This window comes from Pseudomonas sp. MWU12-2319, from assembly GCF_023242525.1.
GTDB lineage: Bacteria > Pseudomonadota > Gammaproteobacteria > Pseudomonadales > Pseudomonadaceae > Aquipseudomonas > Aquipseudomonas gingeri_D.
This window is the reverse complement of sequence record NZ_JALJES010000003.1, coordinates 344,597-402,267: the sequence shown is the minus strand read 5'-3', so window position 1 is coordinate 402,267 and position 57,671 is coordinate 344,597. Positions and strand designations below refer to the sequence as shown.

The window sequence follows — 57,671 nt, the reverse complement described above, 5'->3', positions numbered from 1 at the left end:
TGGACGCCGATGGTGCTGAGCCTGGCCGCCATGATCGGCGCCTGGCGTTTGCAACGGGGTACCCAGGCCGCGGCTTTCGATGCCCTGAGCCTGGGCGGTCTGTCCAATGTCCTGCTGGTGTGGGGCGCGTTGTGGTGGGGGCTGGCCTGGGTCAGCGAAATCCTGCGCTTTGTCCCGACGCATCTGCAGCCTCAGGCGTTGCTGGGGTTGGCGGCGCTCAGCGTGGTGCTCTGGACGCTGCTGGCGTCGCGCTTGAACTGGCCGACCCTGGGCCGCCTCTGCACCTTGCTGACACCGGTGGCGGTGCTGGTGCTCTTCGGCGCCTGGTACCCGGCTTATCACCCGGCGGCCGATTACGGCTGGCTGGCCTGGGCGGCGGTGTTTGTCGTGCATCTGCTGTCCTTGCGCCGCCTGGCGTCGATCCTGCCCGCCAAGGCCCTGAGTTATGCCCATGTGCTGGGTTGCTGGCTGATCCTTGGCGTGCTGGCGCTGGAGCTGCGCTTTGGCCTGATGAGCCTGTCGGAGCATTACAACGCCTGGCGCTGGCTGGGCTGGGCGATCCTGCCGAGCCTCTATCTGGTGCTGATGGCCGCGTCACGCCAATGGCCATGGCCGGTGGCGGCTTACCCGCGCGAATATCGCCTCTACGCCGCGCTGCCCCTGGCCGTGCTGATGCTGGCCTGGTTCTGGCTGGCGAACACCTTCAGCGACGGCCAGGCCGAGCCGCTGCCTTATGTGCCACTGCTCAACCCGTTGGATCTGGGTCTGATGTTCGCCTTGCTGGGGATCTACCTCTGGTCCCGGAGCGCCGTGGCGCAATGGGCGTTGCGCCGCGACTATGCGCAACTGGTCACCCAGGCCGTGGCCGGGCTTTCGTTGTTCGCCTTTGTCAGCGCGCTGGTGATGCGCACCGCGCACCATTGGGGCGGCGTGCCGTTCAACCTGGATGACCTGCTGGCGTCGATGCAGGTGCAGGCCGGCTTGTCGATTGCCTGGACCCTGATTGCCCTGGGCCTGATGATCGGCGGACATCTGCGCCATCGTCGCGAGGTCTGGCTGGTGGGCGCGGCGCTGATCGCCGTGGTGGTCGCCAAGCTGTTCTTCGTCGAGTTGAGCAACCGTGGCGGGTTGGCGCGGATCGTCTCGTTCATCGGCGTGGGCGTGCTGTTGCTGGTGGTCGGTTACTTTGCACCGCTGCCGCCCAAGCGTCCGGAGCCAACGCCTGTGACCGAAGAAACTGAAGGAGTGTCGTCTTGATTCACAAACTGAGCCCGTGCTGGCTGGGCATCCTGGGGTTGTGTGCGGCGCTGTCGGCGTTCGCCCAGGAAAAACCGAGCGACTACAGCACCCAGGTGCCCCTGACCCTGAGTGGCGAAGGGCCCTGGTATCGCCTGGAACTGCCGCTGACGCTGCAACTGAGCGCGCGCCAGTCCGATCTCAGCGATGTGCGGGTGTTCAATGGCGCCGGTGAGCCCCAGGCCTATGCCCTGGCGCGGGAACAGGCACAGGCGACGCAGAGCAACAGCCTGACGGATGTGAAGTGGTTCCCGCTGTACAACTCGGCGGATGCGCCCGAGGTCACGCCAAGTGTGCGGGTCCAGTCGTCGGCCAACGGTACCCTGGTCGAGGTGAGTCCTTCGGGTAAGTTGCAAACGGGTGAAAAAGTGCTGCGCGGCTGGCTGCTGGATGCCAGCGCTATCAAGACGCCATTGCAGCAGCTTGTTCTGGATTGGAGCAGCGAGCGCGACGGCTTCCAGCGTTTCAGCATCGAGGCCAGCGACGACCTGCAACACTGGCAGGCCTGGGGCGATGGGCAGGTGGCGCGCTTGTCGTTTGCCGACGAGCGGGTGGAACAGCATGAAGTCGCCTTGCCGGGGTTGTCGGCGCGTTACTTGCGCCTGCTGTGGCAGTCGCCGCAGGCGGCGCCGATGCTCAGTTCGGCGCAGTTGGCCAGTTCCACCACCAGCAGCCTGCCGTTGCCGCTGGTGTGGTCGCAGCCGTTGGCCGGCAGCAGCGCCAAGGCCGGGGAATACACCTGGCAATTGCCCCTCGGCCTGCCCCTTGAGCAGGTGCGGGTCGAGCTGGCGCAGGCCAACAGCCTGGCACCGGTAAACCTGTACGGGCGCCAGGATGGCAATGCGCCCTGGCAGACGCTGAGCAGCGGTTTGCTCTATCGCCTGACCCAGAACGGCCAGGATGTGGTCCAGGACCAGTTGCAGTTGCCCGGCCGTGCGGTTGCGCAATTGAAGCTGGTGGTCGACGAGCGCGGCGGTGGTTTGGGTGCCCAGGCACCGACCTTGGGTTTCGCGGTGCGCAGCACGCAGCTGGTGTTCCTGGCCCGTGGCGAGCCGCCGTTTTCCCTGGCCCTGGGCAATCCGACGGTCAAGGCGGCGAACCTGTCGCTATCGACCTTGATCCCCGATTACAGCCCGCAGCGTCTGGCCGGATTGGGCAAGGCCACGGCGACCGGTGCGGCCGTGACCACGGTGCAGCCGCCAGCGGTGCCGGTTGCGGTGGGCACCGATTGGAAGAAGATCGGTTTGTGGGCGGTGCTGTTGCTGGGGGTGGCGGCCTTGGCCGGGATGGCCTTCAGCCTGTTGCGCAAGCCTCAGGTCTAGACGCCTGGCAATGACCGGGGGCAGGGGATTTCCCGCTCTTTTGGACTACGCTCAACCCGGTTCATGAACTCTCCCTGTCGGAACTCGGTCTGACAGGAGGCAATACATGTCGACTCGCGTTAAACTGCGCGGGTTTTCAGCCCCCCATCTCCGGAGCCATCCATGTCCCGCGTTACCCTGAGTCGCTATTTGATTGAGCAGACCCGCAGCAATAACACGCCTGCCGATCTGCGTTTCCTGATCGAAGTGGTCGCGCGTGCGTGCAAGGAAATCAGCCATGCCGTCTCCAAAGGCGCGCTGGGTGGGGTTCTGGGCAGCATGGGCACAGAAAACGTGCAGGGTGAAGTACAGAAGAAACTCGACGTGCTCTCCAACGAAATCCTTCTCGAAGCCAACGAATGGGGCGGTCACCTGGCCGGCATGGCGTCCGAAGAAATGGACAATGCCTACCAGATCCCCGGCAAATACCCGAAAGGCGCCTACCTGCTGGTATTCGACCCGCTGGACGGTTCGTCGAACATCGATATCAACGCCCCGGTCGGGACCATCTTCTCGGTGCTGCGTTGCCCGAACGAGTACCTGAGCCAGAACGAAGCCCTGAACGAAAAGGCCTTTCTGCAGCCAGGTACCGAGCAGGTAGCCGCCGGTTATGCCATCTATGGCCCACAGACCATGCTGGTGCTGACCCTGGGCGATGGCGTGAAAGGCTTTACCCTTGACCGTGAAATGGGCAGCTTCGTGCTGACCCATGAAGACATCACGATCCCGGCCTCTACCCAGGAGTTCGCGATCAACATGTCCAACCAGCGTCACTGGGAAGCGCCGGTCCAACGTTACGTCGGTGAACTGCTGGCCGGCGAAGAAGGCCCGCTGAAAAAGAACTACAACATGCGCTGGGTCGCCGCGATGGTGGCGGACGTGCACCGCATCCTGACCCGTGGTGGTCTGTTCATGTACCCGCGCGACAGCCGCGAGCCGTCCAAGCCGGGCAAGCTGCGCCTGATGTACGAAGCCAACCCGATGTCGTTCCTGGTGGAGCAGGCGGGCGGTGCGTCCACCGACGGTCACCAGCGTATTCTCGATATCAAGCCGGACGGCCTGCACCAGCGCGTTGCGGTGTTCCTCGGCTCCAAGGAAGAAGTGGCACGGATCACCGGCTACCACAAGGACTGAACCCATGTCCGCGCCCTGGCAGCCCTTGCTTGAGTGGTGGTTCGGTTCAGCCGGGACGACCGCCGGGCAGGTGGCCGACAAGGGCCGGTTGTGGTTCGGCAAGCGCGACAGCCAGGACCTTGAAGCGCGCGAGCGTTTCGGGGTCCAGGTCGAGCAGGCACTGGCTGGCGATTTGGCTGAGTGGACGCAATGTCCCGAAGGCTGGCTGGCGCTGGTGCTGTTGCTCGATCAACTGCCGCGGATGATCTTCCGTGACACCCCCAAGGCTTTCTCCGGTGATGCCCGCGCCCAGGCGCTGGTGGCGCAAGGGCTGGCTGCGGATTTTGATCGGCGGTTGTCGGCGATAGAGCGGGTGTTTGTCTACCTGGTGTTCGAGCATTGCGAACACCTGGCGGTGCAGAACGAGGCGGTGTCGCGTTTTGCGGCGTTGTTGGCGGAGCAGGTGGAGGTGGATCGGGGGATATTTGCCGATTATCTGGACTATGCCGAGCGGCATCGTGACGTTATTGCCCGGTTTGGGCGTTTTCCCCATCGCAATGCCATTCTTGGGCGTGAGTCTACGGCTGAGGAAGTGGTGTTTTTGCGGGAACCGGGTTCACGGTTCTAGATCGGCTGTGTGGCGGATGGCCCTTTCGCGGGCAAGCCCTGCTCCTACAGTATGGCGTCGATCACAGATTTTGTGCGCGACACAAACCTGTAGGAGCAGGGCTTGCCCGCGAAGAGGCCAAAAGCCCCCCCGCAGATCTCAGATCCGGAAACTCCCCACCAACTGCTTCAACCGCGCCGCCTGCTGTTCCAGGTCCGCACACGCGCGCAAGGTCGATTGCAGGTTTTCCACGCCTTCCTGGTTCAGCGTATTGATCTCGGTAATATCGACGTTGATCGACTCCACCACCGCCGTCTGTTCCTCGGTCGCGGTCGCCACCGACTGGTTCATGCCGTCGATCTCGCCGATCCGCTGGGTCACGCTGCCCAGCCGCTCGCCCGCCTGGTTGGCGATGCCGACGCTGCTTTCGCTCTGACGCTGGCTGTCGGTCATGATGCTCACCGCTTCCCGGGCGCCGACCTGCAACTCCTCGATCATCTTCTGCACTTGCTGCGCCGAATCCTGGGTGCGGTGCGCCAGGTTGCGCACCTCATCGGCCACCACCGCAAACCCACGCCCGGCCTCACCGGCCCGCGCCGCCTCGATGGCCGCGTTGAGCGCCAGCAGGTTGGTCTGCTGGGAAATGCCGGTGATCACTTCGAGGATCTGCCCGATATTCACCGTGTTGCTGTTCAGGGTCTCGATATTGCCGCACGAATCGCTGATCTTGGCCGACAGTTGCTGCATCGCGGTGATGGTCTTTTCCACCACCTGCTGGCCGTCTTCCGCCAGGCTGCGGGCTTCGCTGGAATGCTGCGAGGCGAGGGCGGCGTTCTGCGCGATCTCCTGGGCCGCGGCGCCGAGTTCGTTGATTGCCGCCGCCACGCTGCTGGTACGGCTGGCCTGCTGGTCGGAATTGATCATCGACGAATTGGAGGCGCTGACCACCCGCAAGGCCACTTCGTTGACCTGGCCGGTGGCCGAAGCCACTTCGCGGATCGAGGTGTGGATACGCTCGACGAAGCGGTTGAAGGACATGCCCAGGGTGCCGAACTCGTCGTGGCCGTGGATGACCAGGCGTTTGGTCAGGTCGCCTTCACCCTCGGCGATGTCGTGCATGGCGCGACCCATCAGGTGCAACGGCTGCATCAACACGCGGATCAGCATGCTCAGCAGGGCGATGATAATGATCACGGCGATCACCGTGGCGATGATCGCCGAGGTGCGGAACTCGCTGAGCATGGAGAACGCGGTTTCCTGGTCGAGCACCAGGGCGACGTACCAGTCCACCGAGGACACGCCGCTGACATGGGTGAAGGAGATGAACTGTTGCTTGCCGTCGACCTCGACTTCCTTGAGCCCGGCACCGATTTTCGGTGCGCCGCTGGGGTAGGCGTCAGAGAGGTTCTTCAGGATCAGCTTGCTGTCCGGGTGAATCAGGATCTTGCCGTCGGCGCTGACGATGAACGCGTGCCCGTGACCGCCGAAGTTCAACGAGTTGATGATGGCGCTGATGCTGCCCAGGTCTATATCGGCGCCGGCCACGCCGATGAATTGGCCCTGATGCTGTACCGGGGTGGCCAGGGTGATCACCAGCTTGCCGGAGGAGGCGGCGATGTAGGGTTCGGTGACGATGGTCTGTTGGGCGGCGGTGGCCGCCTTGTACCAGCCGCGTGAGCGTGGGTCGTAGTCGGCGGGGCGGTTGCCCACCGGAACCGAGGTCATTACGCCCTCCGCGCTGCCGAAATAGCTGAGCTGGAAGTTGCTGCCGTAGGCAGGCAGGCCGATGGCGTGTTTCAGGCTGTCGGCGGAGCTGCCGTCCGCGGCGATCTGCTGGGACAGCGATTGCAGAAGCTGAATGCGACTTTCCAGCCAGGTCTGGATATTGCTGGTGGTCAGGCTGCCCAAGGCCTGCATCGAGTCCTCGGTGCTGTGGCGCAGGGCCTCGCGTTGGCGGTAGTCGTTGAACAGGATGAAGCAGGCGAACGCCACCGCGACCACCAGGGCCGCCGCCAACAGAATCTTATGGCTGAACTTGAAATTTTTGGTCATGAAATGGGCTGTCCACAGGGGGGCTGGTCACCGGGGGGCGTCAATTTGCCACAGGTCTGCACCTGTGGGGCAATTTCTCTTGTTCAGCGTCGGCGTCGGAAGTCCTTGTCCTGCTTTTCCATTGCTCGCCATATTGGGGCGTTGCGCCGTGAACATCGGCTGCGGGCCTTCCATACAGGCAAAATGGTATTACCTGAATATGTCGACACCATTGCCCCGAATATTAATTTTCGAACGACAAAACCGACGAAATACCTTTTTCGCTGAAAAAGCCCCTGAAAATTCTTGAAGGAAGTTGCTGTAAGAAAAGCACCCGTGCTCGGGAACCAGATGGCCCTTTTCTCTTCTAAGCTTGCGGTAGGCAGCCGTGCCCACCTTTGAGCCCCAGGAGTTCCCCATGTCGTTGCGCTCTCTCGCCCTTTTGTCGTTCTGCGTGCTGTTGGTCGCGTGCAGCAAGGTCAATCAGGAAAACTATTCGAAAATCTCTGCGGGCATGGCCAAGGCCGATGTCGAGAAATTGCTCGGCTCGCCTTCGGACTGTTCCGGCGCACTGGGCATGTCCAGTTGCACCTGGGGTAACAAGAACAGCTTTATCAGCGTGCAGTACGCCGGTGACAAAGTCCTGATGTTTTCCGGGCAAGGCCTGAAGTAAACCGGGGCGATCGCCCACGGGAGAAGAACAATGTTGCGTTTAGTGGTCACTCTTTTGGCTGGCTTGTTGCTGGCTGGTTGCGCTACGTCCGGCGACGATTTGGCGCCCAAGACCGCAGGTCACGTGGACCTGAACCGTTACCAGGGTACCTGGTACGAGTTGGCACGGATGCCGATGTATTTCCAGCGCAATTGCGCGCAGTCGGAGGCCCGCTACAGTCTGATGGCGGACGGCAAGGTCGCGGTGTTCAACCGTTGCCTGACCGAGCAGTGGACCTGGGAGGAAGCCAAGGGCACGGCGACGCCGCAGGTCCCGGGGCAGACCGACAAGCTGTGGGTGAAGTTCGATAACTGGTTCACGTCGCTGTTGCCGGGCGTGGCCAAGGCCGACTACTGGATTCTGTATGTCAGCGACGACTACAAGACGGCGCTGGTCGGCAATCCGAATCGTCGTTACCTGTGGTTGTTGTCGCGTACCACCAAGGTCAGCGCGGAGACCCGCGAGGACCTGCTGAGCCGCGCGCGCCAGCAGGGTTACGACACCACCCGGCTGATCTGGCGCACGCCGGATTCGAAGATGCCCAACTGAGTCGGGGGCGTATGCGCCCCCTTCAGGAACCGTGGGTTCAGTTCAGCAGATCACGCAGCACCTGGGTAAACGCCCGGGCGCTTTCTTCTTCGCCCGCATGCCGACCACCGCGCACTGCCCACTGGCCGTTGACCATCACGTCGCGCACCTGGCGGTCGCCGCCGGCGAACAACCAGCGGTTGAGAATGCCGTCGTCCCGGGCCGTGGCCAGGTACGGGTCGCTGCCGTCGAGCACCAGCCAGTCGGCGCGCTTGCCGACTTCCAGCCGACCGATCCCTTGCCCCAGGGCCTGGGCGCCGCCGTCCAGTGCCGCGTCATACAGCGTGCGTCCGACCATCGGCTGGTCGGCGCGATACAGGCGATTACGCCGCTGGTCGCGCAGGCGCTGGCCATATTCCAGCCAGCGCAGCTCTTCCACCACGCTCAATGACACATGGCTGTCGGAACCGATACCCATCCGCCCGCCCTGGGCGAGGAAGTTCACCGCCGGGAAAATCCCGTCGCCGAGGTTGGCCTCGGTGGTCAGGCACAGGCCGGCAATCGCCCGGCTCTTCGCCATGCGCGTGACTTCCTCGGCGTCGGCGTGGGTCGCGTGCACCAGGCACCAGCGCTCATCCACCTCGACATTGTCATACAGCCATTGCAGCGGACGCTTGCCGCTCCAGCTCAGGCAGTCGTCGACTTCCTTCTGCTGCTCGGCAATATGGATATGCACCGGGCAGTGCTTGTCGCTGGCGGCCAGCACTTCATTGATCTGCCCGGGCGTCACTGCCCGCAGCGAGTGGAAACACAACCCGAGGGCCTGGGCCGGCTGTCTGGCGAGAAACGGCTGCAAACGTGCCTGCAACTTCAGGTAATTCTCGGTGCTGTTGATAAAGCGGCGTTGCCCTTCGTTGGGTGCCTGGCCGCCGAAACCGGAGTGGCTGTAGAGCGCCGGCAGCAGGGTCAGGCCGATGCCGGCGTCGCTGGCCGCGTGGCTGATGCGCAAGGCCAGTTCGGCCGGATCGGCGTAGGGCTGGCCGTTGGTGTCGTGGTGCACATAGTGGAACTCGGCCACCGAGGTGTAGCCGGCCTTGAGCATCTCGATATATAACTGGCGGGCGATGATGCCCATCTGCTCCGGACTGATCTTGCCCACCAGCCGATACATCAGGTCGCGCCAGGTCCAGAAGCTGTCGTTGGGATTGCCGGCGACTTCCGCCAGGCCGCCCATGGCGCGCTGGAAAGCGTGGGAATGCAGGTTCGGCATGCCCGGCAGCAGCGGGCCGCCCAGCCGTTCGGCAGCTTCTGCGTGGGAATCGGCCTGGACCTGGGTCAGTACGCCCGCGGCGTTGACCTCCAGGCGTACATTGTTGGCCCATCCACTAGGCAGCAGCGCGCGTTCGGCAAAGAAAGCGGACATGGTTCAGCACCCCATCGTGTGTTATTTGTATATACATATACAGACGTTTGCGTGCCCGGTAAACTCCGGCAAGCTAGCCATCTTTGAATCAAACAAGGATTTCCCGTGCCGACTCCGCCTGCCAACCACCCGCTGGCTGCCCATATGGGCGACAGTCCGGCGCCGCTATACGCCCGCGTCAAACAGATGATCAGCCAGCAGATCGACAGCGGAAACTGGCCGCCGCATTACCGCGTGCCGTCCGAAAGCGAGCTGGTGGAACAACTGGGCTACAGCCGCATGACCATCAACCGGGCCCTGCGGGAAATGACCGCCGAAGGCCTGCTGGTGCGCATGCAGGGTGTCGGCACGTTTGTCGCCGAGCCCAAGAGCCAGTCGGCGCTGTTCGAAGTGCATAACATTGCCGATGAGATCGCTTCGCGCGGCCATCGGCACACCTGCAAGATCATCACCCTCGGGGAAGAGGCCGCCGGTTCCGAGCGCGCCGTGGCCCTGGATATGCGTGAAGGGCAGAAGGTCTTCCACTCGCTGATCGTGCATTTCGAGAACGATATCCCGGTGCAGATCGAGGATCGTTTCGTCAATGCGCTGGTGGCGCCAGACTACCTCAAGCAGGATTTCACCCTGCAGACTCCCTACGCCTATCTGTCCCAGGTCGCGCCGCTGACCGAGGGCGAGCACGTGGTCGAAGCCATCCTCGCCGAGGCCGAGGAGTGCAAGCTGTTGCAGATCGAGCCGGGCGAGCCGTGCCTGCTGATTCGCCGCCGGACCTGGTCCGGTCGTCAGCCGGTGACCGCCGCCCGTCTGATCCACCCCGGTTCCCGTCATCGTCTGGAAGGACGCTTTAGCAAATGAGCCAGTTGAAAGTCTTGCGCGCGGCGGATTACCCGCGCATGCCGTGGAAAAACGGCGGCGGCAGCACCGAGGAAATCACCCGGGACGCGGGCGAAGGCCTGGACGGCTTCGGCTGGCGCCTGTCGATTGCCGATATCGGCGAGTCGGGCGGGTTTTCCACCTTTGCCGGTTATGAGCGGATCATTACCGTATTGCAAGGCGCGGGCATGACCTTGCAGGTCGATGGCCAGCGTACGCGCGCCTTGTTGCCGCTGGATCCGTTTGCCTTCAGCGGCGCGAGCCAGGTGAGCTGCACCCTGATCGACGGGGCGATCCGCGACTTCAACCTGATCTATGCGCCGGATCGCTACCGCGCGCGCCTGCAATGGCTCGATGCCGCGCAGCCGAAGCGCTTTTTCAGTTCGGCGGCGGTGTTGCTGATTTTCAGCGTCAGCGAGCAATTGCATATCGGCCTGGGTAACAGCGGCTATGAAGTGCTGGGGCGGCATGACTGCCTGCAACTGGACGGTAACGACGGGCTGCTGGAAGTGGCCGTGACCGGGCGTTGCTGTGTGATCGAGCTGACGCCCGCCTGACAGACGGCTCCCAATTTGTGGTGAGTGGGCGAGCCCACTCACCACATGGCGTTATCGTTTCCACCTCGCCCCATTTTGTTACCGAACGCCCCAGCATGGCGCAAAACCCTGCCTCGGTAACAGCTTCCTGCCTGCCGCCTGTCATCCTCCTGCAATTTCATTTCCCGCTCAAAGTCCTGTCCCACAAGGCCTGCGGGGCATCCTGAAAAAATCTTCTGCTCGCGATTTGCAAGTTGGCCGCCTGATTGCATATGCTTGTATGTACAAGTAAAGATGTGTGCGTATGAGTCATCAGGGAGATCGACGCACCGCCCCCTAATTTCCGCTTGTGCCGGGGACCTTCCCCCACAGGCTTGCTCGCCCGTTGCCTGGGCTGGTTTGGACGATCGCAGAGGAGTTATTTCGTGACTGAGAATACCCAGAAACCTACCGCCACTTTTACCAAGCGCCGTGACGTCGAAATCCGTGCCGCCCGTGGCAACAAGCTGACCGCGAAAAGCTGGTTGACCGAAGCGCCACTGCGGATGCTGATGAACAACCTCGACCCCGAAGTGGCCGAGAACCCCAAGGAACTGGTGGTCTACGGCGGTATCGGCCGGGCCGCGCGGAACTGGGAGTGCTACGACAAGATCGTCGAGAGCCTGACCAACCTGAATGAAGACGAGACCCTGCTGGTGCAATCCGGCAAGCCGGTCGGCGTCTTCAAGACCCACAGCAACGCCCCGCGCGTACTGATCGCCAACTCCAACCTGGTGCCACACTGGGCGAATTGGGAGCACTTCAACGAACTCGACGCCAAGGGCCTGGCCATGTACGGCCAGATGACCGCCGGCAGCTGGATCTACATCGGCAGCCAGGGCATCGTCCAGGGCACCTACGAAACCTTCGTCGAAGCTGGTCGCCAGCACTACGACAACAACCTGAAAGGTCGTTGGGTCCTGACCGCGGGCCTCGGCGGCATGGGCGGCGCACAGCCTCTGGCGGCAACCCTGGCCGGCGCCTGTTCGCTGAACATCGAGTGCCAGCAGGTCAGCATCGATTTCCGCCTGAACAGCCGTTATGTCGATGAGCAAGCCACCGACCTCGACGACGCCCTGGCGCGTATCGCCAAGTACACCAAGGCAGGCCAGGCGATTTCCATTGCCCTGCTCGGCAACGCGGCGGAAATCCTGCCGGAGCTGGTCAAGCGTGGCGTGCGTCCGGACATGGTCACCGACCAGACCAGCGCCCACGACCCGCTCAACGGCTACCTGCCGGCCGGCTGGACCTGGGAAGAGTACCGTGCCCGCGCCATCACTGAACCCGCAGTGGTCGTGAAGGCCGCCAAGGCGTCGATGGCCGTGCACGTCAAGGCCATGCTCGACTTCCAGAAACAAGGCATCCCGACCTTCGACTACGGCAACAACATCCGTCAGATGGCCCAGGAAGAAGGCGTGGAAAACGCATTCGACTTCCCGGGTTTCGTCCCGGCTTATATCCGTCCGCTGTTCTGCCGTGGCATCGGTCCGTTCCGTTGGGCTGCACTGTCGGGCGATCCGCAGGACATCTACAAGACCGACGCCAAGGTCAAGGAACTGATCCCGGACGACGCCCACCTGCACAACTGGCTGGACATGGCCCGTGAGCGCATCAGCTTCCAGGGTCTGCCGGCGCGGATCTGCTGGGTCGGCCTGGGCCTGCGCGCCAAGCTCGGCCTGGCGTTCAACGAAATGGTCCGCAGCGGCGAGCTGTCGGCGCCGATCGTGATCGGTCGCGACCACCTGGACTCCGGTTCCGTGGCCAGCCCGAACCGTGAAACCGAATCGATGCAGGACGGTTCCGATGCCGTGTCCGACTGGCCACTGCTCAACGCCTTGCTCAACACCGCCAGCGGCGCGACCTGGGTGTCCCTGCACCACGGCGGCGGCGTCGGCATGGGCTTCTCCCAGCACTCGGGCATGGTGATCGTCTGTGACGGTACCGACGAAGCGGCCGAGCGTATCGCTCGCGTTCTGCACAACGACCCGGCCACCGGCGTTATGCGTCACGCCGATGCCGGTTACCAGATCGCCATCGACTGCGCGAAAGAGCAGGGCCTGAACCTGCCGATGATTACCGGTAAATAAGCGGTTGGAGGAAACCCGATCTGTAGGAACCGGCAAACCGGCTCCTACAGATCGGGTGTTTCACCTGGAGCCTGTTTCACAACGCTGTGCACCTAACTAAAACAATCCACAGAGGTTGAACAATGTCTGCGTCAAATGATCGTGCAAGCAGCAAACCGTTGATCGAAAGGCGTTCGATCGACTACATCCCGGAAGCGGAAAGACACGGTCGTCTACTCAGTCAGTTCACCCTGTGGTTGGGTGCCAACCTGCAAATCACCGCGATTGTCACGGGCGCCTTGGCGGTCGTGCTCGGCGGTGATGTCTACTGGTCGCTGATCGGCCTGCTGATCGGGCAACTGATCGGTGGCGGGGTCATGGCGTTGCACGCCGCGCAAGGTCCGCAACTGGGCCTGCCGCAGATGATTTCCAGCCGTGTGCAGTTCGGTGTCTATGGGGCGGTGATCCCGTTGGTGCTGGTGTGCCTGATGTATATCGGCTTTTCCGCCAGCGGTTCGCTGCTGGCGGGGCAGGCGGTGGCGCAGCTGCTGCATGTGGAAGACTGGGTCGGCATTGTGTTGTTCGCCGCCAGTATCCTGGTCTGCACCATCTTCGGTTACCGGGTGATCCACGGCATCGGCCGGATCGCCAGCGTGCTCGGGGTGGTTGCCTTCGTCTACCTGTTCTACAAATTGTTGGCCGGCAACGATATCTCGGCGCTGCTCGGCAACAAGCATTTCTCCCTGGCGAGTTTCCTGTTGGCGATGTCCTTGTCGGCATCCTGGCAGATCGCGTTCGGGCCTTATGTGGCGGATTACTCGCGTTATCTGCCGCGCAGCACTTCGCCGGTGAAAACCTTCTGGGCCGTGGGCCTGGGTTCGGTGATCGGCGCGCAGGCGTCCATGGTCTTCGGCGTCTTCGCCGCCGCCCTGGCCGGCTCGCAGTTCTCCCACCACGAAGTCTCGTTCATCGTCAGCCTCGGCGGCACTGGCGCGGTCGCGGCGGCGCTGTATTTCGCCGTGGCCTTCGGCAAGGTGACGGTCACCACCCTGAACGCCTATGGCAGCTTCATGTCGATCGCCACCATCATCAGCGGTTTCCGTGGCAACCGGCATATCTCCAGTGGTGTGCGCCTGCTGTACATCTTCATCATGGTCAGCGTCTCCGCGGCCCTGGCGCTGCTGGGCAAGGATTCGTTCCTCAAGGAATTCTCCTCCTTCATCCTGTTCCTGCTGACGTTCTTCACGCCCTGGAGCGCGATCAACCTGGTGGACTTCTACTGCATCACCAAGGAACGCTATGACATTCCCGCGCTGTCCAATCCCAAGGCGCGCTACGGCGGCTGGAACATCCTGGGCATCAGCATCTATGTGTTCGGCGTGCTGATCCAGATGCCGTTTATCAACACCCAGTTCTACACCGGCTCCCTGGTGGCTGGCCTGGGCGATACTGATATCTCCTGGATCATCGGCCTGGTGGTGCCGGCGGCGTTGTACTACGTCGCGGCGAAGAAGTGGCATGGGGCAATTCCTGATCGTCTGATCCTGCCGGTAGAGTCGGCCGTGGAAGCGCCGGCCCAGCCCCGTGGTCGCGTACAACCAGCGTCGAACTGACCGGTTGCAGCCGGGTGTCCACGTGGGTGAGCGTGGACAGGGCCTGCTCGCAGGCCAACCCGGGCCGCTAGTCTCATGAGCGGCGTTAACCCTTTTATGATTTGGAGCGGCACAGTATGAAGATGACCAAGACCCTGCTGACCACGGCGCTGTCCCTGGGCCTGTTGGTCGTGGCCGGCGCAAGCCAGGCCGCCGGCTGGTGCGAATCCGGCAAGCCGGTGAAGTTCGCGGGTCTGAATTGGGAAAGCGGCATGCTCTTGACCGACATGCTGCAATTCGTGCTGGAAAAGGGTTACGACTGCAAGACCGACGCCCTGCCGGGCAACTCCATCACCATGGAAAACGCCTTGAGCAGCAACGATATCCAGGTTTTCGCCGAGGAATGGGTCGGCCGCAGCGAAGTCTGGAACAAGGCTGAAAAAGCCGGCAAGGTCGTCGGGGTCGGCGCCCCGGTGGTGGGTGCCGTCGAAGGTTGGTATGTGCCGCGCTACGTGATCGAGGGCGATGACAAGCGCAACCTCAAGGCCTTGGCGCCGAACCTCAGGCACATTGCCGACCTGGGCCAATACGCCGCCCTGTTCAAGGACCCGGAAGAGCCGAGCAAAGGCCGCTTCTACAATTGCCCGGCGGGCTGGACCTGTGAGCTGGAAAACAGCGAGATGCTGAAAAGCTACGGTCTGGAAAAGTCCTATACCAACTTTCGCCCTGGCACCGGCCCGGCACTGGACGCCGCCGTGCTGTCGAGCTACAAGCGTGGCGAGCCCATTCTGTTCTACTACTGGTCGCCGACGCCCCTGATGGGCCAGGTCGACCTGGTGAAACTGGAGGAGAAACCCGGTGTCGACAAGCGCGTGAGCATCAAGGTCGGTCTGTCGAAGACCTTCCACGAGCAAGCGCCCGAGCTGGTCGCCGTCCTGGAAAAGGCTAACCTGCCCATCGATCTGCTGAACCAGAACCTCGGTCGCATGACCCGGGAGCGGATCGAATCGCCGAAACTGGCGAAAATCTTCCTCAAGGAACACCCTGAGGTCTGGCAGGCTTGGGTCAGCGCTGACGCTGCCAAGAAAATCAACGCGGCTCTGTAGGTCGACTACCTCCCGGCTAACCGAGAGGCTGGCCGGGAAGTTCGCCACAACCACTTGATCGAGAGTTTCCAATGTTTCCCGAACGTTTCACATTTTCCATCGCCGACTGGGTCAACAGTTGGGTCGATGCACTGGTGACCAACTACGGCGATGTGTTCCGCCAGATCTCCGACACCCTGCTGTGGGCCATCGTCAATCTCGAGGGCCTGCTCCGCGCAACGCCCTGGTGGTTGATGTTGGTGATCGTCGGCGGTATCGCCTGGCACGCCACCCGCAAGCTGGTCACCACCACCGTTATCGTCGGCCTGCTGTTTCTGGTGGGAGCCGTCGGCCTGTGGGACAAGCTGATGCAGACCCTGGCGCTGATGCTGGTGGCCACCCTGATCTCGGTGCTGATCGGGATTCCCCTGGGGATTCTCTCGGCGCGCAGCAACCGCCTGCGTTCGGTGCTGATGCCGCTGTTGGACATCATGCAGACCATGCCCAGCTTCGTGTACCTGATCCCGGTGCTGATGCTGTTCGGCCTGGGCAAGGTCCCGGCGATCTTTGCCACGGTGATCTACGCCGCGCCGCCGCTGATCCGCCTGACCGACCTGGGCATCCGCCAGGTGGATGGCGAGGTCATGGAAGCGATCAACGCCTTTGGCGCCAACCGCTGGCAGCAACTGTTCGGCGTGCAACTGCCGTTGGCCCTGCCGAGCATCATGGCCGGGATCAACCAGACCACCATGATGGCGCTGTCGATGGTGGTGATCGCCTCGATGATCGGTGCCCGTGGCTTGGGCGAGGACGTGCTGGTGGGTATCCAGACCCTGAACGTCGGACGCGGCCTGGAAGCGGGCCTGGCGATCGTGATTCTCGCGGTGGTGATCGACCGCATTACCCAGGCCTATGGTCGTCCACGGCATGAGGTGAGCAAATGAGCGAGGCCATCGTCAGCAAGATCGAAGTCAAGAACGTCTTCAAGATCTTCGGTTCGCGCGAGAAGGACGCGATGAACCTGATTCGCCAGGGCAAGACCAAGGACCAGGTGCTGGCCGAGACCGGTTGCGTGATCGGGGTCAACGACCTGTCGCTGAGTGTCAGTACCGGTGAGATTTTCGTGATCATGGGCTTGTCGGGTTCCGGCAAGTCGACCCTGGTACGGCATTTCAACCGCCTGATCGACCCGACCAGCGGCGCGATCCTGGTGGACGGCGTGGACATTCTCCAGCACGACATGGAGGCGCTACGCGAATTCCGTCGGCACAAGATCAGCATGGTGTTCCAGAGCTTCGGCCTGTTGCCCCACAAGACCGTGCAGGAAAACGTCGCCTACGGCCTCAAGGTCCGTGGCGAGAGCAAGGAAGTCTGCGCCGAGCGCGCCTTGCACTGGATCAATACCGTGGGCCTGAAGGGCTACGAGAACAAGTACCCGCACCAGCTGTCGGGCGGTATGCGCCAGCGTGTGGGCCTGGCCCGGGCGTTGGCGGCGGACACCGACATCATTCTGATGGACGAGGCGTTCAGTGCCCTGGACCCGCTGATCCGGGCGGAGATGCAGGATCAGTTGCTGGAACTGCAGAAGACATTGCACAAGACCATCGTGTTTATCACTCATGACCTGGATGAAGCGGTGCGGATCGGTAATCGGATTGCGATTCTCAAGGACGGCAAGTTGATTCAGGTCGGGACGCCGAAGGAGATCCTGCATTCGCCGGCGGATGAGTATGTGGATCGGTTTGTTCAGCGGCGTGCCGCGATCGTTTAAGCAGATGAGGTTGAAGATGTCCCAGGCTGAAAAAATCGTTATCGCCGACGCCCCCTTGCGTTGGCAGGATGTGGTCGCGGTGGCCCGTCATGGCGCGTTGCTCGAACTGGCGCCGCAGACCTGGGCGCGGATCGACAACGCCCAGGCCATCGTCCAGCGCATCGTTGTCAGCGGTGAGCGCGCCTATGGCGTGAACACCGGCCTCGGCGCGCTATGCAATGTCTCGCTGTCCGGCGAACAACTCAGCCAGTTGTCGCGCAACACCCTGCTCAGCCATGCCTGCGGCGTCGGCGCGCCGCTGCCCGACGAACAGACCCGGGCCATCCTCTGCGCCGCCATCGTCAACTACAGCCACGGCAAATCCGGCCTGCACCGCCAGGTGGTCGAAGCCCTGTTGGCCCTGCTCAACCGCGGTATCACCCCGCAAGTGCCGGCCCAGGGCTCGGTGGGTTACCTGACCCATATGGCCCATATCGGCATCGCCCTGCTCGGTGTTGGCCAGGTGAGCTATCGCGGGCAGATCGTTCCGGCGCACCAGGCCCTGGCCGCCGAAGGCCTGCAACCGGTGCAACTGGGGGCCAAGGACGGTCTCTGCCTGGTCAACGGCACGCCGTGCATGACCGGCCTGAGCTGCCTGGCCCTGGCCGACGCGACCCGCCTGCTGCAATGGGCCGATGTGGTAGGGGCCATGAGCTTCGAGGCCCAGCGCGGGCAGATCGCCGCGTTTGATGCGCAAATCATCGCACTCAAGCCCCATCCCGGCATGCAGCAGGTCGGCAACAACCTGCGCAGCCTGCTCGACGGCAGCGAAGTGATCGCCGCCAGCCTGGGTATTCGCACCCAGGACGCCCTGAGCCTGCGTTCGATCCCGCAAGTCCACGGTGCCGCCCGCGACCAGCTGGCTCACGCCACCCGGCAGATCGAAATCGAACTCAACGGCTGCACCGACAACCCGTTGCTGTTGGGTACGCCGGACAACTACCGGGTGATGTCCCAGGCCAACCCCCATGGCCAATCGGTCGCCCTGGCGGCGGACCTGCTGGCAATCGCCATGGCGGAAATCGGCTCGATTGCCGAACGCCGTCTCGATCGCCTGATCAACCCCCATGTCAGCGGCCTGCCGGCGTTCCTGGTGAGCAACCCCGGGGTCAACTCCGGGATGATGATCGTGCAGTACGTCGCCGCGTCCCTCTGTGCGGAAAACCGCCAGTTGGCGCAGCCGGCGGTGCTCGACAACTACGTCACCTCGGGCCTGCAGGAAGACCACCTGAGCCTGGGCACCAACGCCGCGCTGAAATTGCACCGGGCCCTGGAAAACTGTACGCAGATCCTCGCCATCGAGTACCTGCTGGCGGCCCAGGCCTTTGAATTCCTCAAGGAGCAGCGCTTCGGCGCCGGCACCGAGCGTGCCTGGAAACTGCTGCGCGAGCGTGTTCCGGCCTACGACCAGGACCGCTGGCTGGCGCCGGATATCGCCAGCGCGGCGAGCCTGCTCAAGGACCCACTATTGATCCAGGGCAGGTTTCCCGACCTGCACTGATTCCACGAATAACCAGCGTGCCAAGGCGCCTCCGGCTCAAAAAGTCGGCGGCGACGGATAACGGAAGCTTCCGGAGCGTCTGGTAGTTGATAAAACTCTCAAAAGGAGCATGAATGTGACTGCGTTGAACCTGATTCCCGGCCAACTGAGCCTGGCCCAACTGCGTGCCATCTACCAGCAGCCGGTGAAACTGACCCTGGACGACAGTGCCTCGGCACAGATCGAAGCCAGCGTGGCTTGCGTCGAACAGATCCTCGCCGAAAACCGCACCGCCTACGGCATCAACACCGGTTTCGGCCTGCTGGCCTCGACCCGTATCGCCAGCGAAGACCTGGAAAACCTCCAGCGCTCCCTGGTGCTGTCCCATGCCGCCGGTGTCGGCGTGCCGATCAGCGATGCGCTGGTACGCCTGATCATGGTGCTCAAGGTCAACAGCCTGAGCCGTGGTTTCTCCGGGATTCGCCGCCAGGTGATCGACGCCCTGATCGCCCTGATCAATGCCGAGGTCTACCCGCATATTCCGCTGAAAGGTTCGGTCGGTGCTTCCGGCGACCTCGCGCCGCTGGCCCATATGTCCCTGGTTCTGCTGGGTGAAGGCAAGGCCCGCTACAAGGGTGAATGGCTGGACGCCCACGCCGCGCTGAAACAGGCCGGCCTGCAACCGCTGACCCTGGCCGCGAAGGAAGGCCTGGCGCTGCTCAACGGCACCCAGGTGTCCACCGCCTTTGCCCTGCGCGGTCTGTTCGAAGGCGAAGACCTGTTCGCCGGCGCCCTGGTCAGCGGTGCGCTGACGGTTGAAGCGGTACTGGGTTCGCGTTCGCCGTTCGACTCGCGTATCCATGCCGCCCGTGGTCAACATGGCCAGATCGATGCGGCTGCCGCCTATCGCCACCTGCTGGGCGAGCGCAGCGAAGTGTCCGACTCCCACGAGAACTGCGAGAAGGTCCAGGACCCGTACTCCCTGCGTTGCCAGCCACAGGTCATGGGCGCCTGCCTGACCCAGTTCCGCCAGGCCGCCGAAGTGCTGGTGATCGAAGCCAACGCGGTGTCCGACAACCCGCTGGTGTTCGCCGCAGAAGGCGATGTGATCTCGGGCGGCAACTTCCACGCCGAGCCGGTGGCCATGGCCGCTGACAACCTGGCGTTGGCGATTGCCGAAATCGGTTCCCTGAGCGAGCGCCGCATCTCGCTGATGATGGACAAGCATATGTCGCAACTGCCGCCGTTCCTGGTGGCCAATGGCGGCGTCAACTCCGGCTTCATGATCGCCCAGGTGACCGCCGCGGCCCTCGCCAGCGAGAACAAGGCCCTGGCGCACCCCCACAGCGTCGACAGCCTGCCGACTTCCGCGAACCAGGAAGACCATGTGTCGATGGCCCCGGCAGCTGGCAAGCGTCTGTGGGAAATGGCTGAAAATACCCGTGGGATTCTGGCGGTGGAATGGCTGGCGGCTTGCCAGGGTCTGGACCTGCGCAATGGCCTGAAAACCTCGCCGGCCCTGGAAACCGCGCGGGCGACCTTGCGTGAGGAAGTGGCGTACTACGAGAAGGACCGTTTCTTTGCCCCGGATATCGAGGCGGCGACCGAGTTGCTGGCTTCCCGTTGCCTGAATGCCCTGGTCCCGGCGAAGTTGCTGCCAAGCCTGTAAGCGTTGCCCGAGAACGGACTGGGGTTGAGCTCGCTCGTCACAAGGCGGCGGGTCAGCCAGTTTGCGGGTTGTTGCCACCCGGCCGATGCGTTTTGCCTGCGCGTGCCGGGTTGGGTACTCTGCGACCCCTTTTGCGGCCGGGCGGTCGCAAGACACTCGCCATCAGTCTGATTCTCATCGAGTTTTACCGATAAGAATAATTAAGGACGAGCAATGCAACAGCAAGTCAAAGGTTTGAAACGCGGGCTTTCGGCCCGACATATTCGCTTCATGGCCCTGGGGTCCGCTATCGGCACCGGGCTGTTCTACGGCTCCGCCTCGGCCATCCAGATGGCCGGTCCGGCCGTGCTGCTGGCCTACCTGATCGGCGGTGCCGCAGTGTTCATGGTCATGCGCGCCCTCGGCGAAATGGCCGTGCACGATCCGGTCGCCGGTTCCTTCGGCCACTACGCCAGCACCTACATCGGTCCCCGTTCCGGTTTTATCCTCGGTTGGACCTATGCATTCGAGATGGTTATCGTCGGCCTGGCCGACGTCACGGCCTTCGGCATCTATATGGGCTTCTGGTTTCCCGACGTCGATCGCTGGGTCTGGGTGCTCGGCGTGGTCTTCTTTATCGGCGCGCTGAACCTGTGCACGGTCAAGGTCTTCGGCGAAATGGAGTTCTGGCTTTCGCTGCTCAAGGTCGGCGCCATTGTCGCGATGATCCTCGGCGGCTTCGGCATTATGTTCTTCGGCATCAGCACGGCCACGCCCTCGGCGAGCGTCGGTATCAGTAACCTCTGGAGCAACGGCGGCTTCATGCCCAACGGCGCGGCCGGGATGATCGCCTCGTTCGCGGTGGTCATGTTCGCCTTCGGCGGTATCGAGATCATCGGTGTCACCGCCGGTGAAGCCCAGGACCCGCAGCGGGTGATCCCCAAGGCGATCAACGCGGTGCCACTGCGCATCCTGCTGTTCTACGTGCTGACCCTGTTCGTGCTGATGTCCCTCTACCCGTGGCAGCAGATCGGTAGCCAAGGCAGTCCCTTCGTGCAGATCTTCCAGAACCTGGGGATCGGCTCGGCGGCGACAGTCCTCAATATCGTGGTGATCTCGGCGGCGATTTCCGCCATCAACAGCGATATCTTCGGCGCCGGGCGCATGATGTACGGCCTGGCCGAGCAAGGTCATGCGCCGAAGGCCTTTGCCAAGCTGTCCCGCGCCGGTGTGCCGTGGATGACCGTGGTGGTCATGGCCGCCGCGCTGCTGCTGGGGGTGCTGCTCAACTACCTGATCCCGGAAGATGTATTCCTGCTGATCGCGTCCATCGCCACCTTCGCCACGGTGTGGGTGTGGATCATGATTCTGGTCACCCAGGTGGCCATGCGCCGTTCCATGAGCCGTGAACAGGCCGCGCAACTGAAGTTCCCGGTGCCGTTCTGGCCCTATGCGCCGATGGCGGCGATTGCCTTCATGGTGTTTATCTTCGGCGTGCTGGGCTATTTCCCCGACACCCGGCCGGCGCTGATCGTCGGTGCGATCTGGATCGGCCTGCTGGTGCTGGCCTACCAGGTCTGGGTCAAGCCGAAGGCGGCCCAGGCCGCAGGCGCTCAGCAAGAACCTGCTTTGTCTCATCGATAACCTAACGGAGGCCCCGGATGAAAACGCTTTGGCAGAACTGTCACGTTGCAAGCATGGCGCAAGGCACTTACTCGATCATCGAGGATGCCGCCATCGTGACCGTGGCGTCGACGATCGAGTGGATCGGCCCGCGCGCCGAACTGCCGGCGGCGGATTATCCCCGGGTCGAGGATCTGGACGGCGCCTGGGTCACGCCGGGGCTGATCGATTGCCACACCCACACGGTGTTCGGCGGCAACCGCAGCGGTGAATTCGAGCAGCGCCTGCAAGGCGTGAGTTATGCCGAGATCGCCGCCGCCGGTGGCGGGATTGCCAGCACCGTGCGGGCGACCCGTGCCGCCAGCGAGGACGAGCTCTTCGCCAGCGCCCGGCAACGCCTGACCTGCCTGCTGCGCGACGGTGTGACCAGCGTCGAGATCAAGTCCGGCTACGGCCTGGACCTGGACAGCGAGCGCAAGATCCTCAAGGTGATTCGCCGTCTCGGCGCCGAGCTGCCGGTCAGTGTGCGCAGCACCTGCCTGGCCGCCCATGCCTTGCCGCCGGAATATGTCGGGCGGGCCGACGATTATATCGAGCATATCTGCAGCGAAATGCTTCCGGCCCTGGCGGCCGAAGGCCTGGTGGATGCGGTGGATGCCTTCTGCGAATACCTGGCGTTTTCCCCCGATCAGGTCGAGCGGGTATTCAAGGTCGCGCAGCAACTGGGCCTGCCGGTAAAGCTGCATGCCGAGCAGCTGTCGTCACTGCATGGTTCGAGCCTGGCGGCGCGTTACCAGGCGCTGTCGGCGGACCACCTGGAATTCATGACCGAAGAGGACGCCATCGCCATGGCCGCCTCCGGTACCGTCGCGGTGCTGTTGCCCGGGGCGTTCTACTTTCTGCGCGAAACCCAGTTGCCGCCGATGGATGCCCTGCGCAAGCACGGTGTGAAGATGGCCATCGCCAGCGACCTCAACCCTGGCACCTCGCCGGCGCTGTCCCTGCGCTTGATGCTGAACATGGCCTGCACCCTGTTCCGCATGACCCCGGAAGAAGCCCTGGCCGGTGTTACCCAGCATGCCGCCACGGCGTTGGGCATGGGTGCTACCCACGGTTCGCTGGAGATCGGCAAGGTTGCGGATTTCGTCGCCTGGCGGATCGAACGCCCGGCGGACCTGGCCTACTGGCTGGGCGGTGACCTGAGCAAGCGCGTGGTGCGCCATGGTGTCGAAGTATTGATCTAGGAGATTGTCCTGTGGATAACGTTCTGAGTTTCAAACAAGGTCGCGTGCCGCTGTTGATCAGCATGCCCCATGCCGGTGTGCAGTTGACCCCGGCGGTCAAGGCCGGGTTGGTCCCCGAGGCGCAAAGCCTGCCGGACACCGACTGGCACATCCCGCGGCTCTATGATTTCGCCGCCGAACTGGGTGCCAGCACCCTGGCGGCCGGTTATTCGCGGTTTGTCATCGACCTGAACCGGCCGTCCGACGACAAGCCGCTGTATGTCGGCGCCACCACCGGACTGTACCCGGCCACCTTGTTCGACGGCGTGCCGTTGTTCGTCGAGGGGCAGGTGCCGTCGGCCGAAGAGCGGGCGAACTACCTGGAGCAGGTCTGGACGCCTTATCACCAGACCTTGCAGCAGGAACTGGCGCGACTCAAGGCCGAGTTCGGTTACGCCTTGTTGTTCGACGCCCACTCGATCCGCTCGGTGATCCCGCACCTGTTTGACGGCAAGCTGCCGGACTTCAACCTGGGCACCTTCAACGGTGCCAGTTGTGACCCGCAACTGGCGGCTCGGCTGGAAGGCATCTGTGCCGGGCATCCGGCTTATAGCCATGTGCTGAACGGGCGCTTCAAGGGCGGGCATATCACCCGTCACTATGGTGACCCGGCGCAGAACATCCACGCGGTGCAGCTCGAACTGGGGCAGTGCACCTACATGGAAGAGTTCGAACCGTTCAACTACCGCAGCGACCTGGCGGAACCGACGCGGGTCGTGCTCAAGGAACTGCTGCAAGGCCTGCTGGACTGGGGCCGCGAGCACTACGGGCGCTGATTTATCCCGGGAGCACCTCGACGCCCGGGCTCAGGAAGTCGATGTGATAACCGCTGGCGCCGTCCCCCAGGCCTACATGCACGCCGCTGACGCCTTCGTTCATCGGCGAGTTGTGGCTGTAGTTGATATTCGGTCCGATGGTGTCGTTGACGCCAATGGCGAACTCGCTGAGGAACAACCCCCGGTCGCCCGCGGCCCGCGCCAGCAGGCCGGCATATTCCTGCCCGGCGACCTTGAAGGAGCGCACCTGGTTGTGTTCGATGTGCAGCCAGGCCTGGTGCCGGGCGACACGCTGGGTCAGTTCCAGCAACTGTTCGTCGACGCCGCTGGCCAGCGGCGTCCGGCGACGGCCCTGGGAGGTCAGCAGGCCGCTGATGCGCAGGATACCGTTCAATTGGAAGAGGTCGGGGCTGTCCGGGCGCATGTGCGCGTAATGCACCTCGAACAATTCCGAGACGGACAATACGAACCGCTCGCTGATCTCGTCGCGGGTCGTGACATAGGGGGCCGAACGGCTTTTCAACCAGACATCGGCCCGCGATCCCTCTCCGACCAGATGCAGGCGTTGGTGCCGGCTCAAGAGCCTGAGATGGTCGCGCTGGCGCCTCAGGCAGTCGGCGAAATCGCTGCGCAGTAACAGCATCAGGCTGTACAGCGCATTTTCCAGGCCTGAATCGAAAGCGTGCAACGGGCAGAGAATGCATTGTTTGTCCCGGGTCCTGGCCGCGCGCTCATAGAATTGCCGGGCGCCCCGCCTGGTAAAGGAAAACACCAGGCTTTGCGCCGGCAGCGGTTCGGTCGAGTCGACGACGGCGGCATCCAGCCCCAGTTCGGAGAGGGCACGGATAAACATTTCGTTGTCAGCGAGGATGATGGCTTTCTCCGGGTAGGAAAGCAGGCCCGGCAAACAGTCTTGTTGCATTGGAAACTCCCTTTCACTTTTGCACGGCTACCCCGGCAGAACGGCTCCTGCCGCTCTACGTGACCTGGCTATTGAAGCGTTTATCGGGCCGGCTTGAACACTGACCGAACGGCTAGGCAGCGTCCGACGGAAGGGAAAGTGCGACAAATACGTCTGTACACCCGCACTTTTGACAAGGGCATGCCGATTCCGCGATTCGGGTTTATGATGCCGGACGGCAGAATAATATGAAGTCCCCATCAGGGATGACCTCGACCCCTACGGAGCGCGTGATGCAGACTTTGTACCCGCAGATCAAACCCTACGCCCGGCACGATCTGGCCGTGGATGAAACGCATGTACTGTATGTCGATGAAAGTGGTTCGCCGGAAGGCTTGCCGGTGGTCTTTATCCACGGAGGCCCGGGAGCCGGTTGCGATGCGCAGAGCCGGTGCTATTTCGACCCCAACCTGTTTCGTATCATCACCTTCGACCAGCGCGGTTGCGGGCGCTCAACCCCCCATGCGAGCCTGGAGAACAACACCACCTGGGACCTGGTGGCGGACCTCGAGCGGATTCGCCAGCACCTGGGGATTGAAAAATGGGTGCTGTTCGGCGGCTCCTGGGGCTCGACGCTGTCCCTGGCCTACGCCCAGACCCACGCGGAGCGGGTGCATGGCCTGATCCTGCGGGGGGTTTTCCTGGCCCGGCCACAGGACGTCGATTGGCTCTACCAGAGCGGGGCCAGCCGTCTGTTCCCGGATTACTGGCAGGACTACATGGCGCCGATCCCGCTGGATGAGCGCGACGACCTGCTCAACGCATTCCACAAGCGTCTGACCGGCAACGACCAGATCGCCCAGATGCACGCGGCCAAGGCTTGGTCCCTGTGGGAAGGCCGTACCGCGACGCTGCGCCCGAACCCGCTGGTGGTCGATCGCTTCTCCGAGCCGCAGCGCGCGCTGTCGATTGCCCGGATCGAATGCCACTACTTCACCAACAACTCCTTTCTCGAACCCAACCAACTGATCCGCGACATGGACAAGATCGCCCACCTGCCGGGGGTGATCGTGCACGGTCGCTACGATGCGATCTGCCCATTGGACAACGCCTGGGAGTTGCACCAGGCCTGGCCCAACAGCGAGTTGCAGGTGATTCGCGATGCCGGTCACGCGGCTTCCGAGCCGGGGATCACCGATGCCCTGGTACGCGCGGCCGACCAGATGGCCCGACGCCTGCTCGACCTGCCTCTCGAAGAAGCATGAAGGGGCTGTTGCAACGGGTCAGCGGCGCGCGGGTGGAAGTGGCGGGAGAAATCGTCGGGGCCATCGACCAGGGGTTGCTGGTGCTGCTGGCGGTGGAACCGGGCGATACCCAGGCACAGGCCGACAAACTGCTGAAGAAGCTGCTTAACTATCGGGTGTTCAGTGATCCGCAGGGCAAGATGAACTTGTCCCTGGCGGACACCGGCGGCGGGTTGCTGCTGGTGTCGCAGTTCACCCTGGCGGCCGATACCCAGAGTGGATTGCGTCCGAGCTTCTCCACGGCGGCGCCTCCGGCGCTCGCCGAGGTGTTGTTCGACTACGTAGTGGCACAGGCGCAACGCTTGCATGGGCAGGTGGCGACCGGGCGTTTCGGGGCGGACATGCAGGTACATCTGGTCAATGATGGCCCTGTGACCTTCCTGTTACAGACCTGAATGCATCAAAAACGACGTACTTGGCTGAAAACAGGAGGTTTTCGCGATAAATACTTTGTTTCACCTGATGCGTTGTAACGCGGCCTACTAGATAATCGCGCGCTACGGGGATCGGCGTTCGTTGGTCCAATTTGACTTAGGTAGAGACTTGTCCGTGACCGTTTGGGGAATCATTTGCCCCCATGGGAGTCGGAACAATGCTCGCCAACCTGGCATATAGATAGCTAGCCGTTGGTTTTTGATCTGTTTTCGGCGAGGGTTGCTCGTGATTGTTAGTCCCTGTAATGCTCCAACACTGACCGCCAAAGGGTTGAGAAAAGCACTGGTGGCGGGCTCGGCACTGCTTTGCCTGCTCAGCGCCGGCCAACTCTTTGCGTTCAATCTGGATGATGTGTCGGCCAAGGCCAAGACGCTGGCCGGGCAGAAATACGAAGCTCCGCGCAGCAATCTGCCGAACGAGTTCCGTGACATGAAGTTCGCGGACTACCAGAAAATCCGTTTCCTGACCGACAAGGCCGAATGGGCGGGCGAGAAAACCCCCTTCAAACTGTCGTTCTACCATCAGGGCATGCACTTCGATACGCCGGTGAAAATCAACGAAATCACCGCCGACGATGTGAAAGAAATCAAGTACGACCCGACCCGTTTCGATTTCGGTGACGTCAAGTTCGATCCTAAATCCACCGAACAGCTGGGTTATGCCGGCTTTCGTGTGCTTTACCCGATCAACAAGGCGGACAAGCAGGACGAGATCATGACCATGCTCGGCGCGAGTTACTTTCGCGTCGTCGGCAAGGGCCAGACCTATGGCCTGTCGGCCCGTGGCATGGCCATCGACACTGCCTTGCCGTCCGGCGAAGAGTTCCCGCGCTTCACCGAGTTCTGGATCCAGCAACCGAAGCCGACCGACAAGCACCTGGTGATTTTCGCCCTGTTGGACTCGCCACGGGCTACCGGCGCCTACCGCCTGATCCTGCGTCCGGGCACCGACACCATCGTCGACGTGAAGGCGCAGATGTTCCTGCGTGACAAGGTCGGCAAGCTCGGCGTAGCGCCGTTGACCAGCATGTTCCTGTTCGGCGCCAACCAGCCGTCCAAGGTCCTCAACTACCGTCGCGAGCTGCATGACTCCAGCGGCCTGTCGATCCATGCCGGCAATGGCGAGTGGGTCTGGCGTCCGCTGAACAACCCGAAACACCTGTCGGTGAGCAATTTCTCCGTGGAAAACCCACGGGGCTTCGGCTTGCTGCAACGTGGCCGTGATTTCAGCCACTACGAAGACCTTGACGACCGTTACGACAAGCGCCCAAGCGCCTGGATCGAGCCCAAGGGCGACTGGGGCAAGGGCACCGTCGACCTGGTGGAGATTCCGACCGCCGACGAAACCAACGACAACATCGTGGCTTTCTGGAACCCGGCCGAACGCGCCGACACCGGTCAGCCGATGAACTTCGCCTATCGCCTGCACTGGACCACTGATGAAGCGGCCCTGCATTCGCCGGACGGCGCCTGGGTCAAGCAGACCCTGAAGTCCACCGGCGACGTCAAGCAATCCAACCTGATCCGTCAGCCGGACGGCAGCGTGGCCTACCTGATCGACTTCGAAGGTCCGTCCCTCAAGGCCCTGCCTGAAGACGCGCCGGTACGCAGCCAGGTCAGCGTCGGCGACAACGCCGAACTGGTGGAAAACAGCCTGCGCTACAACCCGGAAACCCAGGGCTGGCGCCTGACCCTGCGCCTGAAGGTCAAGGATCCGGGCAAGGCCACCGAGCTGCGCGCGAACCTGGTCAAGGACCTCGCCACGGCGGATCCGGCCAAGGTTGCGGTCTCTTCCCAGGTGGTCAAGGCCGACAAGGTTGCGGCCAAGCAGCAGGAGAAAGAGAAGGCCCTGGAGAAGAAAGAGCAGGCTCAGGAGAAGAAGGATCCGGCCCAGGATAAGAAAGAGCCGGTCCAGGACAAGAAGGATCCGGCCCAGGATAAGAAAGAGCCCGCCCAGGACAAGAAAGAGCACGACGCCGCGGCGCCGGCTCCCGAGGCTGCCCCTATCACCCCGGAACCGGTGCCGACTGAGCAAGTCCTGACCGAGACCTGGAGCTACCAGTTGCCTGCCGATGAGTAACCCAAACGTACAGCCAGAGGCTCTTTTCGAGTACCTGGCACACTTGCCGCTGAGCAATGAGCAACGTGCGGAGCTGGCGAACTGTACCTCGTTCGCCGAACTGCACGAGCGCCTGAGCGAACAACCGCTGCTTGACTCCGCCGAGGCCGCGCAGGCTTCGGTGGGGCGCCGCCTGACCCTCGATTCGGCCGCCGAGCTGGAAGACGCCGAGATGCTCGCGGTGGATGCTTCCGGGCGCGTGCGCCTCAAGGCCACGCCGCCGATCCGCCGGACCAAGGTGGTCCCGGAGCCGTGGCGCACCAATATCCTGGTGCGCGGCTGGCGGCGTATGACCGGACGGAGCAATCCGCCGGTGCCCAAGGACGACAAACGCGACCTGCCCCATGCGCGCTGGCGCACCGTGGGTTCGATTCGTCGCTATATCCTGCTGGTGTTGATGCTTGGCCAGACCATCGTTGCCGGCTGGTATATGAAAGGCATCATGCCTTACCAGGGCTGGGCCTTCGTCGATCTCAACGAAGTGGTGCATCAACCGCTGTTGCAGACCGCCCAGCAAGTGCTGCCTTATCTGCTGCAAACCAGCATCCTGGTGCTGTTCGGGATTCTGTTCTGCTGGGTTTCGGCGGGTTTCTGGACCGCGCTGATGGGCTTTCTCGAATTGCTCACCGGGCACGACAAGTACCGTATCTCCGGTGCCAGCGCCGGCAGCGAGCCGATCGCCAAGGATGCGCGTACCGCCATCGTCATGCCGATCTGCAATGAAGACGTGCCGCGAGTCTTTGCCGGCCTGCGGGCGACCTTCGAGTCGGTGGCGGCCACCGGTGACCTGGACCGCTTTGACTTCTTCGTCCTCAGCGACAGTAACGACACCGATATCTGCGTCGCCGAGCAACAGGCCTGGCTGGATGTCTGCCGCGAAGCCTCGGGCTTCGGCAAGATCTTCTACCGCCGTCGCCGTCGTCGCGTGAAGCGCAAGAGCGGTAACCTTGACGACTTCTGCCGTCGTTGGGGTGGCGACTACAAGTACATGGTGGTGCTCGACGCCGACAGCGTCATGAGCGGCGAGTGCCTGACCAGCCTGGTGCGGTTGATGGAAGCCACGCCGGACGCCGGGATCATCCAGACCGCGCCACGGGCGTCGGGCATGGACACCCTCTATGCGCGCATGCAGCAGTTCGCGACCCGCGTCTACGGTCCGTTGTTCACCGCCGGCCTGCACTTCTGGCAGCTGGGCGAATCCCACTACTGGGGTCACAACGCGATCATCCGCATGAAGCCGTTTATCGAGCACTGCGCCCTGGCGCCGTTACCCGGTAAAGGTGCCTTCGCCGGCGCGATCCTCTCCCACGACTTCGTCGAGGCCGCGCTGATGCGCCGTGCCGGCTGGGGTGTATGGATCGCCTACGACCTGCCGGGCAGCTACGAAGAACTGCCGCCGAACCTGCTCGACGAGCTCAAACGCGACCGCCGCTGGTGCCACGGCAACCTGATGAACTTCCGCCTGTTCCTGGTCAAGGGCATGCACCCGGTGCACCGCGCGGTGTTCCTCACCGGCGTGATGTCCTACCTGTCGGCGCCGCTGTGGTTCTTCTTCCTGGTGCTGTCGACGGCCCTGCTGGCGGTCAACACGCTGATGGAGCCGCAGTACTTCATGGAGCCGCGCCAGCTCTATCCGCTGTGGCCGCAATGGCATCCGGACAAGGCGGTGGCGCTGTTCTCCACCACCATCGTGCTGCTGTTCCTGCCCAAGCTGCTGAGTATCATCCTGATCTGGGCCAAGGGTGCGAAAGAGTTCGGCGGCAAGTTCAAGGTGACCTTGTCGATGCTGCTGGAGATGCTTTTCTCCATGTTGCTGGCGCCGGTGCGGATGATTTTCCACACCCGTTTTGTCCTGGCCGCGTTCCTCGGCTGGGCGGCGACCTGGAACTCTCCGCAGCGTGACGACGACTCCACGCCGTGGGGCGAAGCGGTGCGCCGGCATGGTCCGCAAACCCTGTTGGGTGCGCTCTGGGCACTGCTGGTGGTCTGGCTCAACCCGAGCTTCCTCTGGTGGCTGACCCCGATCGTCGGTTCGCTGATGCTGTCGATCCCGGTCTCGGTGATTTCCAGTCGGGTCAACCTGGGCTTGCGTTCCAGGGATGAGAGCCTGTTTCTCATTCCCGAGGAATACAATCCGCCCCAGGCGCTGCAGGCAACGGATGAGTACACCCACGAAAACCGTTGGCATGCGCTGAATGACGGCTTTGTCCGGGCCGTGGTCGATCCACGCCAGAATGCCCTGGCCTGCGCCCTGGCAACGGCCCGTCACGGCCACGCCGAGCCGATCGAATGGCTGCGTGTCGAGCGTGTTCGGCATGCGCTGAAGGTCGGGCCATCCGGTCTGGACAATCAGTCGCGGCTGCACCTGCTGAGCGATCCGGTGGCCCTGACCCGCCTGCATGAGCAGGTCTGGAGCGAAGGCCACGCCGAATGGTTGGGCGCCTGGCGCGACTCGATCAAGGCCGATCCCCATGCGCCGTTGCTGCCCCTGCAGCCGGCCACAGCGCCGGCCCAGCCGGCCTGACGCCCGAGGGGCCGCGGTGTGACAAGCACCGCGGCCCCTTTGTCATTTGGTAACAAAAGACCCGTCCCCCCTTGGTGTTGCCCCGTACTCGAGTACGTTAGGATCGCCCCCCAAAATCGTGCCCGCCAGATCACGGCGACTGTGTGTTCGCGCAGGCTGGCACGACCGGAAAAGCGGCCCTGGGGAGTTTCATGATGAAAAGGTTTCTGTCGATGCTGCTGCTGGGCATCGTTGTGCTCACTCACGCCTGTGGGGTGCAGGCGGGTGCCGTTGATGACGCGCTCAAGCGCGGCACGCTGAGAGTCGGGACCAATCCCACGTATATCCCCTTCGAAATGACGAGCAAGCGCGGCGAAATCATTGGCTTCGAAATCGACCTGTTGCGGGAAATGAGCCGGGCGCTGGGGGTCAAGCTGGAACTGGTGGCCAGTCCTTACGCCGAGTTGCTCCCCGGTTTACTGGCGAACAAGTTCGACCTGGTTGCCAGCGGCATGACCCTGACCCAGGAGCGCAACCTGCGACTCAACTTCAGCGATGCCTTTATCGTGGTCGGGCAGACGCTGCTGATCCCCCTGGAACTGGGCAGCAAGGTGCAGAGTTTCGAGGACCTCAACGAGGCCGGCTATCGCATCGCGGCCAAGGCCGGGACCACGGGGGAAATCGTTGCAAAAAAAATGATGGGCGCAGCCCAACTGAGCACCTATGCCAATGAGGAAGAGGGCGTGCAGGCCGTGCTCGACGGCAAGGCCGACGCCTTTGTCCATGACGCCCCCTACAACCTGGTGGCGGTGAACAAGCTGGGCGACGGCAAGCTGTTGTGCCTGGACCAGCCGTTCACCTACGAACCGCTGGCCTTCGGGGTGAAGAAGGGCGACCACGACAGTCTCAACTGGATCAACCACTTTCTCCACCAGATCGCCGAAGATGGCACCTATGATCGGATCCACGACAAGTGGTTCAAGACCAGCGACTGGCTGGCCGAGATCGATTGAGCCCGGGCGCGATCTTGCGGGCAGCACAAACCTCATGTGGGAGCGGAGCTTGCCCGCGAAGAGGCCCGTGAGAACGCCAAAAGCTTCGCGGCGGTGCGGTGATCCGACAAGCTCCGCTCCCACAAAAGCGCGCATAACAGGGAGTGGGGGCTCAGACTTTGAAACGCTCCACCAGCCGCTGCAACTGTGCCCCCAGCTGACTCAACTGCAGGCTGGCGGCGGCTGTTTCATCACAGGCGTTGGCAGTCTGCTGTGACATATCCCGCACATGCAACATGCTGCGGCTGATCTGCTCGGCGACGACACTCTGTTCTTCGCCGGCGGCGGCGATCTGCTCGTTCATCCCGAGGATCTGCGACACGCTGCGGCTGATGGCTTCCAGCTTGCCACCGCTGTGGCGGCTCGACTCGACGCTGTGGCGGGTCAGTTTGCGGCTGTTGTCGAGCATGCCCGCGACCTCCTGGGTCCCGCCTTGCAAGGCCACGATCAGGTCCTTGATCTCTTGTGCCGAGTCCTGGGTGCGCTGCGCCAGGCAGCGCACCTCGTCGGCGACCACGGCGAAGCCACTGCCGGCCTCGCCGGCCCGGGCTGCCTCGATGGCGGCATTCAGGGCCAGCAGGTTGGTTTGCTGGGACACCGATTTGATCACATCGAGCACGCTGCCGATCCGCTCGCTTTCGCGCTGGAGCCCGCCCATGGCCTGGGAGCAGCGTTGCATATATTGCTCGAGTTGTTCGATCTGTTCGATGGCGTCGGCCACGGCGCTGTCACCTTCGCGGGCCTGCTGGTCGGCCTGGGTGGCTGCCACGGAGGCGGTTTCGGCGTGACGGGCGACTTCGAGCACACTGGCGCTCATCTGTTTCATGGCGGCGGCCACTTGCTCGGTGGCGGCGTACTGGCTGCTGACGCTGGCGTCGGTCTGCTCGGTGCTGGTCGACAGGTGCTCGGCGGCGCTGGCCACCCGCGAAGCGCTGATGCCGATGCCACGGATCAGCTCCCGCAGGCCCAGGGTCATGCCGCGCATGGCCTGTTGCAACTGGCCGAGCTCGTCCTGGCGATCCACCGCCACATCGCGGCTCAGGTCGCCCGCGGCGATATGGTGGGCCAGCTTCAGGCTGCGTGAGAGCGGGATCAGCAATTGGCGGCTGAGGACCCAGGCGGCCAGGGTCGCGATCAACCAGGCCAGCAGGGCTATTTTCGCCAGCAGCCATTTCGCCGCCTGGGTCTGGCGATCACGGGCCTGGGTCTGGCTGCGGCTGAGATCCTCGTTGCCGGCCAGCAGCTGGTTGCCCAGGCCTTCCATCACATTGTGGGCCGCCTCGGTGAGCAGTTGCGCGTCCTTGAAACGCTGCAGGGCCTCGCGGTAGTGGCGCAGTTCCAGCAGCATGCGCTGGTAGTCGTCGGCCAGTGGCGCCGTCAGCGGTGTGACCTGGGTTTCAAGTTGTCCAAGCCGGTCGATCGCCTTCAGTGCCTGCTCGGAATAGGCTTGCAGCGAATCGGCCAGATAGGCCGGTGTCTGCACGCTGGCGTGGGTCTCGTTGAGCAGTTGACGGAGTTCTTCGACCCGTTTGAGCGGGGCCTGCCACTGTTGCTCGTGGGGACTCTTGCCGGCTTCGCGCAATTGATGGGCGGCAAAGCGGGCCACCGCCTGGGTGGCCTGGGTCAGGCCGGCGTTCATCCGCTTGCGGGCGCGGTCACGATCGCGAAGGTTTTCATCGAGATCGTCGAGGGTGGTCTGGAAACCTTGGGCCGCGTGCTGCTGGTCGGCGAGGATCTGTCGTTCGCCCGGGTCCGTCAGGCGCGGCAGGAGCGTCGTCAGCAGTTTCTCGATACTCGCCAGCTGGCGGGTGATCCGGGTGCGACTCTGCGGGTCGTTCAGCACCCGGAAGGCGATGCGATCAGCGCGCATGTCACTGGTCAGGCGGCTGAGCCGGGCGATGCTCGACAGCGTGTGCGAGCGCTCTACCGTGGTACTCAGGGCGTGCCAGCCGGTGAGAGTGATCGCCAGGGTCAAGAGCAATACCAGGCCGAAGCCCAGGGCCAGTTTGAAGCGGATACTGCGGTCGCGCAGTGCGCGGGTCAGCCAACGGAACATGGTGAATCTCCTGCCAAACAGATAAGTCCATGGCCCTCACGCGCGAGTGCGTGGGGCATGTTCTGTCATCGGCTTGGACGCGGGAGATGCGACCTGAATGGGCTGTAGGGAGATTCCCTTAAAGGTGAAGGTTTTTGCTTTCTGCCTGTCGAACGCGTACCTGTAGGAGCATGGCTTGCCAGCGAAGAGGACCTTGAGATCGCCAAAAGCTTCGCGGGCAAGCCCTGCTCCTACAGGGGACCGAGTACATCCGGGTGTTGGGCGAGGGGGCTATGAAAAGAGCATTGGTGGATCAGAACAACCGGGCGAGCAGGGCGGTCACGGCGGTCTCGACCCGCAGGATGCGTTCGCCGAGTTGCACCGGTTGCAGCCCGGCCTTGCCCAGCAGGTCGATTTCGTAAGGAATCCAGCCGCCTTCCGGGCCGATGGCCAGGGTCACCGGCTCATCCAGGCCACGAGGGCAGGCCGGGTAGTCGCCGGGGTGGCCGACCAGGCCGAGAGTGCCCGCGCTGATGGCCGGCAGGCGGTCTTCGACAAAGGGCTTGAAGCGTTTCTCGATAACGATTTCCGGCAGTACGGTGTCGCGGGTCTGCTCCAGGCCGAGGATCAGTTGCTCGCGAATCGCTGCGGGTTCGAGGAACGGGGTCTGCCAGAAGCTCTTTTCCACCCGGTAGCTGTTCACCAGCACCACTTTCGGTACGCCGAGGGTGGCGACGGTCTGGAACACCCGGCGAAGCATTTTCGGGCGCGGCAGGGCGAGGATCAGGGTCAGCGGCAGTTTCGCCGGTGGCGCGCGATCCAGGCTGACCCGCAACTCGGCTTCCGTGGTATCCAGGCGCAATACCTCGGCGCTGCCCATCAGGCCGCCGATACGCCCGACCCGCAAGCTGTCGCCCACCGCCACGCGATGGACTTCCTGCATATGGGTCAGGCGCCGATCCCGCAGCACCACGAGGTCGGCCGCGATAAAGTCGGCCTCCTCCAGAAGCAGCAGGTTCACGTCAGCGGGGCTGGCGGCTGGGCGTCGTCGCGGTCGGCGGCCTCTTCGTCACTGCGTTTGCGGACCAGGCCACCGAACAGGATGCCGATCTCGAACAGCAGCCACATCGGCACCGCCAGCAGGGTCTGGGAGAACACGTCCGGCGGGGTCAGGATCATACCGACCACAAAGCAGCCGATGACCACGTAGGGACGGATTTTCTTCAGGTACTTGACGTCGACCACGCCTATCCATACCAGCAGCACCACCGCCACGGGGATTTCGAAGGCCACGCCGAAGGCGAAGAACAGCGTCATCACGAAGTCGAGGTAGCTGGTGATATCGGTCATCATTTCCACGCCGGCCGGGGTGGCGGCGGCGAAGAACTTGAAGATCAGCGGGAACACCAGGAAGTAGGCGAAGGCCATGCCGGTGTAGAACAGCAGGATGCTCGACACCAGCAGCGGCACGGCGATGCGTTTTTCATGCTTGTACAGGCCCGGTGCGATAAAGCCCCAGATCTGGTGCAGGATCACCGGGATGGCCAGGAACAGCGAGACCATCATGGTCAGTTTGAGCGGCGTCAGGAACGGCGACGACACGTCGGTGGCGATCATCGTCGCGCCCGCCGGCAGGTACTGGCGCAGCGGGATCGAGACGAAGGTGTAGATCTGCTGGGTAAAGGCGAACAGCCCGGCGAAGATCAGGAAGATCGCCGCGACACAGCGCAGCAGGCGGGTGCGCAACTCGGTGAGGTGCGAAACCAGCGGCATGTGCTGGTCGTTTTCCGGAATATCGCTCATGGGGCTCGCGGCGGCAATGTAGGGTCATGAGGCGCAGGCGCGGCGGCTGGCGTCGTGCTTGCGGGTTCTGTCAGGTGCGGCGCGGGCTCCACGGCACCGAGTACCGCTACCGGTTCGGCGGTGCTCGCCGGCGTCGGCGGGGTTTCCGTCGACACGGGTGGAGCGGTGTGGATCGTCTGCTCCACCACCGGCTCGGCCGGGGTGCTGGTGGCGATCGGCGAGAGGATCTTGCGAGCCTCCTGCTCCAGCGAGAGGATGTGCTCGTTGTGCAGTTGCCGACGGATCTCGTCGGCGCCGATCTCGCGTTCCACTTCCTGCTTGATCGCGTTGAAGCTGCGCTTCAACCGGCCGACCCACAGGCCTGCCGTGCGCGCGGCATGGGGCAGGCGCTCGGGGCCGAGCACCAACAGGGCCACCAGGCCCACGAGCAGCAGTTCACTGAAGCTGATACCGAACATTTGTCAGTACTCAAGAATTGTTGCGGGGCTCGTCAACTTTCTGCGCCTGCACATCGATGGTGTGCGGCGTGTTCTGCTGGGCGGTAGCCTGTGGCTGTACCGGTGGAGCCGGTTGCACGACAGGGGGGACCACCGGCTCGGCAGGCTTTTCTTCGTCGTTCATGGCCTTGCGAAAGCCCTTGATCGATTCGCCGACGTCGGTACCCAGGTTCTTCAGTTTCTTGGTGCCGAACACCAGCACGACGACAACCAGGATGACGATCCAGTGTTTCCAGTCAAAAATGCCCATGATGCTGCTCCTCTCGAAAGTTGTTAGGCGGACGGGCGCGAGGCCTTCTCGACGTGTCCGGACAGGCCGAAGCGGCGATCCAGTTCGTCCAGCACGGCCTGCGGATGCTGCCCCAGTTGGGCGAGCATGACCATACTGTGGAACCACAAATCGGCGGTTTCGTAGATGACGTCGCTGCAGTCGCCACTGATCGCGGCATCCTTTGCAGCAATAATAGTCTCGACCGACTCTTCGCCAACCTTTTCCAGGATCTTGTTCAGGCCTTTGTGATAGAGGCTGGCGACGTAGGAGCTGTCGGCGGCGGCGCCTTTGCGCTCTTCCAGCACTTGGGCCAGACGGGTCAGGGTGTCAGTCATGTTCAGTGTCCTGCCGAGTAGATGCTGTGCGGGTCCTTGAGGACCGGGTCGACGATCTTCCAGCCGCCGTTTTCATACACGCGGTAGAAGCAACTGTGCCGGCCTGTGTGGCAGGCGATATCACCGACCTGCTCGACCATCAGGATGATCGCGTCGGCGTCGCAATCCAGGCGCATTTCGTGCAGGTGCTGCACATGGCCCGACTCTTCGCCCTTGCGCCACAGCTTGCCACGGGAGCGTGACCAGTAAATGGCGCGGTTTTCGCTGGCGGTCAGTTGCAGCGCTTCGCGGTTCATCCAGGCCATCATCAGCACGCGCCCGGTCTTGTGATCCTGGGCAATGGCCGGCACCAGGCCGTCACTGTCCCATTTGATCTCGTCCAGCCAGTCTTTCATCTTCGACTCCGACAACCGGACACCACCCGCGTGGTGATGCCTCGGCGAATCAACAGTGTGCCAGCCCACGGCCCGACTGGCTATCGGCGCACGATCAGATACAAACCCACGGCAACCATGATACCCGCTGGCCAGTGGCCAAGCTCTTGTAACGGCCCGCCGGCGGCCAGTACCGCGCCGCCGCCGAGATGCGCGCAGCCGAGCAGGCGCAGGAGCCAGTCATCCTTGCGCCTGGTTTTCGGCTCGGGATTGCTGGCGTGGGGTTGGGCCATGCGTTCGAGCAGGTCGCGGGTCATATTGGCCAGGTGCGGCAACTGCTCGATCTGGCCGTGCAGGTTGCCGAGCAGGGTTCTCGGGCTGACACGCTCGCGCATCCAGCGTTCGAGGAACGGCTGGGCGGTGCTCCACAGGTCCAGGTCCGGGTACAGCTGGCGGCCCAGGCCTTCGATATTGAGCAGGGTTTTCTGCAATAACACCAACTGCGGCTGGACTTCCATATTGAAGCGCCGCGCGGTCTGGAACAGGCGCATCAGCACCTGGCCGAAGGAGATGTCCTTGAGCGGTTTTTCGAAGATCGGCTCGCAGACGGTGCGGATCGCCGCTTCGAACTCGTTGAGCTTGGTGTGCGCCGGCACCCAGCCCGAGTCGATGTGCAACTGGGCGACCCGGCGGTAGTCACGCTTGAAGAAGGCGAACAGGTTGCGGGCCAGGTAATCCTGGTCTTCCGGGGTCAGGCTGCCGACGATGCCGCAGTCGATGGCGATGTACTTCGGGCTCCACGGGTTCACGGTGCTGACGAAGATATTGCCGGGGTGCATGTCGGCATGGAAGAAGCTGTCGCGGAATACCTGGGTGAAGAAGATTTCCACGCCACGCTCGGCGAGCATTTTCATGTCGGTGCGCTGGTCGGCCAGGGTGGCCAGGTCGGTGACCTGGATGCCGTAGATGCGCTCCATCACCAGTACTTTCGGCCGGCACCAGTCCCAGTAGACCTGGGGCACGTACATCATCTCCGAACCTTCGAAGTTGCGCCGCAGCTGGCTGGCGTTGGCCGCCTCGCGCAGCAGGTCGAGTTCGTCGTAGATGGTCTTTTCGTAGTCGCTGACCACGTCCACCGGGTGCAGCAGGCGGGCATCGGCCGAGACCCGCTCGGCGGCCCGGGCGAGGAGGAACAGCCACGCCAGGTCCTGGGCGATGATCGGCTTGAGGCCGGGGCGGATGACCTTCACCACCACTTCCTCGCCGCTCTTGAGCTGGGCGGCATGCACTTGGGCTACCGAGGCCGAGGCCAATGGTTCGATATCGAAGCGGCTGAAGACTTCGCCGATCTTCTTGCCCAGTTGCGCCTCGATCAGCGTGACCGCGGTCTGCGAGTCGAACGGCGGCACGCGGTCCTGGAGCAGCATCAGCTCGTCGGCGATGTCCTCGGGCAGCAAGTCGCGGCGGGTCGAGAGGATCTGGCCGAACTTGATAAAGATCGGTCCCAGGTCCTGCAAGGCCAGGCGCAGGCGTGCGCCGCGACTCAGGTCCAGGGTCTTGCGCGGGAACCAGCGCCAGGGCAGGGCAAAGCGCAGCGCCAGGAGGAACCAGGGCAGGGGCAATTCGAACAGCAGGTCATCGAGACGGTAACGGATCACGACGCGCTGGATGCGCAACAGACGGCGGACGGCAAGCAGCTTCATGCGTTATCGCTGGATTTGAGGGATCGGGAAAGGCGCTCGACACGCGCCTCGAGACGTTCCAGGTCGAGCTTTACCCGGTCCAGTTCGGCGAAGCGCGCTTCGGCCTCATGGGTGCCGACCAGGGCACGGGACTCTTCACTGAGGTATTCGGCGAGGTTCTGCTTCAGGCTGACAAAGCCCTGCTTGTACCAGCCGGCGCGGCTGCGCAGGTGACCGCTGAGCAGGGGCGTGGCGATCGGCCCGAGCCAGCGCGAGAGTTCGTACTCCCAGTCCAGCTCCAGGTCCTGGAGCACGCCGGCCAGGTCCAGCAGCACCGCGCTGTCGCCTTCCAGGTCGACCTCGGGGCTGTGGAGCGCGGCGGTCTTGTCGCGGCTCAGGGCCAGGTTCACTAGGCTCGAAGCCGGGGCGCGGAGAATGCAGTCGGCCTCGGCGGCCCAGTGCGCGGCCAGCAGCAGGCCTTCGTCGCTGGGCAGGATGAACAGCTTCAGGGCCGGGCTGGCGCAGTCGACTTCGATGACTTTGCCGGTCAGGTGGCCCAGGCGGCTCAAGGCCGTGCTGTCGAGGCGCAACACACGGTTGAGACCGTGTTCGACGCCGGCGAGAAGGCCGCTTAGGATCATCAGGGCTTGATGCCGCGATGCAGGGCGACGATGCCCGCGGTCATGTTGTGGTAGGTCACGCGGTCGAAACCGGCTTCCACCATCATCGACTTCAGGGTTTCCTGGTTCGGGTGCATGCGGATCGATTCGGCCAGGTAGCGATAGCTTTCCGAGTCGTTGGTGATCAGCTTGCCGGCCAGGGGCATGAAGGCGAACGAATAGGCGTCGTAGACCTTGGACATCAGCGCGTTGGTCGGCTTGGAGAACTCCAGCACCAGCAGGCGGCCCCCGGGCTTGAGGACTCGCAGCATGGAGCGCAGGGCGTCTTCCTTGTGGGTGACGTTGCGCAGGCCGAAGGCGATGGTCACGCAGTCGAAATGGTTGTCCGGGAACGGCAGTTTTTCCGCGTCGGCCTGGACGAACTCGACATTGCCGGCCACGCCCAGGTCCAGCAGGCGATCACGGCCGACCTTGAGCATGGAGGCGTTGATGTCGGCCAATACCACCTGGCCGGTGGGGCCCACCAGGTGCGAGAACTTGCGCGCCAGGTCGCCGGTGCCGCCGGCGATATCCAGCACCCGGTTACCCGTGCGCACGCCGGACAGCTCGATGGTGAAGCGCTTCCAGAGGCGATGCATGCCACCGGACAGCACGTCGTTCATCAGGTCGTACTTGGCGGCCACGGAGTGGAACACCTCGGCGACCTTCTCGGCCTTTTGGCTTTCCGGTACGTTCTTGAAGCCGAAGTGCGTGGTGGGTTCGGCATCGCTGCCTTTGCGCTGATCAGTCATGTCGCTGTCACCAGAAGAGAATGCGGGCATTCTAATCCCGGTGGCCGGCTTTGTCTTGGCAAGGGTGCATGTAAGATAGGCAACCGCCGGGACGTTTTGACGCATTCAGGGTCAGGAATCACCGGGCAAGTCCCGATAGAGCAGGAGTCATTCGATGGCCCGTATTAGTGTTGAACGCGCCCATGGCCTGGGCAAGGCCGGTGCACGCGAGAAGGCCGACCAACTGGCGCAGAAGCTGGCCGGGCAGTATGGCCTGGAGCCGCAGTGGTCCGGCGATACCCTCAACCTCAAGCGTTCCGGGGTCAAAGGCGCGGTGCATGTGAGTGAAGAAACGATCCGCGTCGAGGTCGAGCTGGGCCTGTTGATGTCGGCCATGAGCGGCACCATCAAGGCCGAGATCGAAAAGGCCCTGGACAAGGCGCTGGTCTGACCACCTGTGCTGCGCCCTGGCAGAGGGGCGCTTTTGTGGGAGCGGTGCTTGTCGATCGCCGCACCACCGTGAGGTCTATAGCGGCTTCAAGGGCCTCTTCGCGGGCAAGCTCCGCTCCCACAACAAGCACCACTCCGACACCGGGCCGGCCTTTAGGGTGCCCATTCTAATTTTTGTCATTACTTTGTGCATAAGCCCCCATTCCGGTGGGCAGATCCTCCAACCCTTCACGTGTGAGGTGCACCATGGCCAAAGTAAGTCTGAAGAAAAAATCCGACGGTCAGCCAACCGCCCTGGCTGAGGTGAAAGTGTATGCCCGCAAGATCTGGCTGGCGGGTCTGGGCGCTTATACCAAGGTCGGCCGCGAAGGCAGCGAGTACTTCAAGGAACTCGTGGAAGCTGGTCAAGACGTTGAAAAAGAAGGCAAAAAACTGATTGGCGCGCAGCGTGAAGCGGCCAACAGCCAGATCGATAACGTTAAGAGCGAAGTCACCAGCCTCAAGGGCAAGGTGGAAGTGCAACTGGACAAGGTCGAGAAGGCCTTTGACAACCGTGTCGCCAGTGCCTTGAATCGCATCGGGATTCCGTCTAAACATGATGTGGAGACACTCTCTGCTAAGCTCGATGAGCTGACGGCATTGCTCGAACGTGTCGCGCGTAAACATTAAGGAGAACGGGATGGCTGGCAAAAAGAATACCGAGAAAGAAAGCAGCTCGTGGATCGGGAAGGTTGAGGAGTACTCCCGCAAAATCTGGCTTGCTGGTTTAGGCGTGTACTCGAAGATCGATACCGACGGCAGCAAACTCTTCGAGACCCTGGTGAAAGACGGCGAGAAGGCCGAGAAACTCACCAAGACCGCCGTCGACAAGAAAGTCGACGCGGCCAAGGACTCCGCCAGTTCGGCCAAGTCGCGCATCGCAGGGGTCAAGGACCGTGCGCTGGGCAAGTGGGACGAGTTGGAAGGGGCTTTCGACAAGCGCTTGAACAGCGCCATTTCGCGCCTGGGCGTACCGAGCCGCAATGAAGTGAAAGCGCTGCACAGCAAGGTCGATACCTTGACCAAGCAGATCGAGGCGCTCACCGGTCACTCGGTGCCCAAGGCCTCGGCGGGGACCGCAGCGGCCAAGCCGGCGGCGAAAGCGGCAGCCAAGCCTCTGGTTAAAGCGGCGGCCAAACCTGCCGCCAAGCCTGCCGCCAAGCCTGCGGCGAAAACCGCGGCGGCCAAGCCGGCGGCAAAAGCAGTTGCCAAGCCGGCAGCGAAACCTGCCGCCAAACCGGCAGCAGCGGCGAAACCGGCGGCCAAGCCTGTGGCAGCCAAACCGGCCGCGAAACCTGCGGCCAAACCGGCAGCGGCGAAAAAGCCTGCTGCCGCGAAGCCGGCTCCTGCTGCGGCAGCCAAGCCTGCCGTGGCTCCGGTATCGGCGGCCAACTCGGCCGCTCCGGCGCCGGCATCCGCTCCAGCGGCTACGCCAGCAGCACCGACGCCTGCTTCTCAAGCCTGAGTCGTCGCCCGCTGAATGAAAACGCCCGGCCTGTGAAGGTCGGGCGTTTTTGTGTGGGGCTGTCGAGCACCGCTCTTGTAGGAGTCGGCTTGCTGGCGATGGGGTCCGAAAGTCTTGCATCGCCCTGAGGGACGCCTTCGCGGGCAAGCCCTGCTCCTGCAGTCCTCTGTCGTACACAAAATCAGCGAACGACGAAGTACTGCAGGAGCGGCCGGTCGACGCTCGATTGCCCGCGAAGAGGCCAGCACTGGCGCTACAGAAGATAACGTTAGTCGTGATCTTCGAGATAACGCAACGCCATCTGCTCCGTCACCAACCGCGACGAGGGCAGCAGATGCGGGGCCACCAGCATCATGATCTGGTACACCACCAGCCGCACTTCACCCTCCCGCCCAAGAATCCGCTGGTAATCCAGGGAAAACAGCAGCGTCAGGGTAATCTGCTCCACCAACTGCCCAAGGGCCTGGGTTTCACTCAGCAGCATGCCCTGCGCCTTCAGTCGCGCCAGCAACGACGCCAACGTCCGCTTGAGGGCATTGAGCAGGTTGCGAATGCCCTTGGCCAGCTTGGGCAAGCGCCCGGACAGATTGGACAGGTCCTGGAACAGAAAACGGTAATGGGCCAGTCGCTCGACGATCAGATGCAGGAAGAACCAGTAATCCTCGGGCGCCAGCCGCGCGTCGGCAGGCGGGTCGAGCAAGGGTGCCAGCTCGGCCTGGAAACGCTCGAACAAGCCCAGCACCAGCGGCTCCTTGCCATGGAAATGGTAGTAGAGGTTGCCCGGGCTGATCCCCATTTCATTGGCCACCTCCATGGTCGAAACGTTGGGCTCGCCTTTCTGGTTGAACAGTTGCAGGGCGCATTCAAGGATCCGGTCGCGGGTTTTCATCCAGTCTTCTTAGGTCGTTCCGACCGTTCGCCACGGCTGTGGGGCAGCCGTGGCCGGTAATCGTCAACGCACTCGCACATAGGTGCCGGGTGCCGCTTCCATGGGTGGGTAATTGGCGTTGCCCAAGGTCATCTGGGTTTCACGTTGGGCTCCCGAACGCTCCTGGATCCAGCTCAGCCATTGGGTCCACCAGCTGCCTTCGACCTGTTTGCCGTCGTAGTACCAGGCCCGCGGATCACTGCTCAGCCGGGGGTTGTCGACGTAGTTGGCCTTGGGGTTGCTCGGCGGGTTGAGGATGCTCTGGATATGCCCGCTGTTGGACAGCACGAACCGGCGATCGCCCCCCAGCAGCAGGGTCGAGCGATACACCGCGTCCCAGGGCGTGATGTGGTCGTTGATACCCCCGACGCTGAAGCTGTCGACCGTGACTTTTTGCAGGTCGATGGGCGTGCCGCAGACTTCCAGGCCGCCCGGATGGCTCAGCGGGTTGTGCTTGAAGAAGTCCAGCAGGTCGCCGTGAAAGGCCGCCGGCAGGCGGGTGTTGTCGTTGTTCCAGTAGAGAATGTCGAACGCCGGCGGTTCCTTGCCCAGCAGGTAGTTGTTGACCCAGTAGTTCCAGATCAGGTCGTTGGGCCGCATCCAGGCGAAGACTTTCGCCATGTCGCGGCCGTCGAGTACACCTTGCTGGTAAGAACGGCGCTTGGCGGCTTCCAGGGTCTGCTCATCGGCGAACAGCATGGCCGGGCTGTCCAGTTGGCTGTCGAGCAGGCTGACCAGGTAGGTGGCGCTGGATACCCGGCGCAGTTGTCGTTTGGCCAACAGGTGGCCCTGCAGAGCGGCGATGGTCAGGCCGCCGGCACAGGCACCCATCAGGTTGACCTCGCGGCTGGCGGTGATCGCCCGGCACACGTTCAGCGCTTCTTCCAGCGCTTCGACATAGCTGGACAGGCCCCATTCGCGATGACGCACATCCGGGTTGCGCCAGCTGACGATAAACACCTGCAGGCCGTTCTTCAGCGCGTACTGGACGAAGCTGTTGGATGGGCTGAGGTCGAAAATGTAGTACTTGTTGATCTGCGGCGGGACGATCAACAGCGGCTTGGCGTACTGTTTTTCGCTCATGGGCTTGTACTGGATCAGTTCCAGTTGCTCGTTGCGAAACACCACCGAGCCGGGGGTGGTGGCCACGGTCTTGCCGACTTCGAACGAGTGCTTGGTGACCTGGCTGGGCAAGCCGTTGTTGTGCAGCAGGTCATCCACCAGGTGGCTGATGCCGCGCACGATGCTGTTGCCGCCGGAGTTGAAGACTTCCTTGACCGCCAGCGGATTGAGCAGGGTATTGGACGGCGCCATGGCGTCGTTGAGCAGGGCGAAGACAAAGTGCGCGCGGGCGCGGTCATCGTCGCTCATCCGGCTCTCGTCGATCCAGTGCTTGACCTGTTTCTGCCAGGCCAGATAGGCCTGCAGGCTGCGGCGGTAGAACGGGTTCAGGCTCCAGGCCGGGTCGGCGAAGCGCGGGTCATGGGGGTTGGGCTTGTACGGTGTGTCACCGAGCAGCACCTTGCCCAGTTGTCCGCCCAGGGCCAGGGCATGCCGGGCGGTATGGATCGGGTTGCGCAGGCCGTGGGCGGCCACGCTGCGCAGGGTGGAAAACAGATCCCGGCCGCGCAGACCGGTAATCGCACTCTGTGCGTTGATGAACGCGGCGGGTGTGGGCATCGAGCCCGTCGCTGGTTTGTCTCGCATGAGTCAACACTCCTTCGTCATCAAGCTATCAACCAACACAGGGGACCGCGACGGACGGGGGCGTCGGTCGCTGACCTTGTGCGCCGCACGGACGTCCTGCCCGTGTGCGCTTACTACCAGGGAATACTCCTAGGTGCTTTTCAAAGGCGCCGGTTGTGGATGCATCACCGCCCGTTGGCGTTCTTCCTGGAGGAATTTCATGATGATCGGCGCGACGGCCTCGGCCCGGGTGATCAGGAATAAATGACCGTCGTCGATTATGTGTAGCTGGGCATTGGGGATTCGCCAAGCCAGCAGGCGCATATTGATCAGTGGAATCAGCGGATCGTCATCACCGGCCAGCACCAGGGTCGGCTGGCGGATCCTGTGCAGCCAGTGGATGCTGGTCCAGCCGAGGCCCGCAAACAGTTGCCAGTAGTAACCGAGCTTGCCGGCGGAGCGGACCTTGGCGGCATGCTCGGCGGCCAGGTGCGGGTCGCGGCGAAAGGCGCCGCCGTAGATGGTCGGGGCAATGCGGATCACGTGGGACGGCTGGATATAGCGCCGTGGACTGGCCATGTTCCACAACACCTTGGGCTTGCCCGGAACCATCACCGCACCGGCGGCGGTGGCGGCGAGGATCAGCTTCTTGCAGCGTTCCGGGTAGTCATGGGCGAATTGTTGCGCCAGGGCGCCGCCCCAGGACACGCCCACCGCGTTGACCTGGCCGTAATCCAGGTAGTCGAGCATGCGCGCGGTGAGCTTGGCCAGGCCGGGGAAGCGATAGGGCCGCTTGGGGGTCGACGAGCCGCCGACGCCGGGGACGTCGAAGGCGATGACTTCCAGGTCCGGGTCCAGGGCATGGACGAACGGAAACACCAGCTCCAGGTTGGCGCCGATGCCGTTGAAAATCAGCAAGGGCGTCATATGAGGCTTGCCGGGGCGAACCGCGGTGCGGATGGTCTGGCCATCCAGATCGATAGTTCGGAAGATAAACGGTTGCGGCATGCTCGAAGCCCTGTGGTTAAAACCTGTTTGCAGCCCCGGCTCCGTAGGAGCGAGCTTGCTCGCGGTGGTTGCCGGGACGCTGCGGGGTGTCAGGTTTCCCGCATTATCGTTGGCCTCCATCGCGAGCAAGCTCGCTCCTACAGGGTGAGGGCTGTTCTAGCGCTCGTGCACATAGGTGCCCGGTGCCGCCTCGCCGGCCGGGTAGGCCTTGCTGCCCAGGCTGGTCGGTGATTTCTTCAGTTTGCCCGAGCGCTCGGCCTGCCACGCTTGCCAGTGCAGCCACCACGAATCGGTGTGTTTGGTAGAGTTTTCCTGCCAGTCGTCGGCCTTGGCCGGCATCTCGGTGTTGGTCATGTAGCGGGATTTCGGGTTGCCCGGCGGGTTCAGGATGCTCTGGATATGGCCGCTGCTGGACAGCACGAACTCGACCTTGCCGCCGAACAGCTGCGCCGACTTGTAGCAGGACTTCCAGGGCGTGATGTGATCGTTGGTGCCGGCCAGGGCAAAGATATCGGCGTCGACCTTCTTCAGGTCGATCGGCGTACCGCACACTTCGAGGGCATTGGGGCGTATCAGTGGGTTGTTCTTGAACATCTCGATCAGGTCGCCGTGGAAGGCGGCCGGCAGGCGCGTGGTGTCGTTGTTCCAGAAAAGGATATCGAACACCGGCGGCTCGTTGCCCAGCAGGTAGTTGTTGACCCAGTAGTTCCAGATCAGGTCGTTGGGGCGCATCCAGGCGAAGACCTTGGCCATGTCGCTGCCTTCCAGCACGCCGGCCTGGTAGGAGTGGCGCTTGGCGGCTTCGAGGGTCTGTTCGTCGACGAACAGCGCGACCTGGGTGTCGAGGGTGGTGTCGAGCACGCTGACCAGCAGGGTCAGGGCGTTGACCTTCTTCTCGCCGAGGGCGGCGTAGTGGCCGAGCAGGGCGGTGCAGGTGATGCCGCCGGAGCAGGCCCCGAGCATGTTCACGTCCTTGCTGCCAGTGATGGCGGTGACCACGTCGACGGCTTCTTTCAGGGCGTCGATATAGGTCGACAGGCCCCACTCGCGCTGCGCCTTGGTCGGGTTGCGCCAGCTGACGATAAAGGTCTGCACGTGGCTGCGCAGGCAGAAACGCGCCAGGCTCTTGTCGGGGCTCAGGTCAAACACATAGAACTTGTTGATCTGCGGCGGCACCACCAGCAGCGGCCGCTCATGCACCTGCTCGGTGACGGGGCTGTACTGGATCAGCTCCAGCACATCGTTGCGAAACACCACCGCGCCTTCGGTGGTGCCCAGGCTCTTGCCGACCTCGAAGGCGCCCATGTTCACCTGGCTGGGCATGCCGCCGTTGTGCACCAGGTCCTTGGCCAGGTTCGAGAGGCCGTCGAGCAGGCTCTTGCCGCCGGTTTCGAAGAAGCGCTTGACCGCCGCCGGGTTGGCTGCGGTGTTGGTCGGGGCCATGGCCTCGGTCATCAGGTTGATGACGAAGTGGCCGCGACTGATGTCCTGTGGCGACAGCGAACTCTCGTCGATCCAGGCATGGAGCTCCTTGCGCCAGGCCAGGTAGGTTTGCAGGTAACGCCGGTACAGCGGGTTCTGGCTCCAGGCCGGGTCGTTGAAACGACGGTCATCGCTTTCCGGCTGCAGGCCGGACTTGCCCAGCAGCACGTTCTTCAATTCGACGCCGAAATGGGCGACATGCTTGACGCTGTGGATGGGTTGTTTGATGGCTTGGGTCAATACCATTCGTGCAGAAGTAAGAAGATCCTTTCTACGCAAGCCGACGACGGGGTTCAGGCCCAGGGTGTTTTCCGAGGCTTGCCGCTGCAGGTCATCGTTGTTCTTGTTACTCATCTACGACGCTCCATTGTCCTGAGACGAGTACCGGGTACAGCTGTGCAAATGGCACAGCGAATGCCAAGTACTACTGCTCGGGTGACCGTTGATTGCACATCGTTAAATGCACGGAACTTGCCAGCTCCATTGGTTACCCGAGTTTGATTTTTTTCGCAAGCGGGCCAATCGTTAGCCACGCCGTGGGGGATTGAATCAGATGTGATTAGAAAATGCCCCCCAAAACGACCAGAGGTCCGGATTAGAGCATCAGCCTGACGACGGACTCGGACGGGTCGCGGGATTTTCCGGCGGCTTTGAGTTCGGCAAGATAATCGGCCCACAAGTCATCCTGGCGACGGGCGAGCTCGTAGAGGTAGTCCCAGGTGAACAGTCCGCTGTCATGACCGTCGTCGAAGGTCAATTTCAGTGCGTACTGGCCGGCGGGTTCGAGTTGGCTCAAACCGACGTTGAGCTTGCCGAACTGGAGGATGGGCTTGCCGTGGCCCTGGACCTCGGCCGAAGGCGAGTGCACCCGCAGGAATTCGGCGCTCAGGTGGTATTCCTCGTCCGGACCGTATTTGAGGGTCAGGGTTTTCGAGGCTTTGTGCAGGTTGATGGCGGTGGGGAGTCGGGTGGTCATGGGAAGCCTGCGATCCGTCTGTGTAAGCGAATCCTGTAGGAGCAGGGCTTGCCCGCGAAGGGGGCCTTGAGGGCGCCAAAAGCTTCGCGGGCAAGCCCTGCTCCTACAGGGGCGCGATGTGCTCCTTAGAGGATATACCGCGACAGGTCTTCGTTCTTCGCCAATTCACCCAGGTGGCTGTTGACGTACTCGGCGTCGATGCGGATCGGCTCTTCGCTGTGGGTGCTGGCCAGGTCGCCGGCGCTGAACGAGACTTCCTCCAGCAGGCGCTCGAGCAGCGTGTGCAGGCGACGGGCACCGATGTTCTCGGTCTTCTCGTTGACCTGCCAGGCGATTTCCGCCAGGCGCTTGATGCCGTCCGGCATGAACTCGATGGTCAGCCCTTCGGTTTTCAGCAGTTCACGGTACTGCTCGGTCAGCGAGGCATGGGGTTCGCTGAGGATGCGCTCGAAGTCTTCCGGGCTCAGGGCCTTGAGTTCGACACGGATCGGCAGGCGGCCTTGCAGCTCGGGCACCAGGTCGCTCGGCTTGCTCAGGTGGAACGCGCCGGAGGCGATAAACAGGATATGGTCGGTCTTGACCATGCCCAGCTTGGTGTTCACCGTGCAGCCTTCGATCAGCGGCAGCAGGTCGCGCTGTACGCCTTCACGGGATACGTCGGCACCGCCGACATTGCCGCGCTTGGCGACCTTGTCGATTTCGTCGATAAACACGATACCGTGCTGTTCCACCGCTTCCAGGGCCTTGGCCTTCAACTCCTCGTCGTTGACCAGGCGCCCGGCTTCTTCGTCACGGACCAGCTTGAGCGCGTCCTTGACCTTGAGCTTGCGGCTCTTGCGCTTGCCCTTGCCCATGTTGGCGAACAGGTTCTGCAACTGGTTGGTCATTTCTTCCATGCCTGGCGGCGTGGCGATCTCGACGCCGAACGACTCGGCCACTTCGATTTCGATTTCCTTGTCATCCAGCTGGCCTTCGCGCAGGCGCTTGCGGAACAGCTGGCGGGTGTTGGAGTCCTGGGCCGGGGCGGCATCTTCGTTGAAACCCATGCGTGCCGGTGGCAGCAGGGCGTCGAGGATACGTTCCTCGGCGGCGTCTTCGGCACGATGGCGGACCTTGACCAGCTCCTGCTCGCGCAGCAGCTTGATCGCGGCGTCGGCCAGGTCACGGATGATCGATTCGACGTCACGGCCGACATAGCCGACTTCGGTGAACTTGGTCGCTTCGACCTTGATGAACGGGGCGTTGGCCAGTTTGGCCAGGCGCCGGGCGATTTCGGTCTTGCCGACACCGGTCGGACCGATCATCAGGATGTTCTTGGGGGTCACCTCGACGCGCAGCTCCTCGGGGAGCTGCATCCGCCGCCAGCGGTTGCGCAGGGCAATGGCGACGGCGCGCTTGGCATCGTCCTGGCCAATGATATGGCGATTGAGTTCGTGGACGATTTCGCGGGGGGTCATGGACATAATATGTGGGTCCTCAAGCGGGAACGGGCAGCCGGACAGGCTGGTTATTCCGCGAGGTCCTGCTCCTCGATGGTGACGTTGTGATTGGTGAAGACGCAGATGTCAGCGGCGATACCCAGGGCGGCTTCGACGATTTCCCGGGCCGACAGATCGGTTTTCTTCAACAGTGCGCTGGCCGCGGCCTGGGCGTAGCCACCACCGGAGCCCATGGCGATCAGGCCGTTTTCCGGTTCAACGACGTCGCCGTTGCCGGTGATGATCAGTGAAGCATCTTTGTTGGCGACCGCCAGCATGGCTTCCAGGCGACTCAGGGAGCGGTCGGTACGCCACTCCTTGGCCAATTCGACAGCGGCGCGGACCAGATGACCCTGGTGTTTTTCCAACTGGCCTTCGAAACGCTCGAACAGGGTGAAGGCGTCGGCGGTGGCACCGGCGAAACCGGCGATGACTTCGCCGTGGTAGAGGCGCCGGACTTTTTTCGCGTTGCCCTTCATGACGGTGTTGCCGAGGGAAACCTGGCCGTCGCCGCCCATGACGACTTTGCCGTGGCGACGAACTGAAACGATGGTGGTCAAGGGAGAATCTCCACGCAGCGGGGCGAAAATGCCTGATGGAAACTCATATGGGGGTGGTGGTGGGTTTTTCAACCGTGGGCGGGATGAGGGGATGAGTGGTGTAGGCGGGCGAGGTTTGTTTTGTCTGAACGATTGCTATCGCCAGCAAGCCAGCTCCTACAGTTCCGTGTCGTATATGAGGCTTATGTACGCCACAAAATTGTAGGAGCAGAGCTTGCTCGCGAAGGGGCCCTCAAGACCGCCAAAAGCTTCGCGGCGATCCGACAAGCAACGCTCCCACAGGCTTGGCGCCCGTCAGCGACTCTGGCGCTGTTGCAGCAGCAGATTGTTGAAACCGCTGCCGGCCAGTTGTTTCTGTGCCTTGGTCAGTTGTTCGCGATTGCTGAACGGTCCGACCAATACCCGGTACCAGGTCTCGTCCTTCACAGTCCCGGACTCCACCGCTACGGCCTGCCCGAGCAGGATGATCTGCGCCCGGACCTTGTCCGCATCGGCTTCCTTGCGGAACGAGCCGGCCTGCAGGAAGAACTGCGTCACCGCTGCCGGCTTGGCCACGGCCACGGGCGGCGGCGGTGGAGGGGTAATCCCGGACAGCGCGGCCTGGGCCCGCGCGGTATCGATCTTCGCCGCTTCGGCCGGGGTCACCGGGGTGGTTGGCGTCGGCACGGTCTGCGGCGTCGGCAGGGTTTTCTCCGGCACGGCTTCCGGCGGCACGATGACTTCCGATTCCGGCAGCAAGGTGTAGAAGTCGTACTTGGGCTTGACCGGCTGGGTCGGGCTCGGTGGAGTCTTGTTGGCTTCGGCGATCTTGCTCGCCTTCAGCTGTTCCTGCTTGACCCGCTTGATGTCATCGCCCTTGCCCGGCTCCAGCTTCATCAGGAACACGATAAACGCGCCCACGCCGAGGCCGATCGCCAGCCACAACCAGCCCGGGATCGGCTTTTTCGCAGGAGCTTGGTAACGGCTGGCGCCACGTTTGGGTGCTGGGGTTTTCTTGGCAGCCAACTTACATACGCTCCAGGGTTTCCAGACCCAGCAACTCCAGGCCTTGCTTGAGGGTGCGACCGGTCAGCGCGGCGAGGCGCAGGCGGCTCTGTTTCTGTTCGGCGGTATCGGCGGACAGGATCGGGCAGTTCTCGTAGAAGCTGGAGAACAGCCCGGCGACATCGTACAGGTAGGTGCACAGCACGTGCGGCGTGCCTTTCTCGGCAACGCTGCCGAGCACTTCGCCGAACTGCGCCAGTTTGGCGGCCAGTTCGTGCTCGTGGGGCGCTTCAAGGACGATCTGCCCTTCAACCTGGCTGAAATCCGTGCCCAGTTTGCGGAATACACCGGCCACGCGGGTGTAGGCGTACAGCAGGTACGGCGCGGTGTTGCCTTCGAAGTTGAGCATCAGCTCGAAGTTGAAGCTGTAGTCGCTGGCGCGGTGCTTGGACAGGTCGGCGTACTTGACCGCGCCGATGCCCACCACGCGGGCGATGGTGCGCAGTTCGTCTTCGGCCAGCTCCGGGTTCTTTTCCTTGACCAGCAGGTAGGCGCGGTCCATGGCTTCGGTCAGCAGGTCGATCAGCTTCACGGTGCCGCCGTCGCGGGTCTTGAACGGGCGGCCGTCGGCGCCGTTCATGGTACCGAAGCCCATGTGCTCCATGTCCATCGGGTGGCCGACGAAGCCGGCCTTGCGTGCCACCGCGAACACCTGCTGGAAGTGCAAGGCCTGGCGCTGGTCGACGAAATACAGCGCGCGATCGGCTTTCAGCACATTGCTGCGGTAGCGCACGGCGGCCAGGTCGGTGGTGGCATACAGATAGCCACCATCGGCCTTGACGATGATCACTGGCAGCGGTTCGCCTTCGGCGTTCTTGAACTCGTCGAGGAACACGCACTGGGCGCCGTTGCTCTCGACCAGCATGCCCTTGGCCCTGAGGTCGTTGACCACGTTGATCAGGTCGTCGTTGTAGGCGCTTTCGCCCATCACGTCGGCCATGGTCAGTTTGACGTTCAGCAGTTCGTAGATCTTCTGGCAGTGGGACAGCGAGATGTCCTTGAAGCGGGTCCACAGCGCCAGGCAATCCGGGTCGCCGGCTTGCAATTTGACCACCAGGCCGCGGGCGCGGTCGGCGAACTCCGGGGATTCGTCGAAGCGTTTCTTGGCCGCGCGGTAGAAGTTTTCCAGGTCCGAGAGTTCGTCGCTGGTAATCGGGTTTTCCTGCAGGTAGGCCATCAGCATGCCGAACTGGGTGCCCCAGTCGCCGACGTGGTTCTGGCGGATCACGGTGTCACCGAGGAACTCGAGGACGCGCGCCACGCCGTCGCCGATGATGGTCGAACGCAGGTGGCCGACGTGCATTTCCTTGGCCAGGTTGGGGGCCGAGAGGTCGACCACTACCCGTTGCGCCGGGCCTGCCTTGTGCACGCCGATGCTGGCGTCGGCCAGGGCGGCGTCGAGGCGCGCGGCCAGGGCCTGGGTGTTCTGGAAGAAGTTGATAAAGCCGGGGCCGGCGATCTCGGCCTTGCTCACGCTGTCGGCGACGGGCAGGGCGGCGATGATTTTTTCCGCCAGGTCGCGGGGTTTGAGACCGGCCGGCTTGGCCAGCATCATCGCGATATTGCTGGCGAAGTCGCCGTGGGTCTTGTCCCGGGTGTTTTCCACCTGGATCGCCGGCGTCAGCCCTTCAGGCAACACACCTTCGGTGACGAGTTGGGTGATGGCTTGTTGGATCAGCTGGCGAATGGTGTCTTTCATGGTCTTCTCTTTCGACCGCATGCGCGGCGGCGCTTCGATGCGCAGGTGGAAAAACTGGGCATTATCCGTTGCCGGGACGAGCTTGCCAACCGGTTACGGACTTGTGGCGTCTGGGCGGGCCTATTCGCGGGCAAGCTCCGCTCCCACAGGTTCTCGGTTGTACGCAAGGTTGCGGTATGGCTCGGACATTATGGGACTGATGCCACAAGTCCCGAGTCGTTTACAGTATTTGCATACAACTCGGACCTGTGGGAGCGGAGCTTGCCCGCGAAGGGGCCGGTCCGATCAATACAAATCCACCGGATCGACATCCAACGACCAGCGCACCTGCCGCCCGCTGGGCATTTGCTCCAACACCAGCAACCAACTGCTCAACAATCGGTGCAGCGAGGCCCGGCCATTGGCCTGCAACAACAACTGCGCCCGATAACGTCCGGCCCGGCGCTCCATGGGCGCCGGCACCGGCCCCAGCAGTTCGATGCCGCCCAGGTTCATCTCGGCCAGCAAACGCTCGGCCTCGCTGCAGGCTTCATCGAGAAAGCTCTCGGCCTGCCCCGGCTTATGGGCTTCGGCCCGCAGCAGGGCCAGGTGTGCGAACGGCGGCAAGCCAGCCGCCCGACGCTCGCTCAAAGCCTGTTCGGCAAAAGCGAAATAACCCTGCTCGGTCAGCTGAATCAACAGTGGATGGTCCGCCAGGTGCGTCTGGATAATCACCTTGCCCGGCTCTTCCGCCCGCCCGGCCCGGCCCGCCACCTGGACGATCAACTGGGCCATGCGCTCGCTGGCGCGGAAGTCGCCGGAGAACAGGCCGCCGTCGGCATCGAGGATCGACACCAGGGTCACCCGGGGAAAGTGATGGCCTTTTGCAAGCATTTGCGTGCCCACCAGGATGCACGGCTGGCCTTTCTGGATAGTAGCGAACAGCTGGTTCATCGCGTCCTTGCGCGAGGTACTGTCGCGGTCGACCCGCAGCACCGGGTAATCGGGAAACAGGATGCCCAGGCGCTCCTCGGCGCGCTCGGTCCCGGCACCCACCGGGCGCAGGTCGACCTTGCCGCACTGCGGGCAATTGCGCGGTACCCGCTCGACATAACCACAGTGATGGCAGCGCAGCTCGCCGGAGCGCTGGTGTACGGTCATGCGTGCATCGCAGCGCGAGCATTCGGACATCCAGCCGCAGTCGTGGCACAGCAGTGTCGGCGCAAAGCCGCGGCGATTGAGGAACACCAACACCTGCTGGCCGGCGGCGAGGGTCTGGCCGATGGCCTGCTGCATCGGTCCGGAAATGCCGCTGTCCAGGGGGCGACTTTTCACGTCCAGGCGCAGGAAGCGCGGCTGCTTGGCCCCGCCGGCGCGCTCGTTCAGGCGTAGCAGGCCATAACGACCGGTGTAGGCGTTGTGCAGGCTTTCCAGGGACGGCGTGGCCGAGCCCAGTACGATCGGGATATTTTCCTGGCGCGCGCGCACCAGCGCCAGGTCGCGGGCGTGATAGCGCAGGCCTTCCTGCTGTTTATAGGAACCGTCGTGCTCTTCGTCAATGATGATCAGCCCGGGTTTTTTCATCGGGGTGAACAGCGCCGAGCGCGTGCCGATAATGATGTCGGCTTCGCCGTCGCGGGCGGCGAGCCAGGCGTCCAGGCGCTCGCGGTCGTTCACCGCCGAGTGCAGCAGGGCGATGCGGGCATTGAAGCGTTGCTCGAAACGCGCCAGGGTCTGCGGCCCCAGGTTGATTTCCGGGATCAGCACCAGCGCCTGCTTGCCGGCTTCCAGGGTCTCGCGGATCAGTTGCAGATAGACTTCGGTCTTGCCGCTGCCGGTGACCCCGGCCAACAGGAAGGCATGAAAACTGTCGAACCCGGCGCGGATCGCTTCGCAGGCGGCGCGTTGTTCGCTGTTGAGCGGCAGCTCCGGTTGCGCCAGCCAGTGTTCGTGACGCTCGCTCGGCGCATGGCGACGAACCTCCACCCGCACCAGGTCCTTGGCCAGCAGCAGGTCGAGGCTGTCCTTGCTCAGCATCAGCTTGCTCAGCAGCTGATGGGCCACGCCGTGGGGATGCTGTGCCAGTGTCGCCAGGGCTTCGCGCTGGCGCGGGGCGCGGGCGATGCGCGGATCGTCGAGGCGGGCGCCGGGGACCATCGACCAGAAGCGGTCCTGGCGCGCTTCGGCCGGCTCGCCCTGGCGCAGCAGCACCGGCAGCGCCCAGCTCAGGGTGTCGCCGAGGCTGTGCTGATAATACTGGGCGGTCCACAGGCACAGCTTGAACAGCGCCGGCGGCAGCGGCGTGCTGGCGTCGAGCAGGGCCGTGGCGCGCCTGAGCTTTTCCGCCGGGACTTCACTGTGCTCGGCGATTTCCACCAGGATACCGATCATCTCCCGGCGGCCGAACGGCACCCGCAGGCGCATGCCGGGCTGCAACGCGCTACGCGGCACACCCTCCGGCGCCCGGTAATCGAACAGGCGGCGCAGTGGCGAGGGCAGGGCAAGGCGCAGGATGGCGTCGGGCACGCGGTTCTCTCTGGGAGGGGTTCGTGGAGGGCGCGAGCCTAGCAGACGGCTCGGGCAGTGTCTTCCCGACGGAGGGCACGCTGGCCACTTGCGCCGGGCAAAAGGTCTGGTATGATCGCCGGCTAAATTACGTGCGGTGTTCAACAATCGTGTTGAGCGGCGGCACGCCAGCCTGAGGAAGTCCCCATGAAAGCCGATATCCATCCAGCATACGTAGACATCGACGTTACCTGCAGCTGCGGTAACAAGTTCGTGACCCGTTCGACCCATGGCAAAGCTCTGCCAATCGACGTGTGCAACGAATGCCACCCGTTCTACACCGGTAAGCAGAAGACCCTGGACACTGGCGGCCGCGTACAGAAGTTCGCCGACCGTTTCGGCATGTTCGGCGCTGTCAAAAAGGCCTGAGGCTGATCGCTCCGGGAAAAACCGCTGGTTTTTCCCGGTCGATAAAAAAGGCGTCCCCTGTGGACGCCTTTTTTGTGGGCGCTGTTTGTATCGGCGGCCACCGCATAAAAAATTGTAGACATTTTTCTGCTTGATTGTGAACAGTTTATCCCTTGTGTTTCCTGGCTCTTGGGCCAAAGTCGTAGGGACAGGCGCTTGACACCTGTGACTGGTCAGTCTTGTGAGGACTTGGCGACACGCGTATCCTCGGCGGTCCGTCTGTCCCACAGTAAAAAGCGGAATGCCCACATGTCAGATTTGAAAACTGCCGCTCTCGAATATCATGCCAATCCTCGTCCGGGGAAGCTGAGCGTCGAGCTCACCAAAGCCACCGCCACCGCCCGTGACCTGTCGCTGGCCTACAGCCCTGGCGTCGCCGAACCAGTACGCGAAATCGCCCGCGATCCTGAGCTGGCCTACAAGTACACTGGCAAGGGCAACCTGGTTGCAGTCATTTCCGATGGCACCGCGATTCTCGGCCTGGGTAACCTCGGCCCATTGGCCTCCAAGCCAGTGATGGAAGGCAAGGGCGTGCTGTTCAAGCGTTTCGCCGGTATCGACGTGTTCGACATCGAAGTCGATTCGGAAAGCCCGCAAGCCTTCATCGACACCGTCAAGCGTATCTCCATCACCTTCGGTGGCATCAACCTGGAAGACATCAAGGCCCCTGAGTGCTTTGAGATCGAACGTGCTCTGATCGAGCAGTGCGATATTCCGGTGTTCCACGATGACCAGCACGGCACCGCGATCGTCACCGCGGCCGGCATGATCAATGCCCTGGAAATCGCCGGCAAGACCCTGCCGGAAGCCAAGATCGTCTGCCTGGGCGCCGGCGCTGCCGCCATCTCCTGCATGAAATTGCTGGTGAGCATGGGCGCCAGGATCGAAAACATCTTCATGGTTGACCGTACTGGCGTGATCCACGCTGGCCGTGACGACCTGAACCAGTACAAGGCAGTGTTCGCCCACGCCACTGAGAAGCGCACCCTGGCTGATGCCCTGAAAGGCGCTGACGTGTTCGTCGGTCTGTCCGGCCCGAACCTGCTGGACGCTGAAGGCCTGCTGTCGATGGCGGCCAACCCGATCGTGTTCGCTTGCTCGAACCCGGATCCGGAAATCTCGCCAGAGCTGGCTCACGCCACTCGCAACGACGTGATCATGGCCACCGGTCGTTCCGACTACCCGAACCAGGTCAACAACGTCCTCGGCTTCCCGTTCATCTTCCGTGGTGCCCTGGACGTTCGCGCCAAGCGTATCAACGAAGAGATGAAAGTGGCTGCCGCCAACGCCCTGCGCGAACTGGCCAAGCTGCCGGTGCCTCA

General features: G+C 63.0%; 51 protein-coding genes (2 of these 51 running past the window's edge). 28 read left to right on the top strand and 23 right to left on the bottom strand.

From position 1 onward, the window contains the following. The 4 genes from M5C01_RS07245 to M5C01_RS07230 all read left to right on the top strand — a co-directional run. Window positions 1–1,257, top strand: partial view of a DUF2339 domain-containing protein gene (locus M5C01_RS07245; protein ID WP_152737787.1) — the end only. The gene continues 2,385 nt to the left of window position 1, outside the view; the window shows 1,257 of its 3,642 coding nt (coding positions 2,386–3,642); its start codon lies beyond the left edge, outside the window; its stop codon occupies window positions 1,255–1,257. Further along, window positions 1,254–2,618 carry a DUF3999 domain-containing protein gene (locus tag M5C01_RS07240; protein ID WP_152737786.1) on the top strand — a complete coding sequence of 455 codons (1,365 nt, stop codon included), beginning with the start codon at window positions 1,254–1,256 and terminating at the stop codon, window positions 2,616–2,618. The genes M5C01_RS07245 and M5C01_RS07240 overlap by 4 nt, the downstream gene beginning before the upstream one ends. 162 nt (window positions 2,619–2,780) lie before the next feature. Then, a complete protein-coding gene (locus tag M5C01_RS07235; RefSeq protein ID WP_152737785.1) occupies window positions 2,781–3,791 on the top strand; it encodes a class 1 fructose-bisphosphatase in 1,011 nt (336 codons plus the stop codon). Between the two features lie 4 nt (window positions 3,792–3,795). Continuing rightward, window positions 3,796–4,398, top strand: coding sequence for a DUF924 family protein (locus M5C01_RS07230; protein ID WP_152737784.1), 603 nt, complete (start codon window positions 3,796–3,798; stop codon window positions 4,396–4,398). A gap of 138 nt (window positions 4,399–4,536) precedes the next feature. On the opposite strand, the gene M5C01_RS07225 is transcribed toward M5C01_RS07230, so the two are convergent. Continuing rightward, window positions 4,537–6,429 carry a methyl-accepting chemotaxis protein gene (locus tag M5C01_RS07225; protein WP_152737783.1) on the bottom strand — a complete coding sequence of 631 codons (1,893 nt, stop codon included), beginning with the start codon at window positions 6,427–6,429 and terminating at the stop codon, window positions 4,537–4,539. Between the two features lie 397 nt (window positions 6,430–6,826). On the opposite strand from M5C01_RS07225, the gene M5C01_RS07220 reads away from it, so the two are divergent. Both M5C01_RS07220 and M5C01_RS07215 read left to right on the top strand, forming a co-directional pair. After that, window positions 6,827–7,081, top strand: coding sequence for a hypothetical protein (locus M5C01_RS07220; protein ID WP_103495495.1), 255 nt, complete (start codon window positions 6,827–6,829; stop codon window positions 7,079–7,081). 30 nt (window positions 7,082–7,111) lie between these two features. Beyond that, entirely contained in the window at window positions 7,112–7,669 is a 558-nt protein-coding gene (locus M5C01_RS07215; protein ID WP_103495494.1) for a lipocalin family protein, read from the top strand. 37 nt (window positions 7,670–7,706) lie between these two features. On the opposite strand, the gene M5C01_RS07210 is transcribed toward M5C01_RS07215, so the two are convergent. Then, a complete protein-coding gene (locus M5C01_RS07210; RefSeq protein WP_152737782.1) occupies window positions 7,707–9,071 on the bottom strand; it encodes a formimidoylglutamate deiminase in 1,365 nt (454 codons plus the stop codon). A gap of 144 nt (window positions 9,072–9,215) precedes the next feature. Here M5C01_RS07210 and hutC point away from each other — a divergent pair, with 144 nt between their 5' ends. From hutC to hutG, 12 genes are all read left to right on the top strand, one after another. Further along, entirely contained in the window at window positions 9,216–9,926 is a 711-nt protein-coding gene (hutC, locus tag M5C01_RS07205) for a histidine utilization repressor (protein WP_152737845.1), read from the top strand. Further along, window positions 9,923–10,501, top strand: a complete 579-nt coding sequence (locus M5C01_RS07200; protein ID WP_152737781.1) for a HutD family protein — start codon at window positions 9,923–9,925, stop codon at window positions 10,499–10,501. The genes hutC and M5C01_RS07200 overlap by 4 nt, the downstream gene beginning before the upstream one ends. 404 nt (window positions 10,502–10,905) lie before the next feature. Then, a complete protein-coding gene (hutU, locus tag M5C01_RS07195; protein WP_103495490.1) occupies window positions 10,906–12,606 on the top strand; it encodes a urocanate hydratase in 1,701 nt (566 codons plus the stop codon). Window positions 12,607–12,728: 122 nt separating this feature from the next. After that, window positions 12,729–14,198 carry a cytosine permease gene (locus M5C01_RS07190; protein WP_152737780.1) on the top strand — a complete coding sequence of 490 codons (1,470 nt, stop codon included), beginning with the start codon at window positions 12,729–12,731 and terminating at the stop codon, window positions 14,196–14,198. Window positions 14,199–14,314: 116 nt separating this feature from the next. Then, window positions 14,315–15,283, top strand: coding sequence for an ABC transporter substrate-binding protein (locus M5C01_RS07185; RefSeq protein WP_152737779.1), 969 nt, complete (start codon window positions 14,315–14,317; stop codon window positions 15,281–15,283). Window positions 15,284–15,354: 71 nt separating this feature from the next. Next, window positions 15,355–16,206 carry a proline/glycine betaine ABC transporter permease gene (locus tag M5C01_RS07180; protein ID WP_152737778.1) on the top strand — a complete coding sequence of 284 codons (852 nt, stop codon included), beginning with the start codon at window positions 15,355–15,357 and terminating at the stop codon, window positions 16,204–16,206. Continuing rightward, a complete protein-coding gene (locus M5C01_RS07175) occupies window positions 16,203–17,033 on the top strand; it encodes a glycine betaine/L-proline ABC transporter ATP-binding protein (protein ID WP_152737777.1) in 831 nt (276 codons plus the stop codon). The genes M5C01_RS07180 and M5C01_RS07175 overlap by 4 nt, the downstream gene beginning before the upstream one ends. A gap of 16 nt (window positions 17,034–17,049) precedes the next feature. Next, window positions 17,050–18,573, top strand: a complete 1,524-nt coding sequence (gene hutH / locus M5C01_RS07170) for a histidine ammonia-lyase (protein WP_103497743.1) — start codon at window positions 17,050–17,052, stop codon at window positions 18,571–18,573. A gap of 109 nt (window positions 18,574–18,682) precedes the next feature. Continuing rightward, the gene (gene hutH / locus M5C01_RS07165; protein ID WP_103497738.1) at window positions 18,683–20,221 is read left to right on the top strand and encodes a histidine ammonia-lyase; all 1,539 of its coding nucleotides are present in this window, start codon (window positions 18,683–18,685) and stop codon (window positions 20,219–20,221) included. Between the two features lie 213 nt (window positions 20,222–20,434). After that, complete coding sequence (locus M5C01_RS07160) at window positions 20,435–21,844, top strand: amino acid permease (protein WP_152737776.1); 1,410 nt, start codon at window positions 20,435–20,437, stop codon at window positions 21,842–21,844. Between the two features lie 17 nt (window positions 21,845–21,861). After that, window positions 21,862–23,067: an imidazolonepropionase gene (hutI, locus tag M5C01_RS07155; protein WP_152737775.1), complete on the top strand. Its 1,206-nt coding sequence runs from the start codon at window positions 21,862–21,864 to the stop codon at window positions 23,065–23,067. 11 nt (window positions 23,068–23,078) lie between these two features. Continuing rightward, a complete protein-coding gene (hutG, locus tag M5C01_RS07150) occupies window positions 23,079–23,882 on the top strand; it encodes an N-formylglutamate deformylase (protein WP_178129795.1) in 804 nt (267 codons plus the stop codon). A gap of 1 nt (window position 23,883) precedes the next feature. On the opposite strand, the gene M5C01_RS07145 is transcribed toward hutG, so the two are convergent. Next, window positions 23,884–24,804, bottom strand: a complete 921-nt coding sequence (locus M5C01_RS07145; protein ID WP_152737774.1) for a hypothetical protein — start codon at window positions 24,802–24,804, stop codon at window positions 23,884–23,886. Window positions 24,805–25,076: 272 nt separating this feature from the next. Here M5C01_RS07145 and pip point away from each other — a divergent pair, with 272 nt between their 5' ends. The 5 genes from pip (at window position 25,077) to M5C01_RS07120 (ending at window position 32,156) form a co-directional block, all read left to right on the top strand. Further along, window positions 25,077–26,048, top strand: coding sequence for a prolyl aminopeptidase (pip, locus tag M5C01_RS07140; protein ID WP_103497730.1), 972 nt, complete (start codon window positions 25,077–25,079; stop codon window positions 26,046–26,048). Continuing rightward, complete coding sequence (gene dtd, locus M5C01_RS07135; RefSeq protein ID WP_152737773.1) at window positions 26,045–26,482, top strand: D-aminoacyl-tRNA deacylase; 438 nt, start codon at window positions 26,045–26,047, stop codon at window positions 26,480–26,482. Before pip ends, dtd begins: the two co-directional genes overlap by 4 nt. A gap of 265 nt (window positions 26,483–26,747) precedes the next feature. Next, window positions 26,748–28,601 (top strand): glucan biosynthesis protein G, encoded by a 1,854-nt coding sequence (locus tag M5C01_RS07130; protein ID WP_103497741.1) that lies wholly within the window; start codon window positions 26,748–26,750, stop codon window positions 28,599–28,601. Next, complete coding sequence (gene mdoH, locus M5C01_RS07125) at window positions 28,594–31,164, top strand: glucans biosynthesis glucosyltransferase MdoH (RefSeq protein ID WP_152737771.1); 2,571 nt, start codon at window positions 28,594–28,596, stop codon at window positions 31,162–31,164. The genes M5C01_RS07130 and mdoH overlap by 8 nt, the downstream gene beginning before the upstream one ends. Window positions 31,165–31,355: 191 nt before the next feature. Beyond that, window positions 31,356–32,156 carry a transporter substrate-binding domain-containing protein gene (locus M5C01_RS07120; protein ID WP_152737770.1) on the top strand — a complete coding sequence of 267 codons (801 nt, stop codon included), beginning with the start codon at window positions 31,356–31,358 and terminating at the stop codon, window positions 32,154–32,156. 151 nt (window positions 32,157–32,307) lie between these two features. Here the strand turns inward: M5C01_RS07120 and M5C01_RS07115 are convergent, their stop codons facing one another. The 10 genes from M5C01_RS07115 to ubiE form a co-directional block, all read right to left on the bottom strand. Then, the gene (locus tag M5C01_RS07115) at window positions 32,308–34,251 is read right to left on the bottom strand and encodes a methyl-accepting chemotaxis protein (protein WP_152737769.1); all 1,944 of its coding nucleotides are present in this window, start codon (window positions 34,249–34,251) and stop codon (window positions 32,308–32,310) included. 292 nt (window positions 34,252–34,543) lie between these two features. Beyond that, window positions 34,544–35,251 (bottom strand): 16S rRNA (uracil(1498)-N(3))-methyltransferase, encoded by a 708-nt coding sequence (locus M5C01_RS07110; RefSeq protein ID WP_177103138.1) that lies wholly within the window; start codon window positions 35,249–35,251, stop codon window positions 34,544–34,546. Next, window positions 35,248–36,051, bottom strand: coding sequence for a twin-arginine translocase subunit TatC (gene tatC, locus M5C01_RS07105; protein ID WP_177103215.1), 804 nt, complete (start codon window positions 36,049–36,051; stop codon window positions 35,248–35,250). Before tatC ends, M5C01_RS07110 begins: the two co-directional genes overlap by 4 nt. Continuing rightward, window positions 36,030–36,491 carry a Sec-independent protein translocase protein TatB gene (tatB, locus tag M5C01_RS07100; RefSeq protein ID WP_152737768.1) on the bottom strand — a complete coding sequence of 154 codons (462 nt, stop codon included), beginning with the start codon at window positions 36,489–36,491 and terminating at the stop codon, window positions 36,030–36,032. Before tatB ends, tatC begins: the two co-directional genes overlap by 22 nt. A 10-nt stretch (window positions 36,492–36,501) precedes the next feature. Beyond that, window positions 36,502–36,780: a twin-arginine translocase TatA/TatE family subunit gene (locus M5C01_RS07095; RefSeq protein WP_103497716.1), complete on the bottom strand. Its 279-nt coding sequence runs from the start codon at window positions 36,778–36,780 to the stop codon at window positions 36,502–36,504. 23 nt (window positions 36,781–36,803) lie between these two features. Then, window positions 36,804–37,136: a phosphoribosyl-ATP diphosphatase gene (locus M5C01_RS07090; RefSeq protein WP_018929162.1), complete on the bottom strand. Its 333-nt coding sequence runs from the start codon at window positions 37,134–37,136 to the stop codon at window positions 36,804–36,806. A gap of 2 nt (window positions 37,137–37,138) precedes the next feature. Next, window positions 37,139–37,531, bottom strand: a complete 393-nt coding sequence (hisI, locus tag M5C01_RS07085; RefSeq protein WP_152737767.1) for a phosphoribosyl-AMP cyclohydrolase — start codon at window positions 37,529–37,531, stop codon at window positions 37,139–37,141. Between the two features lie 80 nt (window positions 37,532–37,611). Further along, window positions 37,612–39,213: a ubiquinone biosynthesis regulatory protein kinase UbiB gene (gene ubiB, locus M5C01_RS07080; RefSeq protein ID WP_152737766.1), complete on the bottom strand. Its 1,602-nt coding sequence runs from the start codon at window positions 39,211–39,213 to the stop codon at window positions 37,612–37,614. After that, on the bottom strand, window positions 39,210–39,833 hold the full coding sequence (locus M5C01_RS07075) for an SCP2 domain-containing protein (protein ID WP_103497712.1): 624 nt from the start codon (window positions 39,831–39,833) through the stop codon (window positions 39,210–39,212). The genes ubiB and M5C01_RS07075 overlap by 4 nt, the downstream gene beginning before the upstream one ends. Then, on the bottom strand, window positions 39,833–40,603 hold the full coding sequence (gene ubiE, locus M5C01_RS07070; RefSeq protein ID WP_103497711.1) for a bifunctional demethylmenaquinone methyltransferase/2-methoxy-6-polyprenyl-1,4-benzoquinol methylase UbiE: 771 nt from the start codon (window positions 40,601–40,603) through the stop codon (window positions 39,833–39,835). Before ubiE ends, M5C01_RS07075 begins: the two co-directional genes overlap by 1 nt. 154 nt (window positions 40,604–40,757) lie before the next feature. Here ubiE and M5C01_RS07065 point away from each other — a divergent pair, with 154 nt between their 5' ends. From M5C01_RS07065 to M5C01_RS07055, 3 genes are all read left to right on the top strand, one after another. Then, entirely contained in the window at window positions 40,758–41,033 is a 276-nt protein-coding gene (locus tag M5C01_RS07065) for a polyhydroxyalkanoic acid system family protein (protein WP_103497709.1), read from the top strand. Between the two features lie 245 nt (window positions 41,034–41,278). Beyond that, a complete protein-coding gene (locus M5C01_RS07060; RefSeq protein WP_103497708.1) occupies window positions 41,279–41,701 on the top strand; it encodes a phasin family protein in 423 nt (140 codons plus the stop codon). A 10-nt stretch (window positions 41,702–41,711) separates the two neighbouring features. Next, a complete protein-coding gene (locus M5C01_RS07055; protein WP_152737765.1) occupies window positions 41,712–42,536 on the top strand; it encodes a phasin family protein in 825 nt (274 codons plus the stop codon). Between the two features lie 268 nt (window positions 42,537–42,804). On the opposite strand, the gene M5C01_RS07050 is transcribed toward M5C01_RS07055, so the two are convergent. The 10 genes from M5C01_RS07050 to M5C01_RS07005 form a co-directional block, all read right to left on the bottom strand. Beyond that, a complete protein-coding gene (locus tag M5C01_RS07050) occupies window positions 42,805–43,425 on the bottom strand; it encodes a TetR/AcrR family transcriptional regulator (protein WP_152737764.1) in 621 nt (206 codons plus the stop codon). A 63-nt stretch (window positions 43,426–43,488) separates the two neighbouring features. Further along, window positions 43,489–45,171, bottom strand: a complete 1,683-nt coding sequence (phaC, locus tag M5C01_RS07045) for a class II poly(R)-hydroxyalkanoic acid synthase (RefSeq protein WP_152737763.1) — start codon at window positions 45,169–45,171, stop codon at window positions 43,489–43,491. A 129-nt stretch (window positions 45,172–45,300) separates the two neighbouring features. After that, window positions 45,301–46,158, bottom strand: a complete 858-nt coding sequence (phaZ, locus tag M5C01_RS07040) for a poly(3-hydroxyalkanoate) depolymerase (RefSeq protein ID WP_103496428.1) — start codon at window positions 46,156–46,158, stop codon at window positions 45,301–45,303. Between the two features lie 156 nt (window positions 46,159–46,314). After that, complete coding sequence (gene phaC, locus M5C01_RS07035) at window positions 46,315–47,994, bottom strand: class II poly(R)-hydroxyalkanoic acid synthase (RefSeq protein ID WP_152737762.1); 1,680 nt, start codon at window positions 47,992–47,994, stop codon at window positions 46,315–46,317. A 241-nt stretch (window positions 47,995–48,235) separates the two neighbouring features. Beyond that, entirely contained in the window at window positions 48,236–48,616 is a 381-nt protein-coding gene (locus tag M5C01_RS07030) for a DUF971 domain-containing protein (protein ID WP_103495041.1), read from the bottom strand. A gap of 125 nt (window positions 48,617–48,741) precedes the next feature. After that, window positions 48,742–50,079 (bottom strand): ATP-dependent protease ATPase subunit HslU, encoded by a 1,338-nt coding sequence (hslU, locus tag M5C01_RS07025; protein ID WP_103495040.1) that lies wholly within the window; start codon window positions 50,077–50,079, stop codon window positions 48,742–48,744. A 44-nt stretch (window positions 50,080–50,123) separates the two neighbouring features. After that, a complete protein-coding gene (gene hslV / locus M5C01_RS07020) occupies window positions 50,124–50,654 on the bottom strand; it encodes an ATP-dependent protease subunit HslV (RefSeq protein ID WP_103495039.1) in 531 nt (176 codons plus the stop codon). A 294-nt stretch (window positions 50,655–50,948) separates the two neighbouring features. Then, window positions 50,949–51,659, bottom strand: coding sequence for an SPOR domain-containing protein (locus M5C01_RS07015; protein ID WP_152737761.1), 711 nt, complete (start codon window positions 51,657–51,659; stop codon window positions 50,949–50,951). 1 nt (window position 51,660) lies between these two features. Continuing rightward, on the bottom strand, window positions 51,661–53,397 hold the full coding sequence (gene argS, locus M5C01_RS07010) for an arginine--tRNA ligase (protein WP_103495037.1): 1,737 nt from the start codon (window positions 53,395–53,397) through the stop codon (window positions 51,661–51,663). Between the two features lie 285 nt (window positions 53,398–53,682). Continuing rightward, a complete protein-coding gene (locus tag M5C01_RS07005) occupies window positions 53,683–55,902 on the bottom strand; it encodes a primosomal protein N' (protein WP_178129794.1) in 2,220 nt (739 codons plus the stop codon). 186 nt (window positions 55,903–56,088) lie between these two features. On the opposite strand from M5C01_RS07005, the gene rpmE reads away from it, so the two are divergent. After that, window positions 56,089–56,310, top strand: coding sequence for a 50S ribosomal protein L31 (gene rpmE, locus M5C01_RS07000; protein ID WP_100940403.1), 222 nt, complete (start codon window positions 56,089–56,091; stop codon window positions 56,308–56,310). 288 nt (window positions 56,311–56,598) lie between these two features. Then, a protein-coding gene (locus M5C01_RS06995; protein ID WP_152737760.1) for a malic enzyme-like NAD(P)-binding protein crosses the window boundary here: on the top strand, window positions 56,599–57,671 show its 5' portion. The gene runs 196 nt beyond the window's last position; only the first 1,073 of its 1,269 coding nucleotides appear in the window; it begins with the start codon at window positions 56,599–56,601; its stop codon lies beyond the right edge, outside the window.

Bases quoted from the DNA above. Each gene is read 5' to 3' on its own strand.
- M5C01_RS07235 (WP_152737785.1), top strand. From the start codon at position 2,781: ATGTCCCGCGTTACCCTGAGTCGCTATTTGATTGAGCAGACCCGCAGC.
- M5C01_RS07230 (WP_152737784.1), top strand. From the start codon at position 3,796: ATGTCCGCGCCCTGGCAGCCCTTGCTTGAGTGGTGGTTCGGTTCAGCC.
- M5C01_RS07225 (WP_152737783.1), bottom strand. From the start codon at position 6,429: ATGACCAAAAATTTCAAGTTCAGCCATAAGATTCTGTTGGCGGCGGCC.
- M5C01_RS07220 (WP_103495495.1), top strand. From the start codon at position 6,827: ATGTCGTTGCGCTCTCTCGCCCTTTTGTCGTTCTGCGTGCTGTTGGTC.
- M5C01_RS07215 (WP_103495494.1), top strand. From the start codon at position 7,112: ATGTTGCGTTTAGTGGTCACTCTTTTGGCTGGCTTGTTGCTGGCTGGT.
- M5C01_RS07210 (WP_152737782.1), bottom strand. From the start codon at position 9,071: ATGTCCGCTTTCTTTGCCGAACGCGCGCTGCTGCCTAGTGGATGGGCC.
- hutC (WP_152737845.1), top strand. From the start codon at position 9,216: ATGGGCGACAGTCCGGCGCCGCTATACGCCCGCGTCAAACAGATGATC.
- M5C01_RS07200 (WP_152737781.1), top strand. From the start codon at position 9,923: ATGAGCCAGTTGAAAGTCTTGCGCGCGGCGGATTACCCGCGCATGCCG.
- M5C01_RS07190 (WP_152737780.1), top strand. From the start codon at position 12,729: ATGTCTGCGTCAAATGATCGTGCAAGCAGCAAACCGTTGATCGAAAGG.
- M5C01_RS07185 (WP_152737779.1), top strand. From the start codon at position 14,315: ATGAAGATGACCAAGACCCTGCTGACCACGGCGCTGTCCCTGGGCCTG.
- M5C01_RS07180 (WP_152737778.1), top strand. From the start codon at position 15,355: ATGTTTCCCGAACGTTTCACATTTTCCATCGCCGACTGGGTCAACAGT.
- M5C01_RS07175 (WP_152737777.1), top strand. From the start codon at position 16,203: ATGAGCGAGGCCATCGTCAGCAAGATCGAAGTCAAGAACGTCTTCAAG.
- hutH (WP_103497743.1), top strand. From the start codon at position 17,050: ATGTCCCAGGCTGAAAAAATCGTTATCGCCGACGCCCCCTTGCGTTGG.
- hutH (WP_103497738.1), top strand. From the start codon at position 18,683: ATGAATGTGACTGCGTTGAACCTGATTCCCGGCCAACTGAGCCTGGCC.
- M5C01_RS07160 (WP_152737776.1), top strand. From the start codon at position 20,435: ATGCAACAGCAAGTCAAAGGTTTGAAACGCGGGCTTTCGGCCCGACAT.
- hutI (WP_152737775.1), top strand. From the start codon at position 21,862: ATGAAAACGCTTTGGCAGAACTGTCACGTTGCAAGCATGGCGCAAGGC.
- M5C01_RS07145 (WP_152737774.1), bottom strand. From the start codon at position 24,804: ATGCAACAAGACTGTTTGCCGGGCCTGCTTTCCTACCCGGAGAAAGCC.
- pip (WP_103497730.1), top strand. From the start codon at position 25,077: ATGCAGACTTTGTACCCGCAGATCAAACCCTACGCCCGGCACGATCTG.
- dtd (WP_152737773.1), top strand. From the start codon at position 26,045: ATGAAGGGGCTGTTGCAACGGGTCAGCGGCGCGCGGGTGGAAGTGGCG.
- mdoH (WP_152737771.1), top strand. From the start codon at position 28,594: ATGAGTAACCCAAACGTACAGCCAGAGGCTCTTTTCGAGTACCTGGCA.
- M5C01_RS07120 (WP_152737770.1), top strand. From the start codon at position 31,356: ATGATGAAAAGGTTTCTGTCGATGCTGCTGCTGGGCATCGTTGTGCTC.
- M5C01_RS07115 (WP_152737769.1), bottom strand. From the start codon at position 34,251: ATGTTCCGTTGGCTGACCCGCGCACTGCGCGACCGCAGTATCCGCTTC.
- tatB (WP_152737768.1), bottom strand. From the start codon at position 36,491: ATGTTCGGTATCAGCTTCAGTGAACTGCTGCTCGTGGGCCTGGTGGCC.
- M5C01_RS07095 (WP_103497716.1), bottom strand. From the start codon at position 36,780: ATGGGCATTTTTGACTGGAAACACTGGATCGTCATCCTGGTTGTCGTC.
- M5C01_RS07090 (WP_018929162.1), bottom strand. From the start codon at position 37,136: ATGACTGACACCCTGACCCGTCTGGCCCAAGTGCTGGAAGAGCGCAAA.
- hisI (WP_152737767.1), bottom strand. From the start codon at position 37,531: ATGAAAGACTGGCTGGACGAGATCAAATGGGACAGTGACGGCCTGGTG.
- ubiB (WP_152737766.1), bottom strand. From the start codon at position 39,213: ATGAAGCTGCTTGCCGTCCGCCGTCTGTTGCGCATCCAGCGCGTCGTG.
- M5C01_RS07075 (WP_103497712.1), bottom strand. From the start codon at position 39,833: ATGATCCTAAGCGGCCTTCTCGCCGGCGTCGAACACGGTCTCAACCGT.
- ubiE (WP_103497711.1), bottom strand. From the start codon at position 40,603: ATGACTGATCAGCGCAAAGGCAGCGATGCCGAACCCACCACGCACTTC.
- M5C01_RS07065 (WP_103497709.1), top strand. From the start codon at position 40,758: ATGGCCCGTATTAGTGTTGAACGCGCCCATGGCCTGGGCAAGGCCGGT.
- M5C01_RS07060 (WP_103497708.1), top strand. From the start codon at position 41,279: ATGGCCAAAGTAAGTCTGAAGAAAAAATCCGACGGTCAGCCAACCGCC.
- M5C01_RS07055 (WP_152737765.1), top strand. From the start codon at position 41,712: ATGGCTGGCAAAAAGAATACCGAGAAAGAAAGCAGCTCGTGGATCGGG.
- M5C01_RS07050 (WP_152737764.1), bottom strand. From the start codon at position 43,425: ATGAAAACCCGCGACCGGATCCTTGAATGCGCCCTGCAACTGTTCAAC.
- phaC (WP_152737763.1), bottom strand. From the start codon at position 45,171: ATGCGAGACAAACCAGCGACGGGCTCGATGCCCACACCCGCCGCGTTC.
- phaZ (WP_103496428.1), bottom strand. From the start codon at position 46,158: ATGCCGCAACCGTTTATCTTCCGAACTATCGATCTGGATGGCCAGACC.
- phaC (WP_152737762.1), bottom strand. From the start codon at position 47,994: ATGAGTAACAAGAACAACGATGACCTGCAGCGGCAAGCCTCGGAAAAC.
- M5C01_RS07030 (WP_103495041.1), bottom strand. From the start codon at position 48,616: ATGACCACCCGACTCCCCACCGCCATCAACCTGCACAAAGCCTCGAAA.
- hslU (WP_103495040.1), bottom strand. From the start codon at position 50,079: ATGTCCATGACCCCCCGCGAAATCGTCCACGAACTCAATCGCCATATC.
- argS (WP_103495037.1), bottom strand. From the start codon at position 53,397: ATGAAAGACACCATTCGCCAGCTGATCCAACAAGCCATCACCCAACTC.
- rpmE (WP_100940403.1), top strand. From the start codon at position 56,089: ATGAAAGCCGATATCCATCCAGCATACGTAGACATCGACGTTACCTGC.